Origin of the sequence: Ruminococcus sp. J1101004sp1_RTP21198st1_B9_RTP21198_201120, assembly GCF_040924245.1 — a bacterium.
GTDB lineage: Bacteria > Bacillota > Clostridia > Lachnospirales > Lachnospiraceae > Blautia_A > Blautia_A faecis.
In genome coordinates, this window is record NZ_JBCOMI010000003.1 from 99764 (window position 1) to 157434 (window position 57671).

Genomic DNA, 57671 nt, shown 5'->3' on the forward strand with positions numbered 1-57671 from the left:
GTTCTATCTTCACATAAAAAGCCTGGGAAGCTTATCCACCCAGACTTTTGTCCACATTACCTTTCGGAAATATTTTATAATGACTGTGTTTTTCTGTCAATTATTTTTTCGCCTACACATAAATAAATTACAGCGTTCCTGTTCACTCCGTTCGCAGTATCATTACAGCCATTTTTTCAAAACATCACTCAGCTTATTCATATCCAGCGGCTTTGCGATATGTCCGTTCATACCTGTATTTTTTGCCAGCTGTACATCTTCTGCAAAAGCATTGGCAGTCATGGCAACAATTGGCAGTTCTCCTTTTTCACCGGGGAGGCTTCTAATTGCTGCGGTTGCCTGATAACCATTCAGAACAGGCATTTGGATATCCATAAAAATAAGGTCATACCGGTCTTTTGGAGAAACCTCCACTTTTTCAACTGCAATTTTTCCATTTTCGGCTGTCTCAACTTCTGCCCCTGTCATCTGCAGGATTTCCACTGCAATTTCTCTGTTTAACTCATTATCCTCGACCAGCAGAATCCTTTTTCCTGTGTAATCTGCTTCTGACAGATTCTCCAGATAATTCCTTGCTGTTTTTTCTTTTTTGTCAGAAACAAACTGCCGCAGTGTAGCGGTCAGCCTGGAACGGAATAACGGTTTTGCAATAAAAGCATCTACACCTGCTGCCTTTGCATCTTCTTCAATCTCGCTGAACTCATAAGATGTCAGTACAATGATGGTAATCTCCTTCCCTATCCGTTTCCGAATCTGTCTGGCAGTTTCTATGCCATCCATATCCGGCATCTTCCAGTCCAAAATAACAGCAAAGTAATCATTTTTTAACTCATGACGTGCATAGCAGCGCTCAACGGCTTCTCTGCCGGAGAGGACCCATTCGCCTGTAATTCCAATCTCCTTCAATGTCGCAACTGTACTTTCACAGCATGTCTTATCATCATCCACAACCAGAACCGGCAAATTCATCAGATTTTCATCCTTTTCTTTCTCTTTTTCCTGAAGTTCAAGATAAATTGTTACCGTAATTTTAGTTCCCTTGTGTAAGGTGCTGTCCACTTTAATATTACCATTCATCAGATTTACAATATTTCTGCTGATTGCCATTCCCAGACCAGTTCCCTGAACTCTGGTTGTCCGATGGTCATCTGCGCGGCTGAAGGGATCAAACATGATTTTCTGGAATTCCGGCGACATACCGATTCCATTATCCTCAATCGTGAATTCATAGCATCCAAGCTCCGAAAATCCATTTGGCTTTTCCTCTATGGAAAAAGTAATATTCCCGCCATCCGGTGTATACTTGATCGCATTACTCATCAGATTCACAAATACCTGCTGAATCCTCAGACTGTCACCGCAGACATCCTCATGTTCAATATGATTAATGTGTATATCAAAATTATGTTTATGTTCATCAAGCACCGGTCGCGTAAGTGTAATAAGATTATCCACCAACTCTGACAGATTGAAATCTTCCTGTGCCAGTGTCATTTTTCCACTTTCAATACGTGCCATATCCAGCACTTCATTGATCAACCCAAGCAGATGACGGCTTGATTCTGTAATCTTGCTGAGACATTCAATAACTCTGTCCTGACTCTCAATATTTGCTCCGGCGATTGCTGTCAGACCCACAATGGCATTCATCGGTGTTCGGATATCATGGGACATATTGGAAAGGAATTCTGTTTTTGCACGATTTGCATTTTCTGCGGACCGGTAAGCCTCTTTCAGTGCCTGACGGGATTCAATCTCTGCTTTCTTCTCCTGTGTCACATCCATGGATGCCAGCAATACCTTTTCCAGCTTTCCATTCTTCCATTCCAAGGGAATATAAGAAGCGATTTTATAAGTCTTTTCATCCAGGCTGCAATACTCAAACTTATAAATATCATTTTCGCTTTTCAGATTTTCCCGGATATTTTCCGGGGCTATCAGAATATCTATAGCTTCCAACGGTTCCAGTGTCTTATACTTTTCAAGAACCTGCATCTGAAAATCATGATAGAAGCCCAGAGGTTTATATATCATCTGTCCATTCAGATTGTAGAATTCATATCTGTCATTTTCCAGATCACAGACAACAAAACGGTCAACCAGACGCACTATGCTCTGAATCAGCTGCTCCATGGAAGCATTATCCGCTGCCATCTGCAGATGCCGTGCGCTCTCTACCTTTGCCTCCGTAATATCCCGCAGAAAAATCATGGCATATTCTGAATCCTCTATCTCGCCACGTATGATCACATTACGGACCCATCGTTCTTCTCCCTTCAGAGTGATTCGGCACTCCAAAGACAATTCGGTTTCCAGACCCTTCAGTTTTTCCGCAATATAGCCACGATCATAAAAAGCGGATACTGCCTTCTTATCTGTTTCCACAACATAGGAATCCACAAAATGCCGGATCAGTTCATCCCATGTATGACTCTGTTCAAAAACAGTCATCAGGGACGGTTCAACCTTAAAGGTATCAAATGTGTTTGCCTCCAGGTTAACATAATATTCGCACAGATCTGTTTTCGTAAAGGCACGGTGGAAAGCAGCTGACTTTTGTGCCTGCATAATTTCTTTTTTTTCCGCATCAATATTAATAAAAATCCCGGCAATCCTGCTGGCAGAACCATCCAGCCGGCGTATTACTTCTGCTGATGCCCGAAACCACTGGTACTGATGATCCTTCATTCTCATACGGTACTCTACCTGGTATTTTACCTGATTCGTCTTATCCGCAATTGCCGCCTGAAGCTGCATCATTACTCTTTCTTTATCCTGTGGATGCAGAAGATCTGACCAGGATTCCAGTTTATTCGGAAAATCCAGAGTATCATGATAGCCAAGCATTTTTCGGAACTCATGGCTCCAGTTTGCATTCACAATCTCACTGTTTTCGTCACAGTCAAAATACCAGAAGCCGGAACGGATAGCCTCATTGATCAGTGCCAGATTTACATGATCCCAGTTGACCTGTACGGACATAATCCAGATCTGTCTGCCTGCTTCATCTGTCGCATCCTCTTTATAAAGCCGTACATTATTCACTGTACCGTCCGCTGTAAGGATCTGCGCTTCCCCGGCTCCGTGGATCTGCAAAAAACGGTCTCGATCCAATATACTTATATCCTTGCCGTAAAAAAATTTCTTCAATGAGCCTTTTGTCTGCTTCATAAAAGAATCGAACGTATGTCCTATACTATGTAGCAGCAGATTACTCACAGACAGAATAGACAGATTTTGGTCATAATATCCGGTCAACATACCTACCCCGCCATTATTTTCCAGTGTTTTCTGTATTGCCTGTGATAAATCCTGTGTTTGTCCAGGTACCGTCTTGTTTAAAGAATATATTTTATCCTCATAATTTTCCTTATATAACATTTTATAAAAACCCTCACTCTGTTTGATGCGTGTTTGAAAAAGGCTTTCTGCAAAATGTGGCGCGCAGATTGTAGGAATGCTTTTTCAACCACGCTCCAGAACATGCTCCGGCAAGTTCTCGTACATATTTTGGCATATAAAAAGGACACCTGACAAACATCCTGCCAGTGTCCCTGCTACATCTTTTTAAACTCACACATCCATATACATATAGTATAAAAGGTATCGGAATCGCTTCCGTTCTCACGTCTTTTCTATATATGGAAACAGCAGCAACCGGCTGACATGGTCAGACTTTCTGACTTTAGCCCCTTCTGGCTTTGCGTCCCTGCCTTTCAGCAAGTTTGCCTTTAAATAATTCCCATTTTTCATCAAAAATAAAATACCATGAAGTTTCCGGTGCGTCAATAATATTTTGATAGAAAATCTGTGTTTATGAACCATTCGCAAAGTCGAAGATGTCTCGCACAATCGTTACTCTGTCTTTGTCATATTCCCCGAAGTTCTGAATCATGCAGCAGCCACCACCAACAACTACATATAAACGCATCAGCTCCGGATTGTATTCCCTTTCTCTCAGCTTATGAAAGATTTCTCTTGTGTAATCACTGGCAGCCTTACGGATTACAGCCAAATACTTTTCTCCGATGTCTGCTGTCCCGGCACGGATCACCTGTTCAATCTATAGAATATCCAGACGGATGTGGAGTCTAAAAAAAACTTCACGCAACTGACCGCCCGATGACCACACCCTTGTTTCTGCTTCGCTGCGTACAGCTCGGAATCTCCAGCCGGGATCTGGATCTTCTTACGATTGGGATGGTGAACGACATGTACGCAGAAAGCAGCAATGATGAGTACAAAGGCTATGCGCAGATCGCTACGCAGAGGGATTTTGATGCATTTTAGCAAATTTATGTGCCTTATATAATGACAGTGTGTTGACATTAGACACGCATTTGAGTATACTATACTTGAATGGAGGTGTTCTGTATGGCAACAACTAATTTAAATATTCGTACAGAGAAGGCAATCAAGGATCAGGCGGAGGAAATCTTCAATGAGCTTGGTCTGAATATGACAACTGCTGTAAATATGTTCCTGAGAACCGCTATCCGTGAGCATGGTATTCCTTTTGAATTAAAACTGGAAGTACCGAATGATACGACAGCCGCTGCCATTGAGGATGGCAGAAAAATGATGAAGGATCCTTCTGCTCCGCGTTATTCCAGTATGGATGCGCTTAAGGCAGCTCTCGACGTATGAAATACGACATTCAGTTTACCAATCAGTTTAAAAAGGATTTGAAGCTTGCCAAAAAGCAAAATAAAAATCTTGATAAGCTGTTTGAGGTAATCGATATTCTGGCGAATGGCGGTACGCTGGATGCAAAATACAGGGATCATGACCTTACAGGAAACTATAAAGGCACGCGTGAGTGTCACATCGAACCGGACTGGTTGCTCATTTATGAGATTCAGAACAACGTTTTAGTACTCATGCTTTATAGGCTTGGTACGCACTCAGAACTATTCAAAAAATAGATTTAAAAAACAGAATAGCAATTCAGAAAGCATCTATCAGAAATGGTAGGTGCTTTTCTTATGCCCAAATCCAGGAAAGGAGGTGCGCTATGGCGGGAAGTAGAATCAAGGGTATCACGGTCGAGATCGGTGGCGATACTACCAAGCTTCAGAGTGCCTTAAAGGGTGTCAATTCAGAAATCAAGAATACGCAGTCACAACTTAAGAATGTCGAAAAGCTCCTGAAATATGATGCTCTTCAGAGGGAGATCATCGAAACGGAAGAATATCTCAAAAAGCTGTAAGCGCAGGCCAATCAGTCTGCCACTGCTGTGCAGAAGATTGCTACTGCTGGTGAAAACCTGAAGTCTGCAGGCGATAAGGTTTCCTCCACCGGCGAAAAGCTCCTTCCTGCCTCTGCTGCAGTTACAGCTCTTGGCGTTGCTGCTGTAAAAACAGACTCCGATTTTGATTCTTCTATGAGCCAGGTAGCCGCCGTGTCTGGTGCAACCGGAGATGATTTCGATAAGCTCCGTGCAAAGGCTCATGAGATGGGTGCGAAAACCAAGTTCTCAGCATCCGAGGCTGCGGATGCTATGAACTACATGGCGATGGCTGGATGGAAAACCTCCGACATGCTGGATGGTATCGAAGGTATCATGAACCTTGCTGCGGCATCTGGTGAGGACCTCGCCACCACATCGGATATCGTAACCGATGCACTGACTGCATTTGGTCTGACAGCCAAAGATTCTGGGCATTTCGCAGATATCCTTGCAGCGGCAAGCTCTAACGCAAATACAAAGGCAATGGATGATTGGCGACTGCGAAGCCGAAAACATCGACATGATTATCACCAAGTCCATCAGCCGATTTGCCAGAAACACGCTGGACTGCCTGAAATACATCCGCCAGCTGAAGGATAAGAACATTCCCGTCTTCTTTGAAAAGGAAGCCATCAATACAATGGATGCCAAGGGTGAGGTTCTGATTACGATTATGGCTTCCCTTGCGCAGCAGGAATCATAATCCCTCAGTCAGAATGTGAAGCTGGGACTCCAGTTTCGCTACCAGAATGGCCAGGTACAGGTAAATCACAATCACTTCCTCGGCTACACCAAGGATGCAGATGAGAATCTCATCATCGATCCGGAACAGGCAGAGGTGGTAAAGCGCATCTACCGGGAATACCGGGAGGGTATTTTCTACATCCACAAACCAGAATTGTCTTAACACTGTGCTGTTTCTCTTTTCTTCCAACATATGAATCCATACATGTCATTAAGAAAAAATATCAAGAAATTTACAACCACTGGAATATACCCCGGGTCCTTAATTGATGCCAGTATCCATAAGATAATCAGCACGATGTCATTCGATGCATATCCCAAAGCATAATAGGAAGACCGTAACATAGTGAGTGATGCAGCAAAAAAACTTGTTACTACCGAAATGGTACTAAATATCAGATTCGGCGTGTTAAGTTTTTTTAGTAATATATAAAATGCAATTGTCACTGCCACATTGCAAAGAACAAGAACTCCTGCTCCTTTTCTTGTAATTTTTCGTATTTCTACTGTTCCATCACTACTGTTTCTCGCATTTTTCAGCCATGTCACAATCGACCAAACAGACATCGGAAGTGACATAAATAAGTAAGTAAACATCTCTCCCCAGTAGCGAAAACGGTATGATATTATCGCATACTGGATGCAGAAAATCGTCATCAATATCGGTGCCCATACATTTCCCTGTGCGGCAAATATCAGTGAAGTTACACCAATACAAGTTGCAGTAAGTGTCAAAGCATCTACTCTTCCTGCCATAATATTGGACATAACAACAATAGCAATAGACACGAACCAAAGTGCCCATTCTCTTTTGGTCATTCTTTTAAATGGATTATTCATTTTTCTAATTCCCTTCATACGTTGATTTGAGACAACAGGAAATTAGATATATTTTATACCTGTTGTCTCTTAAAATTGGATACCCTTTATATGCTTCTCTTGCGAAGCAATGGCACCCTTCTGCATATGAAGGATTGCATAATTACTTTCGTGAAATTGATAATATCCAAAAAACATAATTTTATCCTCTATAACGCTCTGACAAATCGCGATTCACCGAATTTTCCCTTGCCATCTAATCCACTGCCTCAAATCGTGACATCTAATCCGAGGTTACAACCTGACACACATTTTGCAGTAGATATGTTTCCATATAAAACAACCGAGCTTTTTCAGGAGTTAGGCTTCTATTCCCAACTTCCGAAAAAGCCCGGAAATACGCCGCTTTCTGGCACTTGATTTTATTTTCTTGACATCAAGACTACCGTCTCAACATGCGTTGAGACGTCTGAACTGCTCTCTTTTTTACTCGTTGGTTTGCGAAAATATGTCCAACGTCTCATCAGTTTGTGGAAACATATCAATGGATTACAGCTTCTCCATTGTATGTTTTTGGTACAGTTAACTTCTAGAATAACCTACTTACTTCAACGTATCATTTCAATGATAAATTGTTCTGTTCCCTCTTCCAATTGCCTTACTCCACTTGGAGTAAAACCGTGTCGCAAATAAAAGTGCTGCGCTTTTGTATTCTTCTCAAGAACCCATAGTGAATTACAATTCCTACTTACGGCAAAATCTAATAATTTACCTCCGATTCCCTGATCCACGAAAAACGTATCTACATACAATTCCAAGACTTGCGTTCCCTGAATATGAATGAACCCCTTAACAAAATCATCTTCATATACATAAAATTCCTTAAGTATCTCTGGGTGCTCGATGTATTCTTTTGCCAACGGATAAACTTGTATTTCACCAAATGAAACCATATCATCGTGAAAAATTTCTCTATAGTTCATCCGCTTGGAGAATACTGATATCTCAGCAATTCTCGATGCATCTCTATCTATTGCTCGTCTTATCATGACTAATTCTCCTTTTTGTAATAAACTGAAATTCATCAGCATCTCTGCCTTCCTCTTTTATTCCGCAGGGATTATTTCGCCTCGGTTAGATACGTCCCCCATCGCTGAAACCATCTCTACCAGGCCATTCCATCAACTTCCGATTTAAACAATTCTCCACATATCTAATCCACTGTCTCAAATCGTGACATCTAATCCGGGGTTACAACCTGACACACATTTTGCAGCGGATATGTTTCCATATAAGAAAACCGAGCTTTTTCAAAAGTCTGGCTTCAAATCCAAACCTCCGAAAAAGCTCGGAATCTATGTTTTTTAATTTGTCTACGCCACGCCGGATGCGCTACGGAAGCAAAGCTTCCTACGCTTATCCGCGGCATTCGCCGCATACAGCCCATCGCATAATGGTGCCTTTGTGAGCAAGCTCCCACAGCACCTTATGCTCGGTCTTAACCATTGAAGTCTATGGGAACAAGTCGGTATAAGGCCTTTTCTACCTATACAATGCAAGGCAAGTTTACACTGCTGCCACCTGCCACTGTCTCGACCGTTGAGACAGTGAAGGCCGCTTAACTTCTACACAATCCATCCGTTCAAACCACGGATTTGCCATACACTCGCAGGGAGTTGAGTTGCCTGATTTCACCGTCTCGACCTGATATCTGATCCTTATTTCTTTGCGCTTTCTTCCAACTCCAGCATATACCTATCAAAGTCGGACATGAATAAACTGTCCTGGATCACGCGATATTTTTCAAATTCTGTCTCAGCATGAAGCTTTGCAATTTCTGCGGACACCTTACCCGCATCCTGTAAAATGCCATAATCAAACATTTCAATGAAGCTGTTGAGCCTCTTTTCCCAGTCCTGCATCGTAAGCGGAATATGTCGTAAGGTCATGTTTTCCGCAAAATCCAGGTATGCCGTCACCATACGATTCAGCTGCTTCATTTCATCCTGACTCAGATAATTTTTAGCAACCGTGACATCGCTTTTCTTAATCTTTCCGTCAGGAGCATCTGCCCAGGTGGTTAATCCCATGTGCTCTTTTGTGTGATCCGCTCTTTCCACGATCATCTCCGCCGCCGTATGTCCATGAACGGCATAATGCATTTTATTCTGAACAGTCGCATAGAATCTTCTCGTTGTTGCAGCATTTTTATCATAGTCAATGGCTGTCGCATACAGGTCAGTGATCTTCTGATAGAATTTTCTTTCGCTGGCACGGATCTCTCGGATGCGCTCTAGCTGCTCATCGAAATACTTTTCTGTCAGATACGTTCCGCGCTTCAGCCGCTCATCATCCATGACCCAGCCTTTGATGGTGTAGTCCTTTGCGATCTGGTTTACCCATTTTCGGAACTGTACCGCACGCTCGGAATTGACCTTGAAGCCTACGGCAATGATCATTTGAAGGCTATAGTGCTTGGTATCGCGTGTGACCTGGCGAGAACCTTCGGTTTGAACTATTCGGAAATTCCGAATAGTTGCGGCCTCTTCCAATTCACTATCCGCATATATTTTTTTAATATGTTCATTTATCGTTGGTGAACCAACATCATACAATGTGGCCATCATCTTCTGTGTCAGCCATATATTCTCATCCTCATAGCGCATCTCTATGCTGTCCTGTTGATCACCTACAGAGGCAACATAGGTCAGGTACTCTGCTGCGCTGGAACGGATGGTTATTTCATCTTTTTTCTTTGCCAAATAGAATGCCTCCCTTCTACATATCACTAGATCCAGCCATTCTTTTTAAATTTCTCAATTTGAGCTAATTCTTCCTCAGATGGTTCGCCCGCCTTACCCTCGCTGACCGGAGTGTTTAAATATTCGTTATTCCATCTGTTCATGATTTTGACAACCTCATCAGATACACGAATATCACGTTTCGTGATGGATTCCAGGTTCCAATCCATTACATCAGAGGTTCCCATTGCCTTAGTAATTACAATTTTGGAAGCTATGTACTCTTTTTTCTTCTTGCCAAAATATCCATTACCAGCGACAATGTTCAGCTTCTTTTCGAATGGGAGCTTATTGCCTATATGCTCAATTTTCTCTTTGATGGTTGCGTCTGGCTCATCCGGAAAATAATTCGTCTGCCACTTCTGTGGAAAGATATGCTCTATCTCCCACTTAGCCGGAAGCAAATCATCCTGATGTTCATACGCAAGCGTCTTCAGAAGCATACGCACTACATTACGATTCGGATTCTGGATATATGGCTCCAGCTGTGTCATATCGACAGTCTTAAATTCAAACGTAGGTATATCCGATGCTACAATTGCAGAATTCAGCTTCAGAATATCCGGCTTTACAGCATTGATTGTCGGTATCATCAAGTATTTTGTCATCAGCTCCATGAGCAGCTTATTCAAGAACCGAGCAAATCGTGTTTCAAAATTTTCTTCATTCCTGTAGCAAACATAGTAAATAACAACCGGGTATTTCCAGTACTCGTTCGGATATGAAGTCAGAATATCCAGTGTCTGCCTAATTTTAATATTCTTGGACCAGGCTTCATCTTCAAGTTCCTCTCCTTTGTTTACAACCTTCCACAGATTCAGGATAACAAAAAGAGTATCCAACAATTCAGGCTTATACAAGCGTTCAAACTTATTAACCGCATAATACTTCCTGACACCAGGAGTAGTCGTCTTCGTATCCTTATCCAGTGCTCGATAATAAAACATATTGTAGTAGAACAGCTGCTGGATGCTTTCATTAGCATCTGTAGACTGCTCATCTAAATCTTTCCAGCGGTCAATAAATGCCTTCTTATCATCCGGCGCAAGCTGGTTGTAAATCTTTGCCTTAAAAATATCTGCGTCCGACAGAGGAAGACCTCTATCATTTAACGTTGAGAAAATAGTCAACGCAGTATCCTGGGTGTCTGCTGTGATAGGAAGCAGAATAGCCTGGTTCAAGAGCGCATAGATAAACTGATATACCATCAATGGATTCTCTGTGGAATGCTTATCAAACAACTCTTGAAAATGGCGATAATTCTTTGAATAGTTATCTTTCGCATCCTCATCCGCTTTTCCGGTTTCCAAGATTGATCGCAGAATTTCATTTCCTTCGTTATTCACAACACGTGAGGTCAAAAGGATATTTTTGAAATCCACCGTTCCAGTAAGTTTATTGGTTCTCCAGATAGTAGGCTCAATCTTTCCAATAAAGTTATTGGCCTCTGCCGTTCTCTCTGATGCAGGCGTAGCAACAAGCTTCGTATAAATTGCACGTAGCAGCAGAAACAAAGACGTAATACGCTGCTGTCCATCAATTATTTCCTGCTCACCATCTTCATTTTCGTAGGAAACCACACTTCCGAGGAAGTAGGAACTCTCTCTTTCTGTACCGCCACTTGTAGCAGTAAAATCCCATAAATCCTCAAAAAGTGTTTCTACCTGTTCATCCGTCCAAGCATATGGTCGCTGGTACTCAGGAATGACAAACGGTTTTGATTTTCCGCTACCCAGGAGCGCTTCCACGCTTTGTTTATTTACTTCTATCGTTGTTGGCATGTTTACGCCCTCCTCTAATTATCAAAGAAAGTATGTAAATCAATTATTTCGTAATCTTTTGAAAGCCGCACGGGATAACTCTTTCCAGCCTCTATAGTCTCATTTGGAAGAACTATTCTATACTCCTGTTCTTGCTCAAAAAATACATCTTTGCAGAATAAAACTCTAAATGCATAATCCGCATAAAAAGTATATCTTATTCCTCCGTCTACTTTTTCTGGAGATGCATCTTGCATCAAATATTTCATATACTCCATGTCCATAGCTATTTCACCATCGGTGGTTTCGTAACCTTTATCTATATGAAAATAATTGACTTTTTCAGCCTTAATCTCAGTACCGATACTTCTTTTAACATCTTCAATAAATTCCTCAGGATTCGGAATTACTGCAACAGCATCAGCATTAGGGAAGTGTTCCCTAATAGTCTGTTTTTTATCATCTGAAAGATTGATGATTGAAGCTCCAGTAATATCGACTTTGCAATCGTCTTCATAAACAGCAAACATACAAAAAACTGGCATTTTCTCTGCTGGTTCTATTCTCACCAAGCCATTTGCTTTTCCACATTTTGCAATTACCTCTTTGGTATCTGGATGCTGCATTATCATTTTTTGAGCAAACATTCTAGTACCAGCTTCAAGAATATCTCCTTGTCCTTTGATTTTCAGTTTATCTTCAATCCCCCAGAAAGTAATTGCATTTGAACAATATATATTTCCACTTACTAGACTTTCCAAATGTTCTCTCTTTCCAAATTTCAACAGGTATTTAATATCTGCCACTCATTCATTCCTCCTTGCCATCTAATCCACTGCCTACAAACACCCCAAATGGTCGAATTGCCGGATTGGTTGTCATCCGTTTTCATTTTCCCAAAATCATCCCCAAATGCCTGACATCTAATCCACTGTCTCAAATTGTGACATCTAATCCGATGTTACAACCTGACACAGATTTCGCGGTAGATATGTTTCCATATAAAACAACCGAGCTTTTTCAAGAGTTAGGCTTCTATTCCTAACTTCCGAAAAAGCCCGGAAATACGCCGCTTTCTGGCACTTATTTATCTTTCCTTGACATCAAGACTACCGTCTCGACATGCACCGTCTCGCAAAACTGATCCACGCTGCAGCTGCGCTGAACCTCATAACCAGCTGCCAGAAATGCTGGTAAATCTCTTGCAAGACTTGTTGGTTTGCAGGAGATATAGACGATGTTTTCTACTCCATATGCCAGGATCTTCGGCAGCGCTTTGGGGTGGATTCCATCGCGAGGGGGATCCAGAATGATCATATCTGGTTTTTCAGTAAGATCGTCCAGGACTTTCAGGACGTCACCTGCGATGAAACGGCAATTGGTGAGACCATTTAAGGCGGCATTTACTTTTGCAGCTTCCACAGCTTCCTCAACAATTTCCACGCCGATAACCTCTTTCGCAACAGAAGCAAGAAGCTGGGCAATAGTTCCAGTACCGCTGTAGAGATCAAATACTTCTTTGTCCTTGGTGTCACCAATGTAATCACGCACAATAGAGTACAATACTTCGGCTGCCAGTGAGTTTGGCTGGAAGAAGGAAAATGTACTAATCTTAAATCGCAGACCCAGCAACGTTTCATAGAAGTAATCCTGTCCATAAAGCAATCTGGTTTCATCGCTCTGCACCACATCAGACAGAGAATCATTGATAATGTGCATAATTCCCACGATTTTTCCCTCCAGCGGAAGAGCCAGAAGCCTTGATACCAGCGGCGCATAGTCGTACTCTGCCTGGCTTGTGGTGATCACATGTACCAGAATTTCACCAGAGGTCACACCGCGGCGCAGAAGCAAGTGGCGCAGATAACCAGTATGCTGCATTTTCTTATAATGCACAGCCCCAAGCTCTGTAAAAAAGTCCAGCACACTGGAAAGGATCGCTGTCATATCCGGATGCACCAGCTTGCAGTCAGAAGCTGTCAGTACGTCGTAAGTGCTGCCTTTCTTGTGCAAACCAAGAGAAAGAGGACCATCTTTATATTCATCTCCAAAGGAAAATTCCATCTTATTACGGTAACCAAATTCAATAGGACTTCCGTGGATTCCTTCCCAGTGAAGGTCTGTACCAATACCTACTGCCTCCTGGAGAAGTCCTTTCACCTGAGTTTCCTTCATTTTTAACTGTTCTTCGTAGGACATTGTCTGGTACATGCAGCCACCACATGCTGGAAAATTCTTACATACAGGCTCTCTTACCTCAAGGGGAGATTTCTCCAGAACCTCCAAAAGTCTGCCTTCTGCCCTACCCGAGCGCTTCTTATTGATCATAAAGCGAACCTTCTGACCTGGAATTCCATTTTTTACAATTACTTTTTCTCCATCTATGTTCACATATCCCTTGTTGGGGAAATCAACTTTCTCGATAATTCCTTCGTAAATCTCTCCTTTTTTCATAAATCCTCCATAAAATAATTATATATAGATCGTAACTATTCCGCAGCTGTCTTTTATATATAATGCTGTCGCCAATAGATTACTGTTCACTGGTAACGTTCCGCGAGGTGTTTTTTTGAACAAAGTTCACAGAACCCCCGAAAATTGCGGCGCGAAATCATGTGAATGCATGATTTCTATGCATCGCGAAGCGTATTACTATGAAGATACAGAACAATTACCTTAAATCAAAAATAAGGTATACGGGGGAGCATAACTGCTATATGCCCGTATACCTTTTCATTTAATATGCACTCACTTATAAAAAATCCCCGAAATTATCCACATCCAAACCAGATTTGTATTCCAAAAATTGTGGACGACCGTGGATATCCGCTAAACGCCTTACTTATTTCTCCTCATCCTCGAAATAATCGTCATAATCATCATCAAAGTCTTCCTCGAAGTCTTCAAGATAATCCGGTGCGAAGAAGCGATATACTGCAAATGCAATTCCTGCAACAGCAGCTACAGCGCCAATGATAGCCAGTACCCAGAGGACTGTATTCTTCTGCTTCTCATCTTCTTTTTTCTTAAGTAATGATAATAATTCCTCGAGCTTATCCATTTTAATGTTCATGTGATACCATCCTCTCTTTCAAAGTACTCATTAGGTTTATTTATTATACCACTTTTGCAATTATTTTACCATAGTTAATATATTAATTTTAAATTTTTCCAAACCCAATTTCCAATCAAATTTTCTTCAGCTTGGCAAAGCTTGCGAACATCTTCTTCACACCAACCTTATCAAACTCCACTGTAACCTCATAATCACGACCGCCTTCCACGATTTCTTTCACAATTCCAACGCCAAATTTAATATGGCGAACCGTATCTCCCACCTCATAATCCAGCGAATTGGCTTTTGTTACTTTAAATTCTCTTGGCTTGTAATTTCTGCCCTGGAGAATTTCTTTCATCTTGGAGTATTTCGCCGGTGTTGGGATTAGTTCCTCCACTTTCGGCTTCTTCTCCTGAATAGTGTGTCCCAGATCTACCAGTTCTCTTGGAATCTCTCTCACAAACCTGGAAACCCTGTTATACTGAGTCTCTCCACGGATCATCCTCTGCTGGGCGCAAGTCAAAGTAAGGTCTTTCATTGCACGGGTAATTCCCACGTAACAAAGTCTTCTCTCTTCTTCCATCTCCCCGTCATCGCCATAGCTGATGGTCATATGACTAGGGAAAATGCCGTCTTCCATTCCTACCATAAACACCTTCGGAAACTCCAGACCCTTGGCACTATGTAAAGTCATAAGGAGCACATAATCCTGATCCGGATCTACAGTATCAATATCTGCTACCAGAGCCACCTCTTCCAGAAAGCCTGAAAGCGTAGCCGACTGATTCTGCTCCTCCATAGCCTCCTGATAAGCTACAGTCTTGGAAATCAACTCATCAATATTCTCAATTCTTGCTCTCGATTCTTCTGTATCCTCAGCTTCCAGCTCTGCCACATAACCTGTGGAATCAATTACCTCCTGCAGGATTTCCTCCACAGTCATCACATCTGCCTTGCTTTTCAGCATCTGTATAAAAGTTACAAAGCCATCGATCTTTGACAAGCTTCTTCCAATAGAAGGAACCTCTTCAGCCACGCGCAATGCCTCATACAGACTGATTCCCATATTGTCCGCATAATCCTGAACACGTCCAAGTGTCGTTGCACCGATTCCACGCTTTGGCACATTTATGATTCTCTGCACAGCAAGATCATCTCTGGCATTATTAATCGTTTTCAGATAACAGAGAAGATCCTTGATTTCCTTACGTGCATAGAAATTAACGCCTCCTACCAGTTTATATGGAATATTGGCTGCAATAAATTTCTCCTCGAAAATACGAGACTGGGCATTGGTACGATAAAGAATAGCGCAATCACGGTAGTTCCCAAGACCGTTTCTTTTTAACTTGCCGATTTCTCCTGCCACATACTCTGCCTCCTCATAAGCATTCAAAAACTGGCGAAAATGCACCTTGCTGCCTTCTTCGTTCTCTGTCCACAGGGTTTTTGCCTTACGCTCAGTATTATTCGCGATCACCTGGTTCGCTGCATTCAGAATATTCCTGGTAGAGCGGTAGTTCTGCTCCAGACGGATTACCCTGGCATCTGGAAAAACATGCTCAAATCCAAGAATATTTCCAATATTAGCCCCACGGAATTTATAAATGGACTGGTCATCATCACCTACCACACAAAGATTCTGATACCGCTGGGCCAGAAGACTGATAAACTTAAACTGTGCAGTATTGGTATCCTGATACTCATCCACCATAATGTATTTAAACCGCTCCTGATAGTACTCCAGCACTGCACCGCATTTTTCAAAAAGCTCCACCGTCTTTACGATCAGATCATCAAAGTCCAGTGCATTATTCTTGCGAAGAGCAGCCTGGTATTCACGGTAAACAGAAGCCACTTTCTTCATATTGTAATCTCCGGCAGCTTTCATCTCCATATCATCTGGTGTAAGCAGCTCGTCCTTGGCATGGGAAATCTGGGCAAGAAGGGAACGCTCTTTATAAATCTTGGTGTCAATGTTCATCTTCCTGCACACATCTTTCATAAGAGACTTCTGGTCATCTGTATCATAGATTGTAAAATTCGTGTCATATCCCAGATTATCAATATGTCTCCGAAGGATTCTTACGCAGGCTGAGTGGAAAGTAGACACCCAGATACTCTCAGAACCAAAGCCCACCAGCTTATCCACACGCTCTCTCATCTCCTGAGCAGCCTTATTGGTAAAAGTAATAGCCAGAATATTCCACGGATTTACTCCCTTTTCATCCATCAGATAGGCAATCCTGTGTGTCAGCACTCTTGTCTTGCCGGAACCAGCTCCCGCCAGGATCAGGACTGGTCCCTCTGTCTGTGCTACCGCCTCGCGCTGAGGGGGATTTAATGTATCATATATGCTCATTTATGTTCTCCTTTTTTCGCTAAAGCATGTTTGAAAAAAGCTTTCTGCAGGATGTGCGCCACAATTTGTAGGAGTTTCCGCCCTGATGAGGGCGTCACAGCGGACTGCGACAACTGAATTCGGACGAAATATACCGTCAAATGGGGCATGCAGATTGCGGGAATGATTTTTCAAATAGTTAAATCTCATTATACATGAAATCCTTATCTCCCACAACCCCGAACGTGCAGAAAATCCAAACATAGATTCGGGTTTTTACTGTTTACCAGTAACATTCCGCGAGGTGTTTTTTGTAAACAAAGTTCTGGTTTTTTTCTGTTTTTCACAAGATCTGAAAAAAACAGTTTACAAGTAGTTTTAAAAACTATATAATAAGGAGCAGAGGTGATAAAAATGACAGCTGATGATAAATCCATATTAAAGAGCATTCTGGAGCACATTTCCGGAATGGATTATATAAAACCAGAAGATCTTCCAAACATCGACCTGTACATGGATCAGGTCACCACGTTTATGGAGGATCAGCTTGCGTCCACAAAGCGTCACGATGATGACAAGATCCTGACAAAGACCATGATCAATAACTACGCCAAGAATAACCTGCTCCCTTCCCCTGAGAAGAAGCGCTATTCCAAAGATCATCTGCTCATGCTGATCTTCATTTATTATTTTAAGAATATTCTGTCCATCACAGACATCCAGAAGCTTCTCGGTCCCATCACAGCGAAATACTTTAAAGGTGAGCCAGGCAAGGACATGACCTATGTATATAATGAAGTTTTTGGAATGGAGAACCGCAAGATTGACCAGTTGATCAAGAATCTTCTGAAGGATTACCGTTTCTCCAGCGCCACTTTCCAGGATGCAGATGAGGAAGATCAGGAATTTCTGAAGCGATTCAGTTTTATCTGTCTCATGAGCTTTGATGTCTACATTAAGAAGATGATCATTGAGAAAATGATCGATGACATTTCCCCATCTGAGCCCAGGGACAAACATAAGAAGAATAAAGACAAATAACAGTACAAAACCCGCGAAATTATCTCATAGCACAATTTCGCGGGTTTTCTTTCGTATATTCTATTCTATTTCGGATTCAGATCCTCTGACGCTTATTCGTCCTTCTGATCCAGAGAACGGTTCTGCTCTTTTTTCTCTTCCATTCTCTTAAATACCATATCATAACCGTCATTGCCATAATTCAGAGAACGGTTTACACGGCTGATCGTGGCTGTGGAAGCACCGGTCTTCTCAGAAATGTCAAGGTAAGTTCTCTTATCCATCAGCATTTTGGCCACTTCAAATCTCTGAGATAAAGAAAGAAGTTCGTTAATGGTACACACATCCTCAAAGAAAGTGTAGCACTCTTCCTTATCCTTCAGACAAAGTATGGCCTCAAAAAGATGGTCAACTGCCTCAGTTCTGATATTTTTACTCATTTCGCTACTCCTTTTTCTATATTTAATGTTTATTATTCTCTTTTCAATGATTACTATTTTAACACTCTGACGTGTGATAAGCAAGGACTTTCTATAAATATTTTTGTGAAGATTATATAGTTTTTATGTTCTTTTTTATTTTCAAATTGCTTTTTTTTCACAGATTCGTTATACTATGTGATAAGCTCATTAATGCTATATACAAAATAGAAAAGAGGAATTTTTGAATGGATCGTTTTTTCAACATGGATAACAAATTTTTCACCTTCATGAGCAGGGTGGCAGATCTTATCATTCTGAATCTGCTTTGCATTGTCTGCTGCATTCCGGTGGTGACCATTGGACCTTCCATTGCCGCCATGTTCTACGTCACTTTGAAAATGGTTCGTAATGAAGAGTCTTATATCGTCCGCGGATTTTTTAAATCCTTTAAACAGAATCTGAAACAGGGTATTGTGATCAATCTGATCATGCTTGCGGCTGCCCTTTTGCTGTACTTTGACATTAGCATCTGCCGCAGCACACCTGGCACCATCGGTAAGGTTCTTATGGTATTATTTATGATGATCCTGGTCGTTTACCTGATGATCTTCCTGTACATCTACCCGGTTCTTGCGAAATTTTACAATACCATCAAGAATACTTTTACCAACGCATTTTTGATGTCCATCCGCCATCTTCCATATACAGCACTTATGATCCTTGTCACTGCTGCCCCGGTTCTTGTATTTTTTATTCCAAGTGCCCAGGTACAGTCCATGGTCATCCTGCTGCTGGTGCTCATTGGATTTTCCGGAATTGCATACATCAATTCCCATTTCTTTGTGAAAATTTTTGACAAATATATTCCGGAAGAAACCTCTGAGCCGAATCCTGACAGTGTAGTAGACCACAGTCTTGATTCCGACAATAAGAATTTATGATCACCAGCTGGAATGGAAAGCCCTATCACTCCCTTGACTATATGCTAAAGGAGCGCTTCGGGGAAAAGGTTTATAAAGTCACCTTAAACGGCGGCATGAGCTGTCCCAACCGCGATGGTACAATAGGACACGGCGGCTGCATCTTCTGCAGCGAAGGTGGCAGCGGTGATTTTGCCGCCAGTGCAGCCCTCTCTATCCATGAACAGATAGACAGCCAAATTGCCATGCTTTCCGCCAAAAGACCTATTCACAAATACATCGCCTATTTTCAGGCTTACACCAATACTTATGCTCCTGTGCCTTATCTGGAAAAAATTTTTCAGGAAGCTATTTCCCATCCGGGAATTGTGGCACTTTCTATTGGTACAAGGCCGGATTGCCTGGAGGACGATGTAGTAGAACTTCTTTCCCGGCTAAACATGGTTAAACCAGTCTGGGTAGAACTGGGACTTCAAACCATTCATGAATCTACCGCAGCTTATATCCGGCGAGGTTACCCTCTGTCCTGCTTTGAAGACTCCCTTAAGAGACTCCGCGCAGCTGGTCTGGAAGTAGTAGTTCATACCATTCTCGGGCTTCCCGGCGAATCCAGGGAAGATATACTGGCTACTATGGATTATTTAAATACCCGGGATATTCAGGGAATCAAGCTTCAGCTGCTCCACGTTCTGAAAGGCACTGACCTTGCATATGATTATCTTGCCGGGAAATTTAAAGTGCTGGAACGCGCCGAATATATTGACCTTGTAGCAGACTGCCTGGAACATCTGGATCCATCCATTGTGATCCACCGGGTTACCGGCGATGGGCCGAAAGATCTGCTGATCGCCCCTCTATGGGCCAGCAGAAAAAGAGAAGTGCTGAATCTGCTCCACCACCGTTTGAAAGAGCGTCAGAGTTTTCAGGGCAAAGCATTAGAGCGTGTTTGAAAAAGGCTTTCTGCAAGATGTGCGTCACAATTTGTGGGAGATTTTGTCCGATTGAGGGAGGCGTAGCGGGCTACGCCGACTGAAAGAGGGCAAAATCTCCCGCAAAGTGGGGCGTGCAGATTGCGGGAATGATTTTTCAAACACGCTCCAGAGTCTGTTTGAAATATTATTCCCGCAATCTCCCGCAAAGTGTAATACACATCTTGCAGAAAGCTTTTTCAAACACACTCGAATTTAGAACTTATGCAATATTTCACCAGAAGGGAGGCTGGAAAATGGCTACACCATTTACTGTTTACAAACTGATCATCCTATATATGCTTCGGAATTCTTCGTCCCCCATCACTAATTCAGAAATTTCAGAATTTATTCTGGACCACGAGTACACGAATTATTTCCATTTGCAACAGGCCCTTTCCGAGCTTGAGGAAACAGAGCTGATTGAGAAGCGTACCATTTCCAATACTTCCTACTATTATCTTACTGAAGATGGAAAAAACACGCTCACCTATTTCGAGAATGATATTTCCCAGGACATCCGTACTGAAGTGCTCCAGTACCTTGCAGCCAGAGGTGCCTCCACAAAGAATCAGGTGAAAGCTCAAGCCGATTATTACATTAATAATCAGGGAGAATATGTGGTTCACCTTCAGCTTTTGCAGAAGGGTGCTTCTGTGATCGATCTTTCTCTTGCAGCGCCATCTCTTTCCGCTGCAAAGGCCATGTGCAGGCAGTGGCCCAAGAAATATGAAGAAATTTATGCAAAAATAATGGAGGGGCTTTTATAAAGCTCCTCCACTTTTTATTTCAGATTTTGTAATTATTCAGTACCTTCACAGCTGCATGCTTGGCAAAATAGCACTTGCTGATAACTACTCAATATTTATTCCAACGCGTGTTTGAAAAATCATTCCTTCAATCTGCATGCTCTTTTATAAACTTCATGTGTTCCTTCAGTTTCTTCTCATATCCCATATCTGACAGCTCATAGAATTTCTCTCCCTGGATCTCATCTGGCAGATACTGCTGCTTTACATAATGATTTGGATAATCGTGGGCATACTTATAGCCGATTCCATGTCCCAGCTTCTCATGCCCTCCATAATGGGCATCCTGAAGATGAGCCGGAACAGTCGTCCTGGTACGCTTCACACTGTCCATTGCTGCAAAAATAGCATTCACCGCTGCATTACTCTTAGGTGCACATGCCATATATGCAGCAGCCTGGGAAAGAATGATCTGGGATTCCGGCATTCCCACCCGCTCAACTGCCTGGGCTGCTGCGGTTGCCACTACCAGGGCCTGGGGATCTGCATTTCCAATATCTTCAGAAGCAAGGATCATCATACGTCTTGCAATAAATTTCACATCTTCACCTGCATACAGCATCTTCGCCAGATAATAAACTGCAGCATCCGGATCGGAGCCGCGCATACTCTTGATAAATGCAGAAATAATATCATAATGGTTATCTCCATCCTTATCATAGCGCACCACACGCTTCTGGATACACTCAGAAGCCACATCCAGAGTAATATGAATCTTGCCGTCTGAAGCTCTTGGCGTAGTAAGAATGCCAAGCTCTATGGCATTCAGAGCGCTTCTGGCATCTCCTCCTGCCATATCTGCCAGAAACTCCAGGGCATCTTCATCCAGAACCGCATTATAGCTTCCCATGCCCTTTTCCTTATCGTTCACTGCCCGCAGGAGCAGTTCTTTAATCTCCGGAATCTCCAGTGCCTTCAACTCAAACACAATAGAACGTGAAAGGAGAGCACCGTTTACCTCAAAATAGGGATTCTCTGTGGTGGCCCCAATAAGGATAATGGTTCCGTCCTCCACAAAAGGCAAAAGATAATCCTGCTGTCCTTTATTAAAGCGATGAATCTCATCAATAAACAAAATCGTCTTTCGCCCATACATTCCAAGGGCATTCTGAGCCTGTTTTACCACTTCTTCCATATCTTTCTTGCCTGCTACGGTGGCATTGATCTGGGTAAAGTCTGCGCTAGTAGTATTGGCAATGACTTTAGCCAGAGTGGTCTTTCCGGTTCCTGGAGGACCGTAAAAAATAACGGAAGTCAGCTTATCTGCCTTGATGGCTCTGTAAAGTAATTTATCTTTTCCCACAATGTGCTGCTGTCCCACTACTTCCTCCAGTTTCGTAGGGCGAAGACGTGAGGCAAGTGGGGATTCATTCTCCATTGTCCTGGATTTCGCATATTCAAATAAATCCATGTATTTCTCTCCAATTCAAAAGTAATTTTCCGTACATTTGTTCTAATTATAATCTATATTTCTCATTTAGGCAAGTTTATAAAGCTATTTTTTAACTGTTCGCGGAACATTACATTACTGTTCACTGGTAACGTTCCGCGAGGCGTTTTTTGTGAACAAAGTTCACAGAAAATCCGAGAATTGCGGCGCGAAATCATGCGAATGCATGATTTCTGTGCATCGCGAAGCGCGTTATTGTGAACGGAGTGAACAGTAACACATTACCAATGAACATCTTTAACGATCTTTTACGGCAATATCAGCTCCTCTACAGTCACGAATTCATATTCTTCTGCCATCAGAAGATCCACAATCTGAAGCGCTGCATCTACTGAGCTTTGGTAAGCATCATGCATCAGGATCACTGCCCCGTCTGACACTTCCGACCGCACAATTTTCATAATCGAATCTACATTTTTACTCTTCCAGTCCAAAGTATCCACATCCCAGAGTACAGGAAACATCTCCACATAAAAATCCAGATTTTTTCGCCACTCCCCATATGGCGGTCTTAACCATGCCGGGTACACACCTGTGATTTCAAAGATTTTCTGGTTGGTTGTCTCAATTTCTTCTTTTGCTGCCTCCTTTGAAATCTTATCCAGCTGTACATGATTATATGTATGATTCCCGATCAGATGACCTTCCTCCTGTATTTGCTTCACCAAGGCCTCTTTTCCCTCAATATTCTTCCCCATGAGAAAAAAAGTAGCATGGACCCCTCTCTCCTTCAGCCCTTTCAGAAGCAGCGGCGTATATTTACTGTTAGGACCGTCATCAAAAGTCAGAGCTGCTTTTTTCTTTTCCGTCACATTCTTTTCCAAAGTATCTTCCAGCTTCTTTTCTGACCTTCTATTCCTAGCCCCTATCACTTTGTCACTGACAGTTTTTTCCTCTCTTTTTCCGTACCCCTTCTGCGCACCTTCCTGTTCCCGCCCGGCACAGGCATATTCCTGCACTTCTTTTGCATTCTCCCGGATTCTCACAGTTTCCAGCCTTGCCAGCAGCACCGCCAACGCGATAAATTCTACCCACATCACCAGATGTCTTTTTTCCTTCATATCCCGCCGCCTGACATCTGTCTTTCCTGATAATATATGTTTATGAAATGTAAAAAAGAATCCTGCTTGCAGGATTCTCCGCCTGCGGCGGGTCGCCTCGAGCGACAACTACCTTTCCGCCGCAGTGCGATCCTGCCCGGTAGGGCTTTTAATGTAACAGGAAATCCAAACGGAATTTCCTGTTACATTAAAAAGCACTGGCAATCTCTTTCAAAATCACCAGTGCTCTTCCTTTTGTTTTCACATCATATGCTGCTATGTGACACAGCCTGTTATTATTTCAGCAGCTTCAGCTGATTTTCAATTTCTTCGATGCATTTCTCATATCCAAGCTTGCTGCTATCCAGACACAGGTCATACTGAGTGGCATCCTTCCATTCCTCACCTGTGAATCTGCGGTAATACTCATCCTTACGTTTGTCATCCTTCTGAAGGAATTTTTCGATCTCTTTCTGGCTCATGCTCAGCTTCTCAGCAGCCTTTTCCATTCGGAAATTCCAATCAGCGTGAATAAATACACGAAGCACATTTGGATAATCCTTCAAAATATAGTTGGAGCATCTTCCGATGATCACGCAGGACTCCTTCCCTGCCAGTTCACGGATGATCTTTGCCTGATAATTAAACAGGTTCTCATCAGAGGTGAAGTCCTTACTCTGAGGCGAGATCAGCTCACCGCTGTAAATTCCATTCTTCCCGAAAAGCGGTTTTTTTGCGCTGGAATACTCATCTACTCTTCCAAAAAGAGTTTCGTGAATTCCGCTGTCCTCAGATGCCATGCGGATAATATCCTTGTCGTAATATCCAATCCCTAATTTCTTCGCAAGCATTTCACCAACGGTACGTCCACCGCTTCCGTACTGTCTTGCAATTGTAATTACGAAATTGTCCATTTCTCTCCTCCTTATTACACTGGCCAGCTTCCTGAAGCGTTGTTTTTTCCATTCTTTCCGACAACAATAAAAATCACCTGACCAGATTATTTTCCCAAAGACCTTACTGTTCACGACCTGTCCAGTAACCGCTTCGTGATGCACCAGATTCCCGAAAGTTCTGTGAACTTTGTTCACAAAACGGACATGTCGCCTATCAGCTGTCAGATCTACAAATTTTATTCACCCAGGTAAGCCTTCTGTACCGCTTCATCGTTCAGCAGGTCGCTTGCATTTCCACTCATTGTGATCTTACCAGTCTCAAGAACGTATGCACGATCTGCGATAGAGAGGGCTTTCTTCGCATTCTGCTCTACAAGAAGTACCGTGGTACCACTTTCACTTACCACACGGATAATATCGAAGATCTCATTTACAAAGATTGGGGAAAGTCCCATGGATGGCTCATCCATTACGATCAGTCTGGGTTTACTCATAAGGGCACGCCCCATGGCAAGCATCTGCTGCTCACCACCAGAAAGTGTGCCGGCACGCTGTCCTTTACGCTCTTCCAGTCGCGGAAACCTTTTATAGACTCCTGCAAGGCTTTCCTGGATCTCAGCTTTATCTTTTCTCGTATAAGCACCCATGATCAGGTTCTCATATACACTTAAATCTGAAAAAACACGACGTCCCTCCGGAACATGTGCAATTCCCATTTCAACAATCTTATGGGCCGGAACCCTGGTAATATCTTTTCCTTCAAAAACAACGGAACCTTCTTTTGCTGAAAGAAGACCTGTAAGTGTCTGCAGTGTAGTGGTTTTTCCTGCACCATTGGCACCGATCAAAGCAATGACCTCGCCCTGGTTTACCTCAAAGGAGATTCCTTTTAATGCCTGGATTACACCATAATATACGTGTAAATCTTTTACTTCCAACATTGCCATTTCTTTTTCCTCCTTATTCGCCCAGATATGCAGTAACAACAGCAGGATCTTTCAGAACCTTTGCTGTCTCACCCTGACAAAGAACCTGTCCGAAGTTTAATACAGTCAGTTCCTCACAGATACCGCCAACCAGCTTCATATCGTGCTCAATCAGAAGGATCGTCATATTAAAATGATCTCTTACAAACCGAATGGTATCCATCAGCTCCTGAGTCTCATTGGGGTTCATACCGGCAGCCGGCTCATCCAGAAGGAGAAGCTTGGGATCTGTGGCAAGCGCTCTGGCAATTTCCAGCTTACGCTGTTTACCATAAGGAAGGTTTCCCGCAAGAAGACCAGCCTCCTGATCCAGATTAAACACCTTCAAGATCTCCATAGCGCGCTCGTTCATCTCTTTTTCTACTTTAAAATATTTGGGAAGTCTTAAGATTCCGGTTAAAGTAGAATATTTATAATGATTATGCAGACCAGCCTTTACATTGTCCAGTACGGTCATATCTTTAAAAAGTCGAATATTCTGGAATGTTCGTGCAATTCCAGCTTTATTAATATCGATAATACTTTTTCCGGTGATATCCTGCCCATCCAGCTTGATAATTCCCTCTGTTGGCTTATAAACACCTGTAAGAAGATTGAATACGGTTGTTTTTCCGGCACCGTTTGGTCCGATCAGGCCGTAAAGCTCGCCTTTTTCGATTTTCAGCTGAAAATTATCTACAGCATGAAGGCCGCCAAACTGTATGGAAAGATTATTTACCTCTAACATTGCCATAATTAAGCTGCCTCCTTTTCTTTCACGTGACCTTTGATTTTTTCAATAATACGGCTTCTGAAATCTCTAGCTGCAGGAGCCCAGTTGAAAAGCATCATTGTGATCATTACGATTGCATAAATCAGCATACGGTAGGTGGAGAATCCACGAAGCAGCTCGGGAAGTGCATAAAGCACAATCGTTGCCAGAATACTTCCGCGAAGATTTCCCATACCACCAAGAATTACATATACCAGAATGGTGATGGACATGTTGTAGTCAAAAATAGAAACCTTCAGCATGGAAAGGTTGTGGGCATAAAGTACACCTGCTACACCGGCAATTGCAGCGGAAATAGTAAATGCAAGCAGCTTATTCTTTGTTACGTTGATACCGATGGACTCAGCTGCAATACGGTTATCACGGGTAGATGTAATGGCACGTCCGCTTCTGGAGTTTACCAGATTCTGGATAATAAACAGAACGACCAGAACCAGAATCACACCGATCAGGAAGAAATAATCCTTAATATCTTTATATAAGGTTGCAGTACCGGAAACACCGAGAGCACCCTTGATGATCTGTTTTCCGCCTGGATCCAGCTTCAGGTTGGCTGCGCTTGTTGCAACGTGAAGCCCTTTATCATCCACACCAACATACAGAATATTGATCAGGTTCTTAATAATCTCACCAAATGCCAGGGTTACGATTGCCAGATAGTCTCCCCGAAGTCTCAGTACCGGGATACCGATCAGTACACCGAAGACAGCAGCCACAGCAGCACCTACCAGCAATGCAAGAATCAATCTTGGAACAGACGGAAGCACATCACTGGTAACATGGGAAAACAGAGCACTGGAATAGGCTCCAACGCACATAAATCCTGCGTGTCCAAGACTCAGCTCTCCGGAATAACCGACTACCAGATTCAGGGAAAGAGATGCGATAATGTACACACAGATGGGTACCAGAAGGCCGGTAAGCAGTCTGGACAGGTTTCCTGTAGAGGAAAGGATCTGTACCACAACGAAGATTGCGATTACCATGCCATATGTAATAAAATTGTTTTTTGTTGTTTTGTTCATATTTTTTTTCATATCGGCCACCTCATACTTTCTCCTGGATGTTCTTGCCGAACAGACCAGATGGTTTTACAAGCAGCACGATGATCAAAACTGCAAATACAATTGCATCTGCAACCTGAGAGGAAATATAGGCCTTACTGAAAATCTCAATAACACCAAGGAGAATTCCTCCAACCATTGCTCCTGGGATAGAACCTATTCCACCGAATACTGCCGCTACGAAAGCCTTGATACCAGGCATTGCGCCTGTATAAGGAGTCAGTGTAGGATATGCGGAGCAAAGAAGAAGTCCTGCAATTGCAGCAAGTCCGGAACCGATTGCAAAGGTAAGGGAAATGGTTGCATTTACGTTGACACCCATCAGCTGTGCGGCGTCACGGTCCTCGGAAACAGCCTGCATGGCACGCCCCGGTTTTGTTTTCTTTACAAAAAGCTGAAGACCAACCATAATCACAATACAGGCAAGGATTGTTACGATCGTAACACCTTTAATCGTAAGCTGTCCGCCAAACAGCTCCAGAGACGGAACATTGATAACCGGAACAAAGCTCTTTGCATCTGCGCCAAAAATTAAAAGCGCCAGGTTCTGAAGCAGATAGCTGACACCGATTGCAGTGATCAGAACTGCCAGATTCGATGAAGCCTTACGAAGAGGTCTGTATGCAACTGCCTCAATGACAACACCGGCAACAGTACAGATCACAACAGAAAGAATGATTGCCAGGATTGGTGACATACTGGCTTTGGTAACTGCGGTAAGAATTACAAATGCTCCAACCATGATAACATCACCATGTGCAAAGTTCAGCATTTTTGCAATACCATATACCATTGTATAGCCGAGAGCGATGATCGCATAGATACTGCCCAGGCTGATACCATCTTTTAAATAGGATATAAAACTCATAATGCACCTCTTAACTGGATTTATTACTGTAGATAGTAACTGATTTTTCTTTTTCACGAGCGTGTTTGAAAATTCATTCCCGGCTTTTCCCACTGTAAAGCTTCCTGTCACTTTCTGACACGAAAAAGCGGAAGTAAATTTTCAGACACGCTCCAGTTATTTACTATGAATGTCCCGGACGGCAGCTGACTTTCCTATATCATGATGTCGCCGACAGGCCACCTGTCCGTTTGTTGTATCAGACTGAAACAACAATCATTTCTGTAATTGCAAAGAAGGAGACGGACCCACAGGTAACCGTCTCCCCCTTGCTAACGGCCATCCCCTGCGCAATCAGGGAAATGGTTAAAGCCTCTGCCGTATGACCGGCACAATGGCTCTATTCTTATAATTACTCCATAGAAGCGTAAACGCCATCTTTGATCACATAAGCCTTAGGTGCTTTATCGCACTCACCGTCTTCTGTCCATTTAGCTTCTCCTGTAAGACCATCAAGAGTAATATTCAGCATGGAAGCAGACATTGCTGCACTGATGTCTTCATTTGACATATCTGGTGTGATGCCAGCATCATTTGCTGCTGCCTGCATAGCGTAAAGTACATCATATGTATCTGCAGCAAACTGATTTGGTGTCTCACCATTGTTTGCATCGCCATATGCTTTAACAAATTTTACAGTTGCCTCATCATCGCCTGTAGCAGAGAATGGTGTCAGAAGCATAACGCCTTCTGCAAGAGATTTATCAAAGTTCTCAACATTCAGGATTCCATCCATACCATCAACACCAAAAATCTTCATGTCAAGACCAAGGTCATGAGCCTGCTGAAGAATCAGAGCGTTGTCAGAATAGTAGTTCGGAAGGAACAGGAGCTCAGCGCCACTGTCTTTGATCTTTCCAAGCTGTACGGAAAAGTCTGTGTTGTTATCTGTTGTGTATGCTTCATCAGCTACAACCTCAAGGCCGTAATCAGCGCAGGCTGCAACGAATGCATCATGTACACCTGAGTTGTAATCAGCCATGGAATCGTAGAGGGTAGCTACCTTCGTAGCAAGACCTTTCTCAGAAATATACTCAGCAGATTTCGTTCCCTGCATTGGGTCTGTAAAGCACATACGGAACTCATTGTCACCAGCGGTAATGCTGTCTACTGCTGTAGCAGACGGTGTGAAGAGGAATGTACTATCAGCTGCCTCTGCACCTACTGCGATACAAGCACCGGAGGTAACAGTACCGCAAAGCATCTGCATTCCTTTGTCAAGAAGGTCATTGTAAGCGTTAACTGCTTTCTCCGGATCTCCCTGATCGTCACCAGCGTCAAGGATTTCTACCTGATATCCATTGAATCCGCCGTTTGCATTGATCTCATCTGCTGCGATCTTAGCTGCATTATATACACCATTACCATACTGTGCATAATCTCCTGTCATAGGTCCGATGACACCAATCTTGAAGGTTTCCTCGCTCTCTGCAAATACAGATACAGGTGTTACTGTGGATACTGCCATTGCTGCGGCTGCAGTAATGCTGAGTACTTTTTTCAGATTTCTCATAATAAATCTCCTCCTTAATTTATGTAAGAGCGTCTGTCATCTCGCCTCTCATGGTGCCCAAGGCATATCCGAAAAACATGGCATGCAGATTGCAGGAATGATTTTTGGAACAGGTTCTGCAACACTGAGATAGTATAAAAGCCCACTGGTGGTTTCCCAGCCGGCTTTGGCTTCCATAACTTCTTCTCTTTACTACTTTAATGTTATGATTATAGCATTCTGTTTTTTTGATTGCAATAGAAAATTTTATAGTTTTTTTAGAATTGCAAAAGAAATTTCCGTTACAATGACCAATTTTTTCTGTTTATGTTGTTTCTGTGACGTACAAACGTACGTTGCAGGGCATACTTTCATGCTGATTTCATATTTTGTATTATACTCATATTGGAATGTGTTTAAAATCAATTCGGTCAAAATTAACTGCAAGGTGAGGCGTTCAGATTGCAAGAATGATTTTTTGCAGGCTCTGGGATAAAAAAAAAGGAGATGGTCACCCATCTCCCATTCAAATATCCTATTTATTTCAATTAAGCAATTGCTTTCTTAGCGATCTCAGCAAGTGCTGCGAATCCCTGAGCATCATTTACAGCCATCTCAGCAAGCATCTTTCTGTTGATGTCGATGTTTGCAACTTTAAGGCCGTGCATCATTTTGCTGTAGGATAATCCGTTCATTCTTGCAGCAGCGTTGATACGTGCGATCCAGAGCTGTCTGAACTGACGTTTCTTCTGCTTTCTTCCAGCGTAGGAGCTGGTAAGTGCACGCATAACAGACTGTTTTGCTACTCTATACTGTTTGGAACGAGCTCCTCTGTAGCCCTTTGCCAGTTTTAATACACGATTATGTTTCTTCTTTGCGTTTAATCCGCCTTTAATTCTTGCCATTTCTTATTTTCCTCCTGTTCGTCTTCTTCTATGCTATATCTTATAAATACGGTAATGCTTTCTTCATGCTCTTAACATTAGTAGAATCAACAACAGTAGCTTTTCTGAGATTTCTCTTTCTCTTCTGAGATTTCTTTGTTAAGATATGGCTCTTGTAAGCTTTATTTCTTACTAATTTTCCTGTTCCTGTTTTTTTGAAGCGCTTTGCTGCTGCTCTACAAGTTTTAATTTTTGGCATTGTAATTTCCTCCTTAATATCGTATCTATTTAATGTCCCTCATCCAGCCTGACACCCTCAGGGTGTCTCTCCAAATGAATGCAACATCCTAGTGTTTCTGTGCTAAAAACATTGTCATGCTTCTGCCTTCTACCTTAGGTGCCTTCTCAACTACAGCAATGTCCTTCAGCATATCGGCAAAATCATCCAGAACGTGCTTGCTGCTTGACATGTGTGCCATCTCTCTTCCGCGGAAACGAAGAGTAACCTTCACTCTGTCGCCCTTGGTAAGGAATTTGCGCGCTGCCCCAGCCTTTGTATTCAGGTCATTGGTATCAATATTTGGTGAAAGACGCACTTCTTTGACATCGATGGTCTTCTGCTTTTTCTTGGCTTCTTTCTCTTTTCTGGCAAGTTCGTAGCGATATTTACCATAATCAATGATCTTACATACCGGCGGCTTTGCCTGTGGGGCAATCTTTACTAAATCAAGCTCTGCCTCCTGAGCTTTGGCCATTGCTTCTCTTGCGGACATAATTCCGAGCTGCTCTCCGTCCGGTCCGATTAAGCGTACCTCTTTGTCTCTGATTTGTTCGTTAATCATTAAATTGCTAATTGTCGTGCACCTCCATACCTGATAGATGATCTGTTCTGATCCAGTTTTTAACTTCTGGACTCTCATTCCCCTTCGCAGGAAGAAATTCCTGCCTGATACCTGACGCCGCAAATATAAAAAAAGTGCGGACAGAATCCACACTTCTCCTATTACACTCGCGAACTAAGTCACGCGCTGCTGTGCAATATGAACCCGAGCCGCATCTAAGTATGCGCTGAGGTGAGAGTGAACTCTGCTTTCTTTTCATCACGTACTGTCGTATAATATCATGCCTTATTGTGAAAGTCAAGATGTTTTTTTATTTTTTCTAATAATTTTTTTCTTATAAATTTGTGCATATTTTTTGCAGGCACAGGAAAAACTAAGACTGCTGCAGCGGTTTAGTGCCCTCATGAAATACGGTCTGCTGAACAACTGCAAATGTTTGCAAAATCAAGCATACAAAATCAGGAGGTAAAAAACATGACAATCTTAAAATGTTCCGCAACAACCTGTGCTTACAACGAAGATATGCTTTGTTCCAGAGGGGAAATCAACGTCATGGGTGACAGTGCAAAAAGTTCTGAAGAAACATCCTGCGGAAGCTTCCGGGAAAAAAGCCAGGGTGCCATGAACAGTGCCAAAAACAGCTGTGGATGTGAGACCATCCAGATTGACTGCAAAGCCCACAACTGTACCTATAACGAAAAGTGTAAATGTACCGCAGCTGCTATTGATGTAGCCGGAAGCGGTGCAAAAGTATGTTCCGAAACAAAATGCGATACCTTTGAATGCCAGTGCTAGAGCGTGTTTGAAAGAGGCTTTCTGCAAAAATTTTTCAAACAGGTTCCAGAAAATAGCCGCAAATTCAAAAACAGCCCCCGCACAAATGTGCGAGGGCCTTTTAATTTCCATTCATTATCTGTTTCTTAAGAAATCCGGGATCTGGATATCTTTCTTCTGAACAGTGCTGGATGGTGTCTTCGCTGTGAATGGTGTAGCATTCATAGTCGGCATGCTGAAAGACGGCATGTTCAGATTCACACCAGCAGACGCTGTAGTGGAAGCAGGTCTCTTATTGGCAAATACAGAGTTGCTTGCCTTATTTCCAAATGGATTGGATGCCTGTGCATTATCAGAAAGGCCTGTAGCAATAACAGTGATTCTCGCATAATCAGCAACAGAATCATCATACATAGCACCAAAGATGATATTTGCATCTTCACCTGTAAGCTCCTGTACATAGCTTGCAGCATCATTTGCGTCCATAAGGGAAATATCACCGGAAATGTTGATGATAACGTGTGTAGCACCCTTGATGGTAGTCTCAAGAAGCGGAGAGGATACAGCCTGCTGTACAGCCTCCATAGCCTTGTCATCGCCTCTTGCCTCACCGATACCAATGTGTGCAATACCTTTATCTGTCATAACAGTCTGAACATCAGCAAAGTCAAGGTTGATAAGAGCCGGCAGATTAATCAGATCTGTGATGCCCTGAACTGCCTGCTGCAGAACCTCGTCTGCTTTACGAAGTGCTTCCGGCATAGTTGTGCGGCGATCTACAATCTCCAGTAATTTGTCATTCGGAATTACAATTAATGTATCAACAGCCTTCTTCAGGTTCTCAATACCTGCAAGTGCGTTGTTCATACGTGTCTTAGCTTCAAAACGGAAAGGTTTGGTCACAACACCTACAGTGAGGATCCCCATTTCCTTAGCTGCTGCTGCGATAACCGGTGCAGCACCTGTACCAGTTCCACCGCCCATACCGCAGGTAACAAATACCATGTCAGCACCTTCGATGATCTGTTTTACTTCCTCAATGCTCTCTTCTGCTGCTTTCTGTCCAACCTCAGGCTGTGCTCCTGCACCAAGACCTTTGGTAATTTTCTCACCGATCTGAAGTACAGTTGGAGCTTTACACAGAGTCAGAGCCTGCTTATCTGTATTCACTCCTACAAACTCTACCCCGCCGATGGCTTCTTCAACCATTCTGTTAACTGCGTTATTTCCGGCGCCGCCTACTCCGATTACAATAATCTTAGCAGAGGATTCCGCCTCATTTGACATTATCTCTAACAATGTACTTCCTCCTTTATTTCTACCTTATATCCTTTATCTTTAATTTCAGCAAATATATATACCAAGCTGCATATAGCTATATCATATATTTTTTTTGTGAATTTATCAACCACTAATTTTGTTTTTTTATACTTTTTTCGCGAAATACGCGATATTTTCCTCAGAGTGTGTTTGAAAAAGGCTTTCTGCAAGATGTGCATCACATTTACTGGAGATTTTCAGCCACTCTCTAATCTTCCTCATCGTAACTGTCATAACCGCTATCATTATAGTCTTCGCTGTAATCCCCACTGTAATCTTCAAGATCCTCTCCGCTTCCATCTTCACTGGTTTCATTGGGATTGGGACCTACATAATTTCCATCTTTATCCAGCTGTCCATAACCGGTATAGCTTCCATCTTCCATATATCCGCCAAGCCAGCTGCCATTTGCAGCAATGCTCTCCTCAGTAGGTCTGGAGCCTACATAGTTTCCGTTCTGGTCATATTCACCTTCACCGGTATAGTCACCCTCCAGGTCATATCCTCCATGCCAGTTAGCCACTGCATTCTCGTAAGCAGCCGCAGTATCCACATCCGCAATCACGCCATCCTCGCCCAGATCCTGCTCGAAGGTGATCGTCTTGGAATTGTCATTTACATTTTCCAGATGAAGGATTCCCTTTTTGCCGGAAAGCTTGGGCAAAATTGCGCTGACACGTGTCATCTTGTCCTCAAGATACTCATCCTTTCCCAGCATCACCCGGATATCTCCATAAGTCAAAGTAATCTGATAACTGGTGTCAAATTCAATATGATCCGGTATGGCATCATTCTTCTGAAAAATAGTTGCCAGCGCCACCGCAGTGGTAAGAACCGAGTTTCCTTTAATTGGAAGCTTCTCCCCTTCGATCACATGGCTTACTTCAATGCCATCAAAAAAAGGCACCAGTTCATCCCTTGTATGAGAACTTTCAATAAAAATACCGTTTCTGTCAAAATAAATATAACTGTCCAGATAAGGAATGCAGCCTACCGCCTTCTTTTCCCGGACACTGATGCAGATACTGTTATGAGAAAGCCTGGTAATATGAAAGCCTTCCACAAAAGGCACACCCTCTACGTCCACCCTGGAATGGAGCAAAACTGCAAGAACGGAATTATCCGTAAAAGCCCCCCGCAAAGCCATCTCCTTCACCTGTTCATCCGTGTAACGGGAGGTTCCCATTACCTCCACCTTTGTCACATGAAAGTAGGAAAAGAAAAAGACAAGTCCTGCCAGCAGAACTGCCCCCAGGGTACCCAGAATCGCTTTCTTATGTTTTCTATAGATCAGCTTCATTTTCAGTGATTTCATATATTGTTATTCCTGTATCCTTTTTACTGCTGCTCCCAGCGCATTAAGATCCTGGCAAATATGCTCATACCCACGCTGTACAAAAGAATATCCTTCCAGTGCGGTAACTCCCTTGGCCCCAAGTGCTGCCAGGATCAGGGCTGCACCGCCTCTTAATTCCTGTGCCTGCACAGCTGCTCCATGTAAAGTCTTTACACCGCAGATCACAGCCTCATTTCCCTGTACGCGGATCCTGGCTCCCATTTTCTGCAACTGGTCAGCTGCTTTATAACGGTCTTCAAAAACCATTTCACGAATGCAGCTTTCCCCCTCTATGGTGGAAAGAACTGCCATTACAGGAGACTGCAGATCTGTTGGAAATCCTGGATACACTCCCGTTTCCAGCAGTTTAACAGGGCTTTGAACATTTTTTCCATTGACTAATAGTTTACCACTGTTACCTTTATATTGTCCACCCATTTTCCTATATACTTCCAGAAAGGCCTTCAGTTCTCCTTCCGGAGGGTTTTCCAGAACAATCTGGCTTCTGGTGACAGCTGCCGCACAGATATAGGTTCCTGACACAATGCGGTCTGGCGGCACCTGAATGCACCCGGCACTCAGGCTTTTAACTCCCTGGATTCTTATTTCAGAAGTTCCATCCCCCTGTATTTTTGCTCCCATGGAACGCATATACCTGCAAAGCCACTGTATTTCCGGCTCGCAGGCACAATTTTCCAGTACAGTCTCTCCATCTGCAAGCACGGCTCCTAAAATGCCCTGCTGAGTGGCTCCCACACTTCTTTTTGAAAAAGAGACCAATGCCCCTTGCAGATAAGGTGCTTCTGCCACCAAAAATCCCTGTTTCTCTGTGATCACTGCGCCAAGCTTCCGAAGCACAAAAAGATGCATATCAATAGGTCTTTTCCCGATCACGCACCCACCTGGATAACCAAGACTTCCTTTCCCGTTTCTTGCGAGAAGCGCTCCAAGAAGAATCACGGAAGACCGCATCCTCCCTGTAAATTCAAAAGGAACTGACCATTTACCGGCATTTTCGCAATCCATATACAGATCATGGTCTTCCCACCAGGTCACTGCCCCAAGCTTCTGAAGAATTTCCTCCATACAAAAAACATCCGCGATCCGCGGACAGCCTTTGAGCACGCTGACTCCCCGATGTAAAAGAGACGCCGCCATCATAGGAAGCGCTGCATTTTTTGAGCCCTGTATCCGAATACTTCCCTTCAGCTGGTGTCCTCCCTCAATGTAAATCCGGTCATTCAAGCCATTCACTCCTAAAGGGCCTCTTACCTTTTATTGTATGCGAATATTTCTGACTGGTGATAAAATTTCATTTTCTGCTTACGCTCAAAGCCAGCCCCATCTCGCCCAGAAGAAACACCACTGAAGTTCCGCCATAGCTGATAAAGGGAAGAGTGATTCCTGTATTTGGAATAGTATTTGTCACCACAGCAATATTCAGGATCACCTGAATGGCCATATGGCTCATAATGCCAACGCACAAAAGTGTTCCTTGCAACTCCCGGCAGTGAAGGGCAATCACCATCAGTCTCCACATAAGAAGCCCGAATATGACAATGAGAAAAAAAGCCCCGGTCAGTCCCAGTTCTTCGCAGATAATGGAAAAGATCATATCATTCTGAGCTTCCGGCACAAATCCCAGCTTCTGCAGGCTGCTGCCAAATCCTCTTCCGAAAAGCCCGCCGCTTCCAATAGCATAAAGTCCCTGAATGGTCTGAAAACCCTTTTCATACTTCTCCGGATTTCGCCATATGGCAAGTCTTTCCAGACGGTAGCTCTCTGCTGCCAGAAACACTGCGATCACTGCTGCACCAGTTACTCCCATTCCGATAAATCTGGCATATCCCGGATCTGATATAAAGATCAGGATTACACCGATTCCAAGGATTATGATTGCCGTACTTAGGTTATTAGAGCCTACCAGTCCTACAATTGGAAGAAGTGTCAGCATTGTCCTGCACATAAACCAGAAGCCAGCTGTAATCTTTTTGCTTCCCTGGATCTGCCAGGTGAGAAAAAGGATCACTGCAGCTTTTGCGAATTCTGAAGGCTGAAAAGACAATGGTCCAAAATTCAGCCACCTTTTGGAGCCATTGATTTCCTGTCCTACAAACAAAACTGCTGTAGAAAGTCCCATAGATAAGAGATAAGCAGCCGGTGCCAGCCGCACAAGGAACCGGTAATCTGTCTCTGCTACTATGTACATGGTCATAAGACCCAGAGCTGTTGCAAAAAGCTGCTTTTTAAAATAATAGGCAGAGTCGCCGAAACGTACTCTGCCATTATATTCACTGATGGAAAACAGCATGACCAGTCCGAATACTGCCAGAAGCAGCACAAGGATCAGTAAGACCGTGTCTGTTTTCGTTTCTTTCTTTCGCTCCCGGATCATAGAGATCTGCTCCTGACGTCCCATGCCTTGATTAAAGCATATGCCAGATCCGGATATTCTATGAGATAAATCATAAGTTTCTGTACCTGCCGCCAATCACATTCTGCCAGCTACGACAACCGAATTCGAGTGAAATATACTGCAAAACAGAACGTGCAGATTGCAGGAATGATTTTTCAAACAGGCGCCAGAGCGTGCCTCCAAAAGGCTTTCTTCAAGATGTACGCTGCAATTTGCGGTATATTACAGTGCTCTCACATACTCCTTAAACATCTGGCCCCTCTGCTCATAATTGTCAAACTGGCCCCAGCTTGCGCATGCAGGAGATAAAAGGACCGCGTCCCCGACGTTTGCCTTATCCGCACACACCTGCACAGCTTCTTTCAGATCCTCGCAGAGAATAATGTCATGAAAACCGTTCTTCTCAGCTGCAGCCTTAATTTTCTCTTTCGTCTGACCAATAAGTACCAGATACCTTACTTTGCCGTCAAATGCCTGGATCCACTCATCATAGCTGGATTCCTTATCATATCCGCCGCCAATCAGAAGAGTCGGACGGTTCATTGCCTGGATTCCCTTAATAGCCGCATCCGGGTTGGTTCCCTTTGAATCGTTATAATATGCCACACCGTTTTTCTCAGTTACATACTCAATTCTGTGCTCCACGGCTGTAAACTCACAGATACTCTTACGGATGCTATCCATATCAACACCTGCGTAGTAAGCCATGGTCACTGCTGCCATTACATTCTCAAAATTGTGTGTACCAAGAAGCTTCAGCTCTCCTGTTCTCACAACCGGAATCTCCTCTTTCTCTGTGCGGAGAATAATCTGGTCTCCTCTCAGGAAAATACCCTTTTCAAGTTCTCTTGCACTGGAAAAATATACAGCCTTTGGCACAATATTTTTGCCAAATTCACGAAGGATTTCATCCTCATAATTCAGCACACATACATCTTCCGGACCCTGGTTGCTGGTGATCAGCTCTTTCACGCGGATATACTCAGCCATTGTATGATGACGGTTCAGATGATCCTCTGTGATATTCAAAATGGCGCTTACCCTTGGAGCAAATTTCCAGATAGTCTCAAGCTGGAAGCTGCTGATCTCTGCAACCGTGACAGTCTCATCGGTCATCTCCAGTGACTTGGAAGTATACGGAGTTCCAATATTTCCAACAACAAATACAGATGGGCGTGCATCTGACATGATTTTTCCAAGAAGGGCTGTTGTTGTAGTTTTTCCGTTTGTTCCGGTAATTGCAAGAACTTCACCCTTTCCCGTCTGATAAGCCAGTTCAACCTCGCCCCATACAGGAAGTCCCTGATCATAAAAACCTTTTACAATTGGAAGATCTGTGGGAACTCCAGGACTTAATACCACAAGGTCCAGGCTTTCCTGAACTTCCTTCGGCAGCTCTCCTGCATAGATGGGAAGTTCATAATTTCCACTGATTTTATGTAATACGCTCTCTTTATCCAGATCTGCTTTTCCATCGTAGAGAACCGGGCAGGCACCAACTGCATTCAGAAGATCAGCTGCGCCGATACCGCTTTTTCCGGCTCCGAAAACCAGAACTTTTTTTCCTTTTAATTCCATGATTTATTTCCTCCTTAATGCCTTGCAATGGATGCCCCAGAATTCTCCCTTTTCAGGCACGCTTCAGGCAGCTCTTACAGGGCTAAAAGTCCGATCAGGCACATAATTGCAGTCACAATGGTAAACACTGCAACTACTCTGGCTTCTGACCATCCGCAAAGCTCAAAATGATGATGGATAGGCGCCATTTTGAAAATACGTTTGCCATGTGTTGCTTTGAAATAGGTTACCTGGATCATAACGGACAGTACCTCGACCAGATAGATCAGGCCCACGATCAGTATGAACAGAGGCATCTGCAGCATATAAGCCACACCTGCCACAAATCCGCCAAGTGCCAGAGATCCTGTATCACCCATGAATACACTTGCCGGATATACATTGTAAAGTAAAAATCCCATCAGTCCGCCGATAACCGCACAGGTGACAGGCTCGATACCGGACTGGGTTCCAATGGATACAACCGTGAAGAATACGGCTACGATCAGGGTAACGCTGGTAGCAAGACCGTCTACACCGTCAGTAAAGTTTACGCCATTTACAGTTCCGATCACTGCAAAGAACAGCACTGGTACAGCCAGCCAGCCAAGATTCAGATAATGTCCTCCCCAGAACGGAATGCGCATGGTCAGGGACACATCTGTATATCGAAGCAGGTAGAAAGTGAAAATACCAGTTACCACTACCTGAAGCAGAAATTTCTGCCATGGGAGAAGTCCGTCAGATCTTCTAAGGACTACCTTCAGATAATCATCCAGAAAACCGATCAGTCCGAATCCCAGAGTCAGGAACAAAACCGGGATAATTTTGGGATAATCTTTTACATAAAACAATGAAGTAATAATCGTGGATATCAGAAAGATCACGCCGCCCATAGTCGGAGTTCCGGCCTTTTTCAGATGCGACTGTACGCCCTCTGTTCTCTCTGTCTGTCCCATTTTCAGCTTACGCAGAAAAGGAATGATAACAGGTCCTAATACTGCACTGATTGCGAAGGAAATCAGCACCGGGATCACAATATGAAATTCCATCCTCACACCTCTTTAATTCTTTCGTTTTTTTCGTTCCAGAGTCTGTTTAAAAAAGCATTCCGCACAAAGTGTGACACACATCTTGCAGAAACCCTTTTCAAACACGCTCTAAACTTTTTAAAGCATCTTATAGTATAAAGCTTTTCCCCTTATTTATCAACCCATAGCTTGGTTTTTGCAAGATAATATCCCTACATTGTTTACTACTTACCTCGTGACCGGTAACATACTTCTCCTTGCTCACAGTCTGACCGGTCACCGAAGCTTAGCTTTCTTTTTTCTGATTTAGAGCGTGTTTGAAAAAGGCTTTCTACAAGATGTGCGTCACAATTTGTGGGAGATTTTGCCCGGATGAGGGCGCCGTAGCGGGCTACGGCAACCAAATTCGGGTGAAATCTTCCGCAAAGTGGGGCGTGCAGATTGCTGGAATGATTTTTCAAACACGCTCTAGCACCGCCTCAAAAATATTCTTTATCACAGGTGCCGCAATGGTTCCTCCGTAATACACGCCCTGCGGGTCATGTATAATGCAAAGCCCCAGGATCTGCGGATCTTCCGCAGGCATAAAGCCAAGAAAGGAGGAAATATACCGGTTGGCACTTCTTGGCAAAGTCTGGGAAGTAGCTGTCTTGCCCCCTACTGTGCATCCCTCAATCCGGGCATTTCTTCCGGAACCTTCTGACACTACTTTCTCCAGAATTCCTCTTACTGTCTCTGATGTTTTTTCCGAAATAATCCCCGTTTCCACCGGATATTCCAGCTTTCTTCCGCTGGTGCCATCTGAGCTCAGAACGGATACCCCAAAATGAGGTGTGATCCGCCTCCCCCCATTGATCAGAGAACTGACTGTGGTCGCCAGCTGAATTGGCGTAATCTGAAAAGACTGGCCAAAAGCAACTGTTGCCAGCTCCACATTCCCCATATTTTCCATTTTATGCATGATCGTTCCAGCCTCTCCCGGCAGATCTACACCTGTCTTCTTCAAAAGTCCAAACTCCTTGAAATAATGATAATAGTTTTCCACCCCAAGTCTCAGACCCACTTCAATAAAAACCGGATTGCAGGAATTCTGGGCACCTTCCACAAAGCTCTGGGAACCGTGTCCTGTTCTCCTTGCACAGTGAATCCGCCTGTCATCCACCAGCTTATACCCCGGACAGAAAAATCTGTCATTTACGGAAACCACGCCAGCCTCCAGACCTGCAGACATGGTAATGATCTTAAAGGTAGAACCGGGCTCATATGTATCGTTCAGGCAGGGATTTCTCCACATCTGGTTCAGAAGATCCTGTTTTTCCTGTTCATTCAGTCCTGAAGTGTCCACGTCCGTATTCAATATAAAAGGATCGTTCAGATCAAATTCCGGCACATTAACACATACATAAATTTCTCCGTTCTGCGGATTCATAAGAAGTATGGAAACACGCGCAGCCTGTTTTTCTTCCATTACTTTCAGGGCCGCCTGCTGAGCATACTGCTGCAGATCCACATCCAGACTGATTTTCAGGTTTTCCCCTGCCACCGGATCTTCCCTGCTTTCTCCGATCTGGTCGATTTCCACGCCTCTGGCATCTGTTGTGGTCAGGATTTTTCCCGCCTGTCCCTTTAAAATTTCCTCATATTTCACTTCCAGGCCAATTATCCCCTGATTGTCACCGCCTGTAAATCCCAGAACCTTGGAAGCCAGAGATCCGTAAGGATAATACCGCTTATAATCCTCATCCACTTTCACACCATCCAGTTCATACCCACGTATCACATCTCCCACAGATTTTTCCACATTTGTCTTAATTCGTTCAATTGAAGATATTTTTTCAACTTTTTTACGCACTGTGTCAGTATCTATTTCCAACTCTTTTGACAAGACCTCAATAACCTTCTGTGGGTCCTTAATCTGACTGTGAATAACGGAAATAGTACATACAGTTTTATTATCTGCCAGAATCCTCCCTTTTGCATCCAGTATCTGTCCTCTTGCAGCCTTAATGACTCGTTCTCTTTCATGAAGTTCTTCCGCTTTCTGGTAATAGTAATCCGACCGAACCCCCATCAGGTAAACAAGCCTTCCCACAAGTCCCAGAAGCATAAGTGCACATACAAGAAAAACCATCCATATTTTTTTCCTGTGAAAGGTCATGGTTTTTTTCATAAAAAAATCCCCATCTGAAATCATCATAACTAATATATGCTAATTTCAGATGGAGGTATGTGTTGTATTATGGTGAACAGTCCGTTTTTTATTTCCTGCCAATACTATGCCACCTATGGACAGTATTTCTAATCCAGTCCGGCTTCCTCGTTAGTCAGGCCTTCACTCTCCATATTGTTATCCTCAATGGGATCCGTGTTATCTTCCGGAGGTCCCGGAACATTGGTATCAGAAACAGCCTCCGGCAGAGTTTCCCCGGCTGAACCAGTGTAGGAATCGCTGATTCCATCAAGGTTAGCAGATTTTATATACTCTCCGTTTGCATTGATCTGATAACTTCCGTCACTATTCAGCAGGTAACCATTTTCGTCAATCCGATTGCCATCCCAGTCAATGAGGTTGCCCTCTTCATCCACCAGATTTCCATTTTCATCAATCTGACTGTCAGATATAGTATTTACATGACCATTAAATTTCTCCCAAAGCTCTGTCTCCGGAACAGTTCCGTCTGTAGACTGATCGGGCTGAATATTCATGTATGGCAGAAGCTCGGAAAGAATTGCCTGTGCCACATACTGTGGATAAATACTGCTGGCCTGATCCTCTACATTTGGCTCGTCAATTACCACATAAATCAGAACCTGCGGGTCATCAACCGGGGCAAATCCGATAAAGGAAACCACGTATTTACCATTTCCACGGGGGAATTTCTCCGCAGTTCCTGTTTTACCGCCTGAGCTGTAACCCTGTACCTTTGACGTCATACTGGTACCCTGCTCTACACTGGCCTGCATATAGCTTCTGATATCAGCGGAAATGCTGGAAGAAATAGTCTGCTTCTGAAGAAGCGGGCTGATTGTCTTCACAGTTGCACCGCTGGCGTCTTTGACTTTTGTCACAAGATGTGGCTGATAATAGTAGCCGCCATTGATGACCGAACACATTGCATTGATTTCCTGGATCATAGTACAGCTGAATCCCTGACCAAATGCAGAACACGCAAGCTCTGTCTCATGCATGGTATCAACAGTATGCATAATACCATATCCCTCATTTGGAAGATCGATTCCTGTCCGGCTTCCGAAATTGAAAGTACTCTGTGCTTTCAGAAAATTTTCAACTCCCATCTTTGCACCAATCTGCATCATGGCATCGTTACAGGAATTTGCGATTACTTCCGCAAGGGTTTCCATTCCGTGTCCGTAAATATTTGCACATTTGATGGTGGTCATATTTCCTGGCACACCAAAATTCTGGTAACCATCACAATAGAAGGTATCACTGGTGGATATTTTTCCCTGTTCCAGAGCAGCTGCCATAACAATGGGCTTCACAACAGAACCAGGTTCGTAAATGTCGGTTACACAAAAGTTATTCCACATGGCGCTTAGAGCATCCATGGTCTCACTGTCATTCATAGCAGCAATCTCATCTGCTGAATATAAGGAAGACAGATTACGTGGATCATTAAGATCATATCGGTCGCCCCCATCCATGGCAAGGATTTCACCACTTGAAGGGTCTTCCACGATCACTCCTATATTTTTGGCGCCAGTAGATTTCTTAAAGGCATTTACCCATTTTTCCACAATCTGCTGTGTTCCAAGATCAAGGCTAAGCTCCAGACTGTTTCCGTCAGAAGCTTCGATAATGGTTTGCTCCACATTAGAATCATCACTGAAATATCCGTACTGTCGGCCATCAATTCCTGTCAGGCTGCTATTGTAGTAGCCCTCAATTCCATAGTCCGCAGTATCTCGGGAAAAAGTAAATCCCAACGTATCACAGGCCAGCTCATTATATGGATAGACTCTCAGGTAATCTTCTTCAAACCATACACCCTGGATATTGTTTTTCTCCTGAATTTCTTCCCTGGTCATTTCCGTATCATCTGGTATGCTGCAGTAATCCTCGAATGCTTTCTTATCATCCATGGAGACCTGCTTTTTCACGATCTGATACTGACTCTCCCTGGTCTTATCAGAAGTAAGCCTGGTACGGAGTTCTCCTTCATCAAGGCCAAATATGGTAACCAGAGCATTCACCGTAGGATCCAGATAATCCTCATCTGAATTTACAGCTTTACAGTCCAGTACAACATTATACACCTTGTTGCTCGTTGCCAGAATGTTGCCATTTCGATCATAGATTGTCCCTCGTTTCGCTGGCATTGTGCGATTCTGGTATTTTTGCTGAGCCTGACTCAGCACCTGTTTCTTATACTTGTCACCACTTTGAAAATTAATATAAGTGATAACTCCCAATAAAACGATTAAAGCTCCCAATACGCAAAAGAGCAGTATTGACAGCTTTTTTTTCATACTGTGATTTATTTTTTTTATAGGTTTTCTTTTTGTTTTTCTTCTCAGAGTAGTCAATCAAACACCTGCCTTCATTCCCATTACTTCCCGGTCACGTCCTGATACTGTCTTACGTAGCTGCCGCCTTCAGTCGCATAGGTTTCTGTCTGCTGGTTGCTTGGATATTTCATGCCCAGACGTCCGATGGCGATTTTCCGGATTCTTTCAAGGTCAACACTTGAAGTCACCTGGCTCTCATATGCATCGTTGTCTTCTTTCAGCTCGGCCAGTTGGGATTCAAGAGTGGCCAGCTGGCTTCTTTTACTGGTGCATTCTGTTTTCAATTTCAGATAATTAATACTGCAAAACACAATAAGGATACCAAGTGCAGCCAGAAATATGGCAAAATTACGGTTCATATTATTGGCTTTCGCACGGTTTCTCCTGGCTGCCTTACTAAGCGGCTTGTTCCCCCGGACCTGCTGCTCTGGTGTGGTCAGCTCTGGTTTTGCCTTATTTTTACGAACAGAATGCTCTGGCTGACGGTACTCTCTCCGCTCAGGAACTTCCTGGACTTTTCGGACAGTGTTGCCATCAACATACACATTTTGTGGACGTCTTTTACCTGACACAGTATTCGTATGTCTGCCTGTCTCCGCCATTTTTTACCCTTCTTTTAAACTTTTTTTTCAAAAATTCTAAGCTTAGCACTCTTAGAACGCGGGTTTTCTTCCATTTCTTCATCACTTGGAAGAATTGGCTTCCTTGTGATAACTCTCCCCTTGGATTTCTTTCCGCACACACATACCGGAAAATCCGGTGGACAGGTACACGGGTTCTCATTTTTTCGAAAAATTGTTTTTACAATTCTGTCTTCCAGTGAATGGAACGTAATAATGCAAAGCCTTCCGCCATCATCCAGAAGATCAATCATCCCATCAAGTGAATCACGAAGAACATCCAGTTCCTTATTCAGCTCAATTCTGATTGCCTGGAACGTACGCTTAGCCGGATGGCCTCCTGCTGCCTGTATCTTCATAGGTATGGATTCCCGGATGATCTGTGTAAGCTGGCCCGTTGTCATAATGGGGCTCTGCTGTCTTGCTGCTACTATATGTTTCGCGATATTTTTCGCAAATTTATCTTCACCGTAATCGCGGATAATGCGATACAGTTCTCTTTCTTCATAACCGTTAACAATGTCACTGGCAGTCTGTGTCTGTCTCTGATCCATGCGCATGTCAAGAGGTGCATCTACCCGATAGGTAAATCCACGTTCCTCATTGTCCAGCTGATAGGAGGATACTCCCAAATCCAGAACAATACCATCAACCTTGTGAATTCCCCTTGCGGCAAGCTCCTGTACCATGTAACAATAATTGCTGCGAATGATTGTCACCTGGTCAAAGGCGGCAAGCCGTTCACTCGCAGCAATTATCGCATCCTGGTCTTGATCTATACCAATAAATCTCCCCTTGGCAGAAAGTTTCCTGCATACCTCAATGGCATGTCCTGCGCCGCCCAAAGTGCCATCCACATAGATTCCATCCGGCTTAATATTCAGCCCGCCAACGGTCTCGTCCAGTAATACAGATTTGTGTTTAAATTCCATTTCCGTCTCCTGTTGGATTTCTCGCTTATTTTATGCTCAGATGACGATTCCCATGTTCTCCATGTCGGCAGCAATGCTGTCCATATCGTCATAATTGCAATTCTCGCTCCATTTCTCCTTGCTCCAGACTTCTACTCTGCTTAAGTTTCCAGCCAGAATAACATCTTTCTCCAGACCAGCGAACTCACGTAACGTCTGTGGTACGAGAATTCTCCCCTGCTTGTCCAGTTCACATGTTGTTGCACCTGCAACAAAGAAGCGCGAAAAGGCTCTAGCGTCTTTATTTGTAAGTGGTAATACACGGAGTTTCTCTTCAAAGGCTTCCCATTCATCCATAGGATAAATATAAAGACAACCATCAAGTCCTCTGGTAAGAACAAATTCCTCACCTAAAGGTTCCCGAAATTTCGCCGGGATGATCAAACGCCCCTTCGCGTCGATTGTGTGATTGTACTCGCCCATGAACATAAAAACTCACCTACTCTCGTGAAATACGAGTCTCCCCCTCGTATCTCATGACGGGAAACAAATGGAAGTTCTGCCACTTCGTCCCCATTTGTCACCACTTTTCTCCACTTCCTACCACTTATGAACCCATTCTAACCCATTTGCCCCTAAATTACAAGTGGGAAATTATGAAATCTATTACATAATTCTGTTACAAAGTCCTTACAAACAGCGAAAATGCAGTCAAAAAATTTTTATATACAAATAAATCCTGCCCTGCAGGACTTTTTATATTGCCGGAAATTCCAGCGAAATTACCTATTACACACAAAAAAACGCCACTTCAGTGGGATTCGCTCCCACCAAAATAACGTTTTGTTTAGTCCAGATTCAGGTATCTGACAATCATATGATCAATCTTTCTGCTCATGGGCAGGTTTTTTCGCAAATCTGCGCGGCTGGCTATACAACCATTCATCTTCTTCTGAAGCTGTCGGACCCTTCGCAGCAACAGTTTCTTCTTCAGAAATCCCGGCATTTTCTTCCACATAATTTTCTGTACCGGAAGCTTCTGGCAAAGCTTCCTCCTCAGAAATTTCTTCTGTATCTTTCTCTGAGTCCTTCTCATAGAAATCCTCAGCAACTGAATTTTCCTCTTCCACGATTTTCTCTGTGTTCTTTTCATCCTGAGGATCTTCTTCCGGATGCTCTTCTTCCACAGACGAAGTTTCTTCTGATTCTTCGGAATCATGTTCATAAGCAGATGCTGTTCCGTTATAGACTTCCGGAACACCTGCGGCATCTCCATCTGCAAAAGCTCTCTCCAGTCTGAGCCGGTCTCTGTATTCTTCTGCTTCAGCTTCTCTGGCTGCTCTTTCCTGCGCTTCATAGTCCTGTTCTCTCCTGCGTCTGCGCCTTGCCGCCCTCTTTTTCGCCATGGTTTCTTCCACAACTGCGATCATAGCACAGATTACAAACAGTGCTGCTGAGATCAGCTGGGAAATTCCAACAGAAGTTCCCGGAATCATAAGCTTGTCTGTTCGAAGAAGTTCTATGCAAAATCGTCCGAGACCATATCCTGCCAGATATTTCAGAAATACTTCTCCGTGGAAATGTTTTTTGCGCTTCCACACAAGCATCAGGAGAAACAAAAGCAGACACCAAAGACTCTCGTATAAGAAAACCGGATGTACTTGAATATAAGAAGTTCCACCTATTGTCTCCAGGTTTTCCCTCATTGCAGATGTCACTTCGCTGGAACGCACAGCAGATAAAGGGAGCTGCATTGCAAATATGCTGTTGGTATACTCACCGAAAGATTCCCTGTTAAAGAAATCTCCCCACCTTCCTATTATCTGCGCAATAACGATTCCCATGCTGGCAGTATCTGCCATCTGCATAAAAGATTTTCTGCGCACGCCGCAGTAAATGGCAGCTCCCAGCATTCCTCCAAACAGACCGCCGTAGAATGTAAGTCCGCCATTTCTCACATTAAAGATCTCAATAATATTGCCCTTATAAAGATTCCAGGAACATAAAACATAAAGCATTCTGGATCCGACCACACCCAGAAGCAGGGATATGATCATCATTTCCAGATAATCGTCTTTATTCTCGCCGCAGCGCTTCGCTTCCAGAATCACAAATCCCATTCCCAGAAGCATTCCCAGAGCTATTACAAGGCCAAAAAATGTAATCTCAAATCCAAATATTTGAATGGATTTCCCCACATAATCCAGGTTTATTCCCAGATTCGGAAACTGAATTGACATTTATGCTATCCCTCTGTTTCTATTACTTATCAGACATTGAAACGGAATAAGATCACATCGCCATCCTGTACTACGTAATCCTTACCTTCCATTCTTACAAGACCTTTTTCTCTTGCACCTGCATAGGAGCCACAGTCAAGAAGATCCTGATAGTTTACTACCTCAGCTTTAATGAATCCACGTTCAAAATCAGAATGAATCTTACCTGCAGCCTGCGGAGCCTTGGTTCCAATCTTTATGGTCCATGCTCTGGTCTCATCTTCTCCGGAGGTCAGGAAGCTCATAAGTCCAAGAAGATGATAACTTGCCTTAACCAGCTTCTCAAGTCCTGATTCCTTGAGTCCAAGATCCTCCAGGAACATTTTTCTCTCATCCTCATCCAGCTCGGAAATCTCTTCCTCGATCTGAGCACAGATTACGAAAATTTCACTGTTCTGCTCCGCAGCATATTTTCTTACAGCCTGTACATGCGCATTGTCAGCACCATCATTTGCAAGATCGTCCTCTGCCACATTTGCAGCGTAAATTACCGGTTTCTGAGTGAGCAGATTGTATGTTCCCATCCATGCTTCCTCATCCTCATTCTCCAGTTCCATAGTGATTGCCATCTTGCCGTCTTCCAGCCATTTCTTGATCTTCTGAAGGAAATCAAGCTCTTTAGCAGCTTCTTTGTCCATACGGGCAGTCTTGGTAACCTTTGCAATTCTTCTCTCCAGGATCTCAAGATCAGAGAAAATAAGCTCCAGGTTAATAGTCTCAATATCACGGATCGGATCGATGCTTCCATCTACGTGGATTACATTGGTATCCTCAAAGCAGCGTACTACATGAACGATTGCATCGACTTCACGGATGTTTGCAAGGAACTGATTTCCAAGACCCTCTCCCTTAGAAGCGCCCTTTACAAGTCCTGCAATGTCAACAAATTCTATAACAGCCGGTGTCACTTTCTTGGAATGATAAAAATCACCAAGCAGTGCAAGTCTTTCATCCGGCACAGTAACAACTCCCACATTCGGGTCAATGGTACAGAAGGGATAGTTCGCAGATTCTGCACCTGCCTTTGTCAGGGAATTAAAAAGTGTACTTTTTCCTACATTTGGAAGTCCAACGATACCTAATTTCATTTTATCCTATATCTCCTTATTTTTAGGGGCGTTTGACATTTCTTTACGCCATTCTTTTGCTATTATACCACAAACAATAAAAATATGATATATTTCCGGCCCCATATTGTCTTCTCTATACATCTTTTTATTTTAGCATACCCAACTCTTTCCATCAAGACAAAAGCTCTGGACAATCTGATAAATTTGAAAAAACACCTCATATTTCCAATTGAATATGAAGTGTTTCTCTTTCGTAATACATCATTTATTTCAAATCTCTGGACATGATCATAAGAAGACTGCCTTTTTCGTAGAGTATCTTGGCCTTTTCTTCCTGAATCTCGTTGCTAACGGTGCGGCCGCAGTTATCTGTAGTAAGGCGGTAATGATCCAATGGGTATTTAAACCCCTTCAAAGTAAGACCTTCAACCGTTTCACCGGCTGCGAAAAAGGAAACATATTTTCCGAATTGACTGTCTTTTCGAATAATATGGCCATTTTCCACAAGACAGATGTAATTCTGAGCATCTGCCAGGATCACATTGACACCCTTTTGTCTGCCATATCCCAAAAGTCCCATGTTTCCAATAAAATGATCCAGTCTTCCACCAGTTGCGCCAAGAATAAGAATATTCTTTGCCCCTCTTCTTATTGCCAGATTTAAAGTAGACTGGGTATCTGTATCATCCTTTTCAGGATTCAGTCTGACAATTTCTGTATGGTCAAGACTCTCCAGATATGCCTTTCCAGCACCTGATAAACTGTCAAAATCACCGTCCACAATATCCGGGACAAGACCTGTTTCCCGAAAGAAATCCAGTCCTCTGTCAGCCGCCAGCAAAAGCAGCTTCTTTCCTTTTCGCTCTTCTTCTATTTTTCTTATAAAATCGAGGGCAAAATCTTTCTGGATCATGCCCCCGCTTACGATTACTGTATCTATCATTCTATCTTTCACTCAATCCTGTCACCAATCTCTTCGATCTGTTTCTGAATATGGCGGACATTCTGGGCAATATCACCGCCGAATACCCAGGATCCGGCAACAAAGATATTGGCACCAGCTTTCATAACAGTCTCTATGGTACCCTCATTGATTCCACCGTCAACCTCAATATCCACATTCAGATTCTCTTTATCGATCAGTTCTCTCAGTTCCTGAATCTTCTCTGTACACTCGTCCATATATTTCTGTCCGCCAAAGCCAGGCTGAACAGTCATCACCAAAACCATATCCACATCCTCAAGCATATGGCTGATATCATTTACCGGAGTTGCAGGCTTGATGGAAACACCAATTTTCACTCCTGCATCCTTGATACGCTCTATAGTACGTTCCAGATCCTCACATGCCTCAGCATGAACGGTGATGGAATCCGCACCACAATTTACAAAATCCTGAATGTATCTTTCTGGCTCTGTCACCATAAGATGAACATCAAAAAACATCTTGGATTCTTTACGGATGGATTTGATCACCGGCATACCAAAAGAAATGCTTGGTACAAAATCTCCATCCATAACATCAATATGGAGCCATTCAACTCCTTCGTTTTCAAGAATTTTAATCTGTTCGCCCAGACGGTTAAAATCCGCTGATAAAATGGAAGGGCATAGCTGATACATAGTTTTAGTATCTCCTTTTCTCTTTTAATTCCTCATATAAAGCCAGATAGTTGTCATACCGCTGCTGACTAATTTCACCTTCAGACAGAGCTTCCTTCACTGCACAGCCCGGTTCATGAATGTGCATACACCCCTGAAACCGGCATTGCGGCTCATACATTACAAATTCCGGGAAGTAATCCCGAAGCTCCTCTTCCTTCATATCGGTAAGATACAAAGAAGAAAATCCCGGAGTATCCACCAGGAAAGTATTCTTCTCCACCGGGATTACCTGGGAATGTCTGGTGGTATGCTTGCCGCGCTTCAGTTTTTTGCTGATCTCACCAGTCTCCATCTGCACTTCACCCTGCATACAGTTGGTAATGGAAGATTTCCCCACACCGGAAGGTCCTGCAACTACTGTTGTTTTTCCCTTCAGTATCTCATGAATCTCGTCCATTCCCTCTCCCTCATAGGTACTGGAAAGCACTACACGATATCCACATCCAGTGTAGATTTCGTAAAGCTTTTCCATTTCTTCCTTCTCTCCCACATCTTTCTTATTGAAGCAGATAACCACGGGAATTCCCTGCTGCTCCATCATGATCAGAAAGCGGTCCAGAAGAAGGAAATTAGGCTTTGGATTCTCCATGGCAAAAATCAAAAACGCCTGATCTACATTGGCAACAGCAGGACGGATAAGCGAATTGCGGCGGGGAAGAATGGAAGTTACACTACCTTCCTTCTCCTCCTCATTCAAAACGGTAATCTCCACATTATCACCTACCAGAGGCTTGAAATTATCCTTTCGAAAAATTCCTTTTGCCTTACATTCGTAAATATTGCCGTCTTCCGCATAGATATAATAGAAACCTGCAATTCCTTTAATGATCTTTCCCTGCATGGATTACTCAACTTTCTCAAAAGTAAGAGGATAATGGCCAAGTTCCTGATAGCTTCCATCAGATTGCTGCTCAGACAAATATAAAGTACCCTCAGCAACTCCTGGTGCACCTGTAATATCCAGCTGATATGGGAAAGTAAGCTGCTGTCCTTCTACCACAGAGCTTGCTTTTGGATCGCCGCCTACATTCTGAACAAGCTCCAGTCTGATCAGACCTCCGTTATATCCGGTAGGCGTATTCAGTCTCTGTGTGCATTTCCATACTTCGCCATTTGCTACTGCTGCTGCAGTAGTATCAGAAGAACTCGGATCCTCAGTATTCTGTGAAGAAGTATCCTGACTTCCACTGCTTACAGTAAGAGTGATCGTATCGTTATCCGGATCTGCATATACCGGGTTGTCATCTGTATATCCTACAGGATCCTGAGAGATAACAGTTCCCTCTGCAACGTCTGTGCTCATCTGCATTTCCACATTAATATTAATGAATTTGCCAAGCTTGGCAATCGCATCATTCTTCGCCATTCCGGTTACATCTGGCACCTGTACACTGTCACCATAATTAATACCACGGCTGATGGTAAGAGTAACTGTGTCGCCTGCCTTAACAGTAGTTCCTGCCACCGGCTCAGTATCAAGAACACATCCAATGTCTACCATAGAAGACTGGCTTTCATCCGGGTAAATCTTGTTAATCTGAACCGTTAATCCCTGACTTTCCAGAGTTTCCTGGGCAGAAGCACCATTCTGGCCAAACATATCGGTAAGAGTGATGGATTCAGAACCTTTACTTAAATAATAATTTACAGTTGAATTCTTTGCAACCTTTGTTCCCGCTACAGGATCCTGGGAAGAAATCTTGCCTTTTTCCTGTGTGGAAGCTTCCTCGCCTTTGTAACTCATTCCAATGTTTACAGAAGCACAAAGTTCCTGCGCCTCAGTCTCTGTTTTGCCCATAAGGTCCGGTACTGATACCATATCATCATCTGCATCTGCTGCCTGAGTAACCTGAGCCTGCTGCTCCTGCTGACTGGAAGACTCCGCTTTACCGCCTATCAGTCCTGCAGCCTTTCCCACTACAAGAATCACTGCGATCAGAACTGCGGCACCTATGATCAGAGCAATAATACTTCCAGCTACACTGACGCCTCTTTTCTGCTTTTTGATACGTCTTTCTCTCTCTTCCCGCTCTCTGCTTCGTTCACGATCCCGGTTCTTTCTGGAGCCTTTCGAGCTCTCTTCCTTATCATCATATCCGAAATCGTCATCATCATCGTAGTTTGTCTCATTCAGTTCTTTTTCCAGAGTTTCTATATCCGGCTTAAGAGTCTGCTTCGGAGTATGCTTGATCTCTCCAAGCTCTTCATCAGAAATTACAACCGTCTTAGCATCTGTATCTACAGATGTAAGCTTCACAAAATCTCCCTGCGGGTCAATAAGAGAATGCTTCAGATCCTCGATCACATCCTCCATCTTATTATATCTGCGATCCACACTCTTCTGGGTACATTTCATAATGATCTGTTCCAGACTGTACGGCAGATCCGGGGAATAAACACTTGGCGGTACCATCTCTTCCTGAAGATGTTTGATTGCAATGGCAACTGTAGTATCTCCGTCAAAAGGGACACGTCCTGTTACCATCTCATATAAGGTGATACCAAGTGAGTAGATATCACTCTTCTCATCGCTGTAGCCGCCTCGTACCTGCTCCGGTGAGCTGTAATGTACAGACCCCATAACATTGGAGCTGATGGTATTGGAAGAAGCAGCTCTTGCAATTCCAAAGTCTGTTACCTTTACTTTGCCGTCTGTGGAAATAATAATATTCTGAGGCTTCACATCACGATGTACAATGCCGTGGCTGTGTGCTGCCTCAAGTCCCATAGATACCTGAATGGCAATACTGGTAGCTTCCTTTACCGAAAGCTTGCCTTTCTTGGAAATATACTCCTTAAGAGTGATTCCCTCGATCAGCTCCATTACGATATAATAAACGCCCTCATCATCGCCTACATCAAATACATTTACTATGTTTGGATGAGTAAGACCTGCTGCTGCCTGCGCTTCACTTCTGAATTTCTTTACAAAAGTTGCATCTTCCCTGAATTCCGGCTTCAGAACCTTAACTGCCACAAAACGGTTCAGTTTATGGTCCATTGCCTTATATACGTCCGCCATTCCGCCGGTACCGATTTTACTTACAATTTCATAGCGTTCTGCTATAATCATACCTGTCTTTAACATGTTTCCACCTCATTCGTGAATGGTTCTATCAATATGATTGCAATGTTATCCTTGCCGCCGTTATTGTTGGCTTCCTGGATAAGAGTATTTCCTTTCCAGGTGATATCCTCATCAGAATTCAATATGATTTCTTCCATTTTTTTGTCTTCCACCATATTGCTGAGACCATCGGAACACATCAGGATCGTACTTCCCGGTTCCAGACGCATATCAAAGAAATCCACGTCTACAGTTTTTTCTGCTCCCAGAGCTCTGGTGATAATGTTTTTATCCGGATGATTTCTTGCCTCCTCAGCAGTGATTTCACCCATTCTTACCATTTCCTGCACCAGTGAATGATCCCTGGTAACCTGCCTCAGCTGTTTATCCACCACATATAGTCTGCTGTCTCCCACATTGGCAACATAAGCATACTGGCCTACAATGGTGGCTACTACCATGGTAGTTCCCATTCCACGAAGTTTCTCATCCTTCTGCGCCTGTTCTATAATTTCTGTGTTCGCAGTCTCAATGGCATGACGGATTACCTTTACAGGATTATAATCCGTATCCTCCCTGATTTCATCTACCAGTATCCTGACCGCGTGAGAGGAGGCATAATCACCTGCATTGTGCCCTCCCATTCCATCAGCAACAGCAAAGAGGTTCGGGAGATTTCCAACTGTGTCCTGGGAAGCGAACACATAATCCTGGTTCATCTTCCGCTTCATTCCTATATTCGTAGCTGAATATACCCTCATGTCACTTCTCGCTTTCTGTCCTTTTCGTACTGTTGTTCAACATAGCAACACCAGTTTTTCGTTACTGCGGATCGTAACTTTTTTCCATATAACTTTTTCGTAATTGTCCACAGGCACCGTCTATGTCACTGCCCATTTCCCTTCTAATAGTAACATTAATTCCGCATTTTTCAAGTTTTATTTTAAAATTCTCTACAGCCTGATGCGTAGAACGCCTGTAAGAACGCTCCTTAATAGGGTTTACCGGGATTAGATTTACATGACAATTAATATCATGGATTTTGCTGCTCAGCTCCCTTGCATCTTCGTCACTGTCATTAACACCAGCCACAAGACTGTATTCAAAAGTAATTCTCCTGCCGGTCTCCTGAAAATAATTGCGACATGCATCCAGGACTTCGTCCATGCTGTACCGCTGGGCAATAGGCATAAGTTCCTGTCTTTTTTCATCATTTGGTGCATGCAAGGACAAGGCAAGGGTAATCTGCAGTTTTTCCTTTGCAAGCTCATAAATTTTCGGAACAATTCCGCAGGTCGATACGGTGATATTCCTCTGGCTGATGTTAAGGCCATCTTCGTCGGAAAGCAGATGTACAAAGCGTACAATATGATCATAATTATCCATAGGTTCGCCGGTTCCCATTACTACTACATTAGATACCCGCTCTCCCGTTATGCTCTGGATCCTGTAAATCTGATCCAGCATTTCCGAAGGAAGAAGGTTTCTTGTCCAGCCTCCAATAGTGGAAGCACAAAAACGGCATCCCATTTTACAGCCTACCTGTGATGAAATACATACGGAATTTCCATGCTTATAACGCATAAGAACACTCTCGATCACATTTCCATCAGAAAGGCGGAACAGATATTTTCTTGTGCCGTCAATGGCAGAAATCTGTTCATCCACCATTTCCAATGCCGCTATGGGATAGTCTTTCAGTTTTTCTTTTAATTTTCCTGGTATGTTTCCCATCTCATCATAAGAGGTTACCAGATGTTCATGTAACCAGCTGTAGATCTGCTTTGCCCGAAAAGGTTTCTCCCCCAGTTCGGTCATCAGATTTTTCAGTTCGTCTTTCGTCATCGACTTAATGTCTGTCATATTTATATCCCTATTTTCTTCTGAATTTCGCAATAAAGAAACCGTCTGTCTTATGTACTCCCGGGAGCAGCTGCAGATATCCAAGTGCAGTCGTCTCTGAGTGCAGCTCCTCTGGAAGATAAGGATCCAGACTCTCCAGCTTAAATGGATAATTATTCAAGAACCACATCATGTTCTCTTCGTTTTCTTCTTTTGCAATGGTACAGGTACTGAAGATCAACTCTCCTCTTGGCTTCACATAGTTTGCTGCGCGATCCAGAATGGTTCTCTGCAGAATCACTATTTCATCCTGTTTCTGTGGCGTAACACGGTATTTGATCTCCGGCTTCTTGCCGATCACTCCATACCCGGAACAAGGTACATCTGCAATTACAACATCTGCAAGCAGTTCTGAATCCTGATCAAAAATAGTAGCATCCTGCACTCTTGCCTGTACATTAATAGAATTGGTACGCTGGATGTTTTCCTCGATCAGATTGACTTTATACTGGCTTACATCTCTTGCATCTACCGTTCCATATCCCTCCATCTTGTCTCCCATATGAAGACTCTTTCCACCTGGCGCAGCACACACGTCAATAACGTAATCGCCCTTCTTCGGATCTGCAACCTCCGCAACCAGCATGGAACTTACATCCTGCACGACGATTTTACCCTTGATAAAAGCATCCAGTGCAAGAATATGGTTAAATTCAGAAATGCTGTATGCATAAGGCAGATATGGAGCAGGCGCTACATGAACGCCCTGACTTTCCAGACTTTTTACAATCTCTTCCTTGGAATTCAGATAAGTCCGGCATCTGATGGTAAGAGGATGTTCCGTAAGAAAATCTGCCAGTATCTTCTCTGTTGTTTCTTCTCCATAGGCTTCCAGCCACCTGGTTACCAGCACCTCTGGCATGGAATACTTTACAGAAAGATATTTCAGCAGATCATCTTCTTTTTGAGGAAACCGGACCTGATCCATTTCCCGGGCTATGGTACGAAGAACACCGTTTACAAAAGGCTTCAGATTATAAAAGCCTTTTCTTTGCGCCAGCTTCACAGCCTCATTGCACACTGCACTGTCTGGCACACTATCCATGTATTTCAGCTGATATACTGCACTTCTTAAAATTTCCCGGATTGCAGGCTTCATCTTATCAACTGTCACCTTGGAAAAAGAATTGATAATGTAATCAATCTGAATCCGGTATTCCAGCGTTCCTTCACAGACACGGGTAATAAATGCCCGGTCCTGTTTGGGAAGGAACTGATATTTGGAAAGGGCATTCCGAATTGCCACATGGCTGTGCTCGCCCTCTTCGATTTCAAGTAAAATTTCCAGGATCATCTCCCTGGAATTGATTCCGTTAATCATCCCGTCTTCTACCTCCGGAAAGTATGATCAGTCTCAGAAGCTGTAAAATGGAAGAAGCAAGAGCTGCTACATAAGTAAGGGCTGCCGCTGTAAGAACCTTCTTCGCACCTTTGTTTTCCTCACAGCTTAAAATCCCTGTGCTTTCCAGCATTTTTAAAGCCCTTGAGGAAGCATTGAATTCTACCGGAAGTGTTACAAGCTGAAACAGTACCGCCAGTGAAAACAGCACAATTCCTGCAGTTGTAAGTGCCGGTATGGAAAGGATCAGTCCCAGAAGAAAAATCGGCCAGGAAAGGGAAGATCCGATATTTGCCACTGGAACAATAGCTGAACGGATATTCAGCGGTGCATAATTTATATTGTGCTGAATGGCATGACCACACTCATGGGCAGCGACACATACAGCTGCCACAGAAGTTCTTCCATATACGTCCTGTGAAAGTGCCAGCCTCTTTGTTCTCGGATCATAATGATCTGTAAGGCTACCGGAAATTGGGACAATCGTTACATCATAAATTCCGGCTGCATTTAAAATCCTCTGGGCAGTCTGAGCTCCTGTAAGACCGGAATGGCTGCGCACCTGCTGATAGCGTGCAAAAGTGCTTTTCATCTTTCCAGATGCAGCCAGTGCCAGCACCATTCCAATG

At 43.3% G+C, this 57671-nt stretch carries 57 protein-coding genes, 5 pseudogenes and 1 riboswitch (1 of these 63 cut by a window edge); of the genes and pseudogenes, 13 read left to right on the forward strand and 49 right to left on the reverse strand.

The genetic code is table 11. The features are described from left to right. Positions 1-162: 162 nt before the first annotated feature. Positions 163-3381, reverse strand: coding sequence for a response regulator (locus AB5618_RS02960; RefSeq protein WP_173716617.1), 3219 nt, complete (start codon positions 3379-3381; stop codon positions 163-165). A gap of 55 nt (positions 3382-3436) precedes the next feature. On the opposite strand from AB5618_RS02960, the pseudogene AB5618_RS02965 reads away from it, so the two are divergent. Further along, positions 3437-3571: pseudogene (locus tag AB5618_RS02965) on the forward strand (DUF6783 domain-containing protein); the annotation flags it as partial. Between the two features lie 78 nt (positions 3572-3649). Further along, positions 3650-3740: riboswitch (cyclic di-GMP riboswitch) on the reverse strand. Positions 3741-3814: 74 nt separating this feature from the next. Here AB5618_RS02965 and AB5618_RS02970 read toward each other — a convergent pair. Beyond that, positions 3815-4015 (reverse strand): hypothetical protein, encoded by a 201-nt coding sequence (locus tag AB5618_RS02970; RefSeq protein WP_226815622.1) that lies wholly within the window; start codon positions 4013-4015, stop codon positions 3815-3817. Positions 4016-4122: 107 nt separating this feature from the next. Here AB5618_RS02970 and AB5618_RS02975 point away from each other — a divergent pair, with 107 nt between their 5' ends. The 5 genes and pseudogenes from AB5618_RS02975 to AB5618_RS02995 form a co-directional block, all read left to right on the forward strand. Further along, positions 4123-4290 (forward strand): hypothetical protein, encoded by a 168-nt coding sequence (locus AB5618_RS02975; RefSeq protein ID WP_173716616.1) that lies wholly within the window; start codon positions 4123-4125, stop codon positions 4288-4290. A gap of 84 nt (positions 4291-4374) precedes the next feature. Beyond that, on the forward strand, positions 4375-4647 hold the full coding sequence (locus AB5618_RS02980) for a type II toxin-antitoxin system RelB/DinJ family antitoxin (RefSeq protein ID WP_118578232.1): 273 nt from the start codon (positions 4375-4377) through the stop codon (positions 4645-4647). Next, positions 4644-4925, forward strand: coding sequence for a type II toxin-antitoxin system YafQ family toxin (locus AB5618_RS02985; protein ID WP_148461153.1), 282 nt, complete (start codon positions 4644-4646; stop codon positions 4923-4925). The genes AB5618_RS02980 and AB5618_RS02985 overlap by 4 nt, the downstream gene beginning before the upstream one ends. A gap of 89 nt (positions 4926-5014) precedes the next feature. Continuing rightward, positions 5015-5707 (forward strand): annotated as a pseudogene (locus AB5618_RS02990) (phage tail tape measure protein); the annotation flags it as partial. 34 nt (positions 5708-5741) lie between these two features. Next, positions 5742-6104 (forward strand): annotated as a pseudogene (locus AB5618_RS02995) (recombinase family protein); the annotation flags it as partial. Positions 6105-6133: 29 nt separating this feature from the next. Here AB5618_RS02995 and pnuC read toward each other — a convergent pair. The 9 genes from pnuC to AB5618_RS03040 all read right to left on the reverse strand — a co-directional run bounded on the left by pnuC (position 6134) and on the right by AB5618_RS03040 (position 17017). Then, positions 6134-6814, reverse strand: coding sequence for a nicotinamide riboside transporter PnuC (gene pnuC / locus AB5618_RS03000; protein WP_148461152.1), 681 nt, complete (start codon positions 6812-6814; stop codon positions 6134-6136). Positions 6815-7401: 587 nt separating this feature from the next. Next, positions 7402-7842 (reverse strand): GNAT family N-acetyltransferase, encoded by a 441-nt coding sequence (locus tag AB5618_RS03005; protein WP_148461151.1) that lies wholly within the window; start codon positions 7840-7842, stop codon positions 7402-7404. Positions 7843-8511: 669 nt separating this feature from the next. Further along, complete coding sequence (locus tag AB5618_RS03010; RefSeq protein ID WP_148461150.1) at positions 8512-9555, reverse strand: virulence RhuM family protein; 1044 nt, start codon at positions 9553-9555, stop codon at positions 8512-8514. 26 nt (positions 9556-9581) lie between these two features. Then, positions 9582-11375, reverse strand: coding sequence for a DUF262 domain-containing protein (locus tag AB5618_RS03015; RefSeq protein ID WP_148461149.1), 1794 nt, complete (start codon positions 11373-11375; stop codon positions 9582-9584). Between the two features lie 14 nt (positions 11376-11389). Beyond that, entirely contained in the window at positions 11390-12160 is a 771-nt protein-coding gene (locus tag AB5618_RS03020; RefSeq protein WP_148461148.1) for a hypothetical protein, read from the reverse strand. Positions 12161-12437: 277 nt separating this feature from the next. Then, positions 12438-13808 carry a 23S rRNA (uracil(1939)-C(5))-methyltransferase RlmD gene (gene rlmD, locus AB5618_RS03025; protein WP_368366473.1) on the reverse strand — a complete coding sequence of 457 codons (1371 nt, stop codon included), beginning with the start codon at positions 13806-13808 and terminating at the stop codon, positions 12438-12440. Between the two features lie 388 nt (positions 13809-14196). After that, positions 14197-14427 (reverse strand): hypothetical protein, encoded by a 231-nt coding sequence (locus tag AB5618_RS03030; protein WP_173716615.1) that lies wholly within the window; start codon positions 14425-14427, stop codon positions 14197-14199. A gap of 115 nt (positions 14428-14542) precedes the next feature. Beyond that, complete coding sequence (gene pcrA, locus AB5618_RS03035; RefSeq protein ID WP_118578217.1) at positions 14543-16774, reverse strand: DNA helicase PcrA; 2232 nt, start codon at positions 16772-16774, stop codon at positions 14543-14545. Further along, positions 16775-17017 (reverse strand): DUF6783 domain-containing protein, encoded by a 243-nt coding sequence (locus tag AB5618_RS03040; protein WP_368366474.1) that lies wholly within the window; start codon positions 17015-17017, stop codon positions 16775-16777. Between the two features lie 150 nt (positions 17018-17167). Between AB5618_RS03040 and AB5618_RS03045 the strand changes: the two genes are divergently transcribed. Next, the gene (locus AB5618_RS03045) at positions 17168-17794 is read left to right on the forward strand and encodes a DUF1836 domain-containing protein (protein WP_118578215.1); all 627 of its coding nucleotides are present in this window, start codon (positions 17168-17170) and stop codon (positions 17792-17794) included. 92 nt (positions 17795-17886) lie between these two features. Here AB5618_RS03045 and AB5618_RS03050 read toward each other — a convergent pair whose 3' ends face one another. Beyond that, positions 17887-18213 (reverse strand): YerC/YecD family TrpR-related protein, encoded by a 327-nt coding sequence (locus AB5618_RS03050; protein ID WP_118578214.1) that lies wholly within the window; start codon positions 18211-18213, stop codon positions 17887-17889. 227 nt (positions 18214-18440) lie between these two features. On the opposite strand from AB5618_RS03050, the gene AB5618_RS03055 reads away from it, so the two are divergent. Together AB5618_RS03055 and AB5618_RS03060 are read left to right on the forward strand one after the other, a co-directional pair. Continuing rightward, the gene (locus AB5618_RS03055; RefSeq protein ID WP_118578213.1) at positions 18441-19136 is read left to right on the forward strand and encodes a YesL family protein; all 696 of its coding nucleotides are present in this window, start codon (positions 18441-18443) and stop codon (positions 19134-19136) included. Further along, positions 19133-20065, forward strand: coding sequence for a TIGR01212 family radical SAM protein (locus tag AB5618_RS03060; protein ID WP_207742919.1), 933 nt, complete (start codon positions 19133-19135; stop codon positions 20063-20065). Before AB5618_RS03055 ends, AB5618_RS03060 begins: the two co-directional genes overlap by 4 nt. Here AB5618_RS03060 and AB5618_RS03065 read toward each other — a convergent pair. Continuing rightward, positions 20038-20145, reverse strand: a pseudogene (locus AB5618_RS03065) (DUF6783 domain-containing protein); the annotation flags it as partial. The gene AB5618_RS03060 and the pseudogene AB5618_RS03065 overlap by 28 nt on opposite strands. On the opposite strand from AB5618_RS03065, the pseudogene AB5618_RS03070 reads away from it, so the two are divergent. Then, positions 20122-20172, forward strand: a pseudogene (locus AB5618_RS03070) (hypothetical protein); the annotation flags it as partial. The pseudogenes AB5618_RS03065 and AB5618_RS03070 overlap by 24 nt on opposite strands. A gap of 168 nt (positions 20173-20340) precedes the next feature. After that, on the forward strand, positions 20341-20853 hold the full coding sequence (locus AB5618_RS03075) for a DUF4364 family protein (RefSeq protein ID WP_148461144.1): 513 nt from the start codon (positions 20341-20343) through the stop codon (positions 20851-20853). A gap of 127 nt (positions 20854-20980) precedes the next feature. Here AB5618_RS03075 and AB5618_RS03080 read toward each other — a convergent pair whose 3' ends face one another. The 12 genes from AB5618_RS03080 to infC form a co-directional block, all read right to left on the reverse strand. Continuing rightward, a complete protein-coding gene (locus AB5618_RS03080) occupies positions 20981-22303 on the reverse strand; it encodes a replication-associated recombination protein A (RefSeq protein ID WP_148461143.1) in 1323 nt (440 codons plus the stop codon). 287 nt (positions 22304-22590) lie between these two features. Further along, complete coding sequence (locus AB5618_RS03085; RefSeq protein WP_226841004.1) at positions 22591-23403, reverse strand: polysaccharide deacetylase family protein; 813 nt, start codon at positions 23401-23403, stop codon at positions 22591-22593. 275 nt (positions 23404-23678) lie between these two features. Continuing rightward, the gene (locus tag AB5618_RS03090; RefSeq protein WP_148461142.1) at positions 23679-24296 is read right to left on the reverse strand and encodes an AAA family ATPase; all 618 of its coding nucleotides are present in this window, start codon (positions 24294-24296) and stop codon (positions 23679-23681) included. Positions 24297-24514: 218 nt separating this feature from the next. Continuing rightward, positions 24515-25225, reverse strand: a complete 711-nt coding sequence (locus AB5618_RS03095) for an ABC transporter ATP-binding protein (protein WP_118578210.1) — start codon at positions 25223-25225, stop codon at positions 24515-24517. A 13-nt stretch (positions 25226-25238) separates the two neighbouring features. Further along, entirely contained in the window at positions 25239-25997 is a 759-nt protein-coding gene (locus AB5618_RS03100) for an ABC transporter ATP-binding protein (protein ID WP_148461141.1), read from the reverse strand. A 2-nt stretch (positions 25998-25999) separates the two neighbouring features. After that, positions 26000-27073 (reverse strand): branched-chain amino acid ABC transporter permease, encoded by a 1074-nt coding sequence (locus AB5618_RS03105; RefSeq protein ID WP_118578244.1) that lies wholly within the window; start codon positions 27071-27073, stop codon positions 26000-26002. Between the two features lie 10 nt (positions 27074-27083). Continuing rightward, positions 27084-27968 (reverse strand): branched-chain amino acid ABC transporter permease, encoded by an 885-nt coding sequence (locus AB5618_RS03110; RefSeq protein WP_118578208.1) that lies wholly within the window; start codon positions 27966-27968, stop codon positions 27084-27086. Positions 27969-28359: 391 nt separating this feature from the next. Continuing rightward, the gene (locus tag AB5618_RS03115) at positions 28360-29520 is read right to left on the reverse strand and encodes an ABC transporter substrate-binding protein (RefSeq protein ID WP_118578207.1); all 1161 of its coding nucleotides are present in this window, start codon (positions 29518-29520) and stop codon (positions 28360-28362) included. A 48-nt stretch (positions 29521-29568) separates the two neighbouring features. Further along, entirely contained in the window at positions 29569-29697 is a 129-nt protein-coding gene (locus AB5618_RS03120) for a hypothetical protein (protein ID WP_255610517.1), read from the reverse strand. A gap of 350 nt (positions 29698-30047) precedes the next feature. Continuing rightward, on the reverse strand, positions 30048-30404 hold the full coding sequence (gene rplT / locus AB5618_RS03125; RefSeq protein ID WP_117850812.1) for a 50S ribosomal protein L20: 357 nt from the start codon (positions 30402-30404) through the stop codon (positions 30048-30050). Between the two features lie 40 nt (positions 30405-30444). Next, positions 30445-30642: a 50S ribosomal protein L35 gene (rpmI, locus tag AB5618_RS03130; RefSeq protein ID WP_117850817.1), complete on the reverse strand. Its 198-nt coding sequence runs from the start codon at positions 30640-30642 to the stop codon at positions 30445-30447. 88 nt (positions 30643-30730) lie between these two features. Then, a complete protein-coding gene (infC, locus tag AB5618_RS03135; RefSeq protein WP_118578206.1) occupies positions 30731-31225 on the reverse strand; it encodes a translation initiation factor IF-3 in 495 nt (164 codons plus the stop codon). Positions 31226-31699: 474 nt separating this feature from the next. On the opposite strand from infC, the gene AB5618_RS03140 reads away from it, so the two are divergent. After that, positions 31700-32020 carry a DUF1540 domain-containing protein gene (locus tag AB5618_RS03140; RefSeq protein ID WP_173734852.1) on the forward strand — a complete coding sequence of 107 codons (321 nt, stop codon included), beginning with the start codon at positions 31700-31702 and terminating at the stop codon, positions 32018-32020. 114 nt (positions 32021-32134) lie between these two features. On the opposite strand, the gene ftsZ is transcribed toward AB5618_RS03140, so the two are convergent. The 9 genes from ftsZ to AB5618_RS03185 all read right to left on the reverse strand — a co-directional run bounded on the left by ftsZ (position 32135) and on the right by AB5618_RS03185 (position 40063). Then, positions 32135-33298, reverse strand: coding sequence for a cell division protein FtsZ (gene ftsZ / locus AB5618_RS03145; RefSeq protein WP_330382736.1), 1164 nt, complete (start codon positions 33296-33298; stop codon positions 32135-32137). A gap of 126 nt (positions 33299-33424) precedes the next feature. After that, positions 33425-33619, reverse strand: coding sequence for a DUF6783 domain-containing protein (locus AB5618_RS03150; protein WP_368366475.1), 195 nt, complete (start codon positions 33617-33619; stop codon positions 33425-33427). Further along, positions 33528-34634, reverse strand: a complete 1107-nt coding sequence (locus AB5618_RS03155) for a cell division protein FtsQ/DivIB (RefSeq protein ID WP_243879988.1) — start codon at positions 34632-34634, stop codon at positions 33528-33530. The genes AB5618_RS03150 and AB5618_RS03155 overlap by 92 nt, the downstream gene beginning before the upstream one ends. A gap of 6 nt (positions 34635-34640) precedes the next feature. Beyond that, positions 34641-35909 (reverse strand): UDP-N-acetylglucosamine 1-carboxyvinyltransferase, encoded by a 1269-nt coding sequence (gene murA, locus AB5618_RS03160; RefSeq protein ID WP_173734851.1) that lies wholly within the window; start codon positions 35907-35909, stop codon positions 34641-34643. 58 nt (positions 35910-35967) lie between these two features. After that, positions 35968-37050, reverse strand: a complete 1083-nt coding sequence (locus AB5618_RS03165) for an FtsW/RodA/SpoVE family cell cycle protein (protein WP_173734850.1) — start codon at positions 37048-37050, stop codon at positions 35968-35970. 96 nt (positions 37051-37146) lie between these two features. Next, entirely contained in the window at positions 37147-37254 is a 108-nt protein-coding gene (locus tag AB5618_RS03170) for a DUF6783 domain-containing protein (protein ID WP_368366476.1), read from the reverse strand. A gap of 39 nt (positions 37255-37293) precedes the next feature. Beyond that, positions 37294-38649 carry a UDP-N-acetylmuramoyl-L-alanine--D-glutamate ligase gene (murD, locus tag AB5618_RS03175; protein ID WP_173734849.1) on the reverse strand — a complete coding sequence of 452 codons (1356 nt, stop codon included), beginning with the start codon at positions 38647-38649 and terminating at the stop codon, positions 37294-37296. Positions 38650-38723: 74 nt separating this feature from the next. Continuing rightward, on the reverse strand, positions 38724-39680 hold the full coding sequence (mraY, locus tag AB5618_RS03180) for a phospho-N-acetylmuramoyl-pentapeptide-transferase (RefSeq protein WP_148461137.1): 957 nt from the start codon (positions 39678-39680) through the stop codon (positions 38724-38726). A gap of 203 nt (positions 39681-39883) precedes the next feature. After that, a complete protein-coding gene (locus AB5618_RS03185) occupies positions 39884-40063 on the reverse strand; it encodes a DUF6783 domain-containing protein (protein WP_334284946.1) in 180 nt (59 codons plus the stop codon). On the opposite strand from AB5618_RS03185, the gene AB5618_RS03190 reads away from it, so the two are divergent. Beyond that, positions 39998-40183: a DUF6783 domain-containing protein gene (locus AB5618_RS03190; RefSeq protein WP_334284945.1), complete on the forward strand. Its 186-nt coding sequence runs from the start codon at positions 39998-40000 to the stop codon at positions 40181-40183. The genes AB5618_RS03185 and AB5618_RS03190 overlap by 66 nt on opposite strands. Here the strand turns inward: AB5618_RS03190 and AB5618_RS03195 are convergent. The 15 genes from AB5618_RS03195 to AB5618_RS03265 all read right to left on the reverse strand — a co-directional run. Next, positions 40117-41829 (reverse strand): penicillin-binding protein 2, encoded by a 1713-nt coding sequence (locus tag AB5618_RS03195; protein ID WP_173716061.1) that lies wholly within the window; start codon positions 41827-41829, stop codon positions 40117-40119. The genes AB5618_RS03190 and AB5618_RS03195 overlap by 67 nt on opposite strands. A gap of 128 nt (positions 41830-41957) precedes the next feature. Next, entirely contained in the window at positions 41958-44000 is a 2043-nt protein-coding gene (locus AB5618_RS03200; protein WP_227198861.1) for a penicillin-binding protein 2, read from the reverse strand. Positions 44001-44230: 230 nt separating this feature from the next. Then, on the reverse strand, positions 44231-44791 hold the full coding sequence (locus AB5618_RS03205; RefSeq protein ID WP_118578198.1) for a septum formation initiator family protein: 561 nt from the start codon (positions 44789-44791) through the stop codon (positions 44231-44233). A gap of 14 nt (positions 44792-44805) precedes the next feature. Then, the gene (gene rsmH / locus AB5618_RS03210; protein WP_148461134.1) at positions 44806-45741 is read right to left on the reverse strand and encodes a 16S rRNA (cytosine(1402)-N(4))-methyltransferase RsmH; all 936 of its coding nucleotides are present in this window, start codon (positions 45739-45741) and stop codon (positions 44806-44808) included. Positions 45742-45777: 36 nt separating this feature from the next. Next, complete coding sequence (mraZ, locus tag AB5618_RS03215) at positions 45778-46209, reverse strand: division/cell wall cluster transcriptional repressor MraZ (RefSeq protein ID WP_368366478.1); 432 nt, start codon at positions 46207-46209, stop codon at positions 45778-45780. Positions 46210-46601: 392 nt separating this feature from the next. After that, positions 46602-47960: a prolipoprotein diacylglyceryl transferase gene (gene lgt / locus AB5618_RS03220; protein WP_173716059.1), complete on the reverse strand. Its 1359-nt coding sequence runs from the start codon at positions 47958-47960 to the stop codon at positions 46602-46604. Positions 47961-47989: 29 nt separating this feature from the next. Next, positions 47990-49087, reverse strand: coding sequence for a redox-regulated ATPase YchF (gene ychF / locus AB5618_RS03225; protein WP_021926448.1), 1098 nt, complete (start codon positions 49085-49087; stop codon positions 47990-47992). 247 nt (positions 49088-49334) lie between these two features. Then, positions 49335-50024: a thiamine diphosphokinase gene (locus AB5618_RS03230; protein WP_368366480.1), complete on the reverse strand. Its 690-nt coding sequence runs from the start codon at positions 50022-50024 to the stop codon at positions 49335-49337. After that, positions 50021-50692, reverse strand: a complete 672-nt coding sequence (rpe, locus tag AB5618_RS03235; RefSeq protein ID WP_368366481.1) for a ribulose-phosphate 3-epimerase — start codon at positions 50690-50692, stop codon at positions 50021-50023. Before rpe ends, AB5618_RS03230 begins: the two co-directional genes overlap by 4 nt. Positions 50693-50696: 4 nt before the next feature. Further along, positions 50697-51575: a ribosome small subunit-dependent GTPase A gene (rsgA, locus tag AB5618_RS03240; RefSeq protein WP_368366482.1), complete on the reverse strand. Its 879-nt coding sequence runs from the start codon at positions 51573-51575 to the stop codon at positions 50697-50699. A gap of 3 nt (positions 51576-51578) precedes the next feature. Then, complete coding sequence (gene pknB, locus AB5618_RS03245) at positions 51579-53822, reverse strand: Stk1 family PASTA domain-containing Ser/Thr kinase (protein ID WP_368366483.1); 2244 nt, start codon at positions 53820-53822, stop codon at positions 51579-51581. Beyond that, positions 53816-54562 (reverse strand): Stp1/IreP family PP2C-type Ser/Thr phosphatase, encoded by a 747-nt coding sequence (locus tag AB5618_RS03250; RefSeq protein ID WP_294672592.1) that lies wholly within the window; start codon positions 54560-54562, stop codon positions 53816-53818. Before AB5618_RS03250 ends, pknB begins: the two co-directional genes overlap by 7 nt. A gap of 61 nt (positions 54563-54623) precedes the next feature. Next, positions 54624-55664 carry a 23S rRNA (adenine(2503)-C(2))-methyltransferase RlmN gene (gene rlmN, locus AB5618_RS03255; RefSeq protein WP_368366484.1) on the reverse strand — a complete coding sequence of 347 codons (1041 nt, stop codon included), beginning with the start codon at positions 55662-55664 and terminating at the stop codon, positions 54624-54626. Between the two features lie 10 nt (positions 55665-55674). After that, positions 55675-57024, reverse strand: a complete 1350-nt coding sequence (gene rsmB / locus AB5618_RS03260) for a 16S rRNA (cytosine(967)-C(5))-methyltransferase RsmB (protein WP_294672589.1) — start codon at positions 57022-57024, stop codon at positions 55675-55677. Then, positions 57017-57671 carry the 3' portion of a zinc metallopeptidase gene (locus AB5618_RS03265; protein ID WP_294432366.1) on the reverse strand. 59 nt of this gene lie beyond the right edge of the window, so the window shows 655 of its 714 coding nt (coding positions 60-714); the start codon falls outside the window, past its right edge; its stop codon occupies positions 57017-57019. Before AB5618_RS03265 ends, rsmB begins: the two co-directional genes overlap by 8 nt.

Bases quoted from the DNA above. Each gene is read 5' to 3' on its own strand.
- AB5618_RS02960 (WP_173716617.1), bottom strand. From the start codon at position 3,381: ATGTTATATAAGGAAAATTATGAGGATAAAATATATTCTTTAAACAAG.
- AB5618_RS02975 (WP_173716616.1), top strand. From the start codon at position 4,123: ATGACCACACCCTTGTTTCTGCTTCGCTGCGTACAGCTCGGAATCTCC.
- AB5618_RS02980 (WP_118578232.1), top strand. From the start codon at position 4,375: ATGGCAACAACTAATTTAAATATTCGTACAGAGAAGGCAATCAAGGAT.
- AB5618_RS02985 (WP_148461153.1), top strand. From the start codon at position 4,644: ATGAAATACGACATTCAGTTTACCAATCAGTTTAAAAAGGATTTGAAG.
- pnuC (WP_148461152.1), bottom strand. From the start codon at position 6,814: ATGAATAATCCATTTAAAAGAATGACCAAAAGAGAATGGGCACTTTGG.
- AB5618_RS03005 (WP_148461151.1), bottom strand. From the start codon at position 7,842: ATGATAAGACGAGCAATAGATAGAGATGCATCGAGAATTGCTGAGATA.
- AB5618_RS03015 (WP_148461149.1), bottom strand. From the start codon at position 11,375: ATGCCAACAACGATAGAAGTAAATAAACAAAGCGTGGAAGCGCTCCTG.
- rlmD (WP_368366473.1), bottom strand. From the start codon at position 13,808: ATGAAAAAAGGAGAGATTTACGAAGGAATTATCGAGAAAGTTGATTTC.
- AB5618_RS03030 (WP_173716615.1), bottom strand. From the start codon at position 14,427: ATGAACATTAAAATGGATAAGCTCGAGGAATTATTATCATTACTTAAG.
- pcrA (WP_118578217.1), bottom strand. From the start codon at position 16,774: ATGAGCATATATGATACATTAAATCCCCCTCAGCGCGAGGCGGTAGCA.
- AB5618_RS03040 (WP_368366474.1), bottom strand. From the start codon at position 17,017: ATGTTTGGATTTTCTGCACGTTCGGGGTTGTGGGAGATAAGGATTTCA.
- AB5618_RS03045 (WP_118578215.1), top strand. From the start codon at position 17,168: ATGACAGCTGATGATAAATCCATATTAAAGAGCATTCTGGAGCACATT.
- AB5618_RS03050 (WP_118578214.1), bottom strand. From the start codon at position 18,213: ATGAGTAAAAATATCAGAACTGAGGCAGTTGACCATCTTTTTGAGGCC.
- AB5618_RS03055 (WP_118578213.1), top strand. From the start codon at position 18,441: ATGGATCGTTTTTTCAACATGGATAACAAATTTTTCACCTTCATGAGC.
- AB5618_RS03060 (WP_207742919.1), top strand. From the start codon at position 19,133: ATGATCACCAGCTGGAATGGAAAGCCCTATCACTCCCTTGACTATATG.
- AB5618_RS03075 (WP_148461144.1), top strand. From the start codon at position 20,341: ATGGCTACACCATTTACTGTTTACAAACTGATCATCCTATATATGCTT.
- AB5618_RS03080 (WP_148461143.1), bottom strand. From the start codon at position 22,303: ATGGATTTATTTGAATATGCGAAATCCAGGACAATGGAGAATGAATCC.
- AB5618_RS03085 (WP_226841004.1), bottom strand. From the start codon at position 23,403: ATGAAGGAAAAAAGACATCTGGTGATGTGGGTAGAATTTATCGCGTTG.
- AB5618_RS03090 (WP_148461142.1), bottom strand. From the start codon at position 24,296: ATGGACAATTTCGTAATTACAATTGCAAGACAGTACGGAAGCGGTGGA.
- AB5618_RS03095 (WP_118578210.1), bottom strand. From the start codon at position 25,225: ATGGCAATGTTGGAAGTAAAAGATTTACACGTATATTATGGTGTAATC.
- AB5618_RS03100 (WP_148461141.1), bottom strand. From the start codon at position 25,997: ATGGCAATGTTAGAGGTAAATAATCTTTCCATACAGTTTGGCGGCCTT.
- AB5618_RS03105 (WP_118578244.1), bottom strand. From the start codon at position 27,073: ATGAAAAAAAATATGAACAAAACAACAAAAAACAATTTTATTACATAT.
- AB5618_RS03110 (WP_118578208.1), bottom strand. From the start codon at position 27,968: ATGAGTTTTATATCCTATTTAAAAGATGGTATCAGCCTGGGCAGTATC.
- AB5618_RS03115 (WP_118578207.1), bottom strand. From the start codon at position 29,520: ATGAGAAATCTGAAAAAAGTACTCAGCATTACTGCAGCCGCAGCAATG.
- AB5618_RS03120 (WP_255610517.1), bottom strand. From the start codon at position 29,697: ATGGAAGCCAAAGCCGGCTGGGAAACCACCAGTGGGCTTTTATACTAT.
- rplT (WP_117850812.1), bottom strand. From the start codon at position 30,404: ATGGCAAGAATTAAAGGCGGATTAAACGCAAAGAAGAAACATAATCGT.
- rpmI (WP_117850817.1), bottom strand. From the start codon at position 30,642: ATGCCAAAAATTAAAACTTGTAGAGCAGCAGCAAAGCGCTTCAAAAAA.
- infC (WP_118578206.1), bottom strand. From the start codon at position 31,225: ATGATTAACGAACAAATCAGAGACAAAGAGGTACGCTTAATCGGACCG.
- AB5618_RS03140 (WP_173734852.1), top strand. From the start codon at position 31,700: ATGACAATCTTAAAATGTTCCGCAACAACCTGTGCTTACAACGAAGAT.
- AB5618_RS03150 (WP_368366475.1), bottom strand. From the start codon at position 33,619: ATGGAAGCGGAGAGGATCTTGAAGATTACAGTGGGGATTACAGCGAAG.
- AB5618_RS03155 (WP_243879988.1), bottom strand. From the start codon at position 34,634: ATGAAATCACTGAAAATGAAGCTGATCTATAGAAAACATAAGAAAGCG.
- AB5618_RS03165 (WP_173734850.1), bottom strand. From the start codon at position 37,050: ATGATCCGGGAGCGAAAGAAAGAAACGAAAACAGACACGGTCTTACTG.
- murD (WP_173734849.1), bottom strand. From the start codon at position 38,649: ATGGAATTAAAAGGAAAAAAAGTTCTGGTTTTCGGAGCCGGAAAAAGC.
- mraY (WP_148461137.1), bottom strand. From the start codon at position 39,680: ATGGAATTTCATATTGTGATCCCGGTGCTGATTTCCTTCGCAATCAGT.
- AB5618_RS03190 (WP_334284945.1), top strand. From the start codon at position 39,998: ATGTGCGTCACAATTTGTGGGAGATTTTGCCCGGATGAGGGCGCCGTA.
- AB5618_RS03195 (WP_173716061.1), bottom strand. From the start codon at position 41,829: ATGAAAAAAACCATGACCTTTCACAGGAAAAAAATATGGATGGTTTTT.
- AB5618_RS03200 (WP_227198861.1), bottom strand. From the start codon at position 44,000: ATGCCAGCGAAACGAGGGACAATCTATGATCGAAATGGCAACATTCTG.
- AB5618_RS03205 (WP_118578198.1), bottom strand. From the start codon at position 44,791: ATGGCGGAGACAGGCAGACATACGAATACTGTGTCAGGTAAAAGACGT.
- rsmH (WP_148461134.1), bottom strand. From the start codon at position 45,741: ATGGAATTTAAACACAAATCTGTATTACTGGACGAGACCGTTGGCGGG.
- mraZ (WP_368366478.1), bottom strand. From the start codon at position 46,209: ATGTTCATGGGCGAGTACAATCACACAATCGACGCGAAGGGGCGTTTG.
- lgt (WP_173716059.1), bottom strand. From the start codon at position 47,960: ATGTCAATTCAGTTTCCGAATCTGGGAATAAACCTGGATTATGTGGGG.
- ychF (WP_021926448.1), bottom strand. From the start codon at position 49,087: ATGAAATTAGGTATCGTTGGACTTCCAAATGTAGGAAAAAGTACACTT.
- rpe (WP_368366481.1), bottom strand. From the start codon at position 50,692: ATGTATCAGCTATGCCCTTCCATTTTATCAGCGGATTTTAACCGTCTG.
- rsgA (WP_368366482.1), bottom strand. From the start codon at position 51,575: ATGCAGGGAAAGATCATTAAAGGAATTGCAGGTTTCTATTATATCTAT.
- pknB (WP_368366483.1), bottom strand. From the start codon at position 53,822: ATGTTAAAGACAGGTATGATTATAGCAGAACGCTATGAAATTGTAAGT.
- AB5618_RS03250 (WP_294672592.1), bottom strand. From the start codon at position 54,562: ATGAGGGTATATTCAGCTACGAATATAGGAATGAAGCGGAAGATGAAC.
- rlmN (WP_368366484.1), bottom strand. From the start codon at position 55,664: ATGACAGACATTAAGTCGATGACGAAAGACGAACTGAAAAATCTGATG.
- rsmB (WP_294672589.1), bottom strand. From the start codon at position 57,024: ATGATTAACGGAATCAATTCCAGGGAGATGATCCTGGAAATTTTACTT.